Below are 57,671 nucleotides of genomic sequence, written 5' to 3' on the forward strand. Positions count from 1 at the left end.
TAATCAAAAACTATCCTGATTACGGGAGCATTCTGGAAAAATTAGCCTACAAAAAAATTCCGGAGACTTCTTTCCGGAAAGATCATGTGTGATTTCTTCCGAAACTTAACTCGGTGAATAGCGCTGTTTTGCCAATCCGCAACAAAGAGCCGACCCTTGATGCGTTCAAGGAGCCAGCTCTTTTTTTCATAGTTATTTTCAATCGGTGCTTGAATCGAAATAATTGCCCAAGCCCACGCTGATGGAATGATCTTTCAAATCAATATTATTTACGCGGATAAGCGAAGTATAATCGAACACTTCACGCTTGGAATTGTAGCCAGCTTCTGCGAATACGGTTACGCCGACTGTTTCCGACTCAAATTCAGAAATCATGCTGCGCATACCATTGATGGTGCCTCCACCTTTGAGGAAATCATCGACGATCAGAACTTTGGAACCGCGGGGCAGACTGCGTTTCGACAGTTCCATTTTTTCTACTCGATCTGATGAACCTGAGACATAATTGATGCTCACAGTTGAACCTTCTGTAATTTTCGAATCACGACGAACAATGACGAACGGCACATTTAGATACGTAGCGACTGCTTGCGCAATCGGAACCCCTTTGGTGGCGACAGTCATGACAGCATCCACTTTTTTGTCAACATATTGAGCCGCGATGACACGTCCGATTTTCTGGAGAATTTCCGGATTGCCCAACATATCAGAAAGATAAACGTATCCTCCCGGCAACAGACGATCTTTACTGTTCATGATTTCGCACATTTCTTCTATAATTTCGCGGGCATTTTCTTTGTTGATTGTCGGAATATACTTGACGCCTCCTGCTGCACCCGGCAGCGTTTCAACAATCCCCGTTCCACGGTCTTCAAATGTTTTTTTGATGATGGATAGATCTTCACTGATGGAAGATTTCGCTGATTCATATCGTTTAGCGAAATAGGTCAATGAAATCAACCGATGCGGTCTTTCTAGTAAGTAACGGGTCATATCAACTAACCGTTCACTGCGCTTTATTTTCACTCCAAATCTCTCCTCATATTGCGTTCTTTCCTCTATTATATAGTTAATTTCTGAAAAATAAAAGCTTTTAATTGTTTATCGTTCGTTTTTAATCGAATTTTAGCAAAAAAAACAAGAGCAATGTTCTGCTCTTGTCCATATATCTTATTGTTAAGATTCTACTTCTTTTCGATCAGGACCTTGTATATACTGGTCAAAATGAACATGGCCACGAAAACCAGGGTGATTGTGGCTCCCGGAGGCGTCCCGTACTGATAGGATGCGAACAATCCCCCGTACATTCCCGTCAAACCGATGCCTATCCCAAGCAGGATGACCCCGTTGAAGGTATGCACTAACCTCATCGAGATGGCTGCAGGCAGAATCATGATCGAAGAAACCAACAATGATCCGGTAATCGGCATCACCACGCTGATGGCAACCCCTGTTATTACAGACACCAACAGAGACATCATGCGGACCGGCAAGCCCGCTGTATGGGCCGTGTCTTCATCAAACGTCAATACGTACAATGGCTTGCGGAAAATCAGATACAATAAAACGACTATGATTGCCAAAGCCAACAAGATAAGAATCTGGTCATCATTTATCGTGATGATCGATCCGAACAGGAACTGTTCGACACTAGCGTTCTGTTTCCCTGACACGAAGCTCATCAACACCAAAGCGACTGCCATCCCCGTAGCCATCAGAATCGCAACCGATATTTCCGAATACCCTTTGAAGATGACGCGCAAATATTCGATTCCGATTGCCGCCAAAATAACGATGCCTAAAGTGGTGAGCGTCGGATTGATGTTCAGAAGCATTCCTAAAGCGACTCCCGCTAAGGATACATGGGATAATGTGTCCGCCATCAGGGACTGCCGTCGTAAAATCAGCAGCAAGCCCAAAACGGGCGCCATGATTGCGATTAATGTTGATGCTTGGAAGGCTCTTTGCATAAATCCATAGAGAAACATCTCCAAGGCGAATCCTCCTTTCTGACCAGTTGGATATGAGTATCCACAAATTCTTTGATATCTTCGTGCTCATGCGTAACCATGATGATCGCTTTGTTGTGTACCTGCGAATTGTGCTTCAGCAAACGGTAGAAACGCTCACGCGATTCTTTGTCCATTCCAGTTGTCGGCTCATCGAGCACAAACAAATCCGGCTCGGTTGCGAAAATACGTGCCAAGGCAATGCGTTGTTTTTGCCCACCGGAAAGCTCCCCGATTTTTTTGTTGCGCATCTCCCACATACCCACGGATTCCAAAGCTTTTTTTACATGGGTATGATCTTCTTCGTCCAATTTTTTGAACCATCTACCTTTTTGGTATCTGCCGGATTCCACAAACTCCAAGACTCTGCTTGGAAAGCCGATATTGAACGACGAAATTTGCTGCGGGGCATAACCAATCGTAAGCTTTTCTCCGCGATAGTTCACTTTAGAAATTGTCGCGCTGCCTTCCCGAGGGTTCAGCAGTCCCAGGATGCTCTTCAATAAAGTAGATTTCGCAGCACCGTTTTCGCCTGTAAGAATGACGAACTCCCCTTCGTGCACTTGGAAGGTTATATCCTGCAGGACAGGTTCATCATCGTAATAGAACGAAAGATGCTGTACATCGATGTAATCCATTCGAATTCCTCTCTTCTGTTACTGGATCACTTTTTTCAAAGCTTCCAAATTTTCCTCCATCACACTCAAGTAATCTTTACCCGCTTCTTGGTCTTCATCGGTTATCCCTTCAAGCGGACTCAACACTTCCAGAGCGGCACCTGTTGCTTCAGCCAAGGTTTGTGCTGTTTTTGAGGAGGCACTGTCCGAGTAATAAACGGTAGTGATCTGATTATCGATCATAAATTGCTGCAGTTCAGCCAGTTTGGCAGGATTCGGTTCCGCATCGGATGACACATCGGAGACAGCCACTTCAGTCAGATCGTAGCGACGGGCGATGTATCCAAAAGCTGCGTGCTGCACGACGAACGTGCGGTTTTCGGCAGTCTCAAAGGCAGTCTGATACGCTGCATCCAGTTCCGCCAATTTTTCGTTAAAAACAGCAGCATTTGCTTCGTAACTCTCTTTGTTGGCTTCATCAGCCTCAAGTACTCCGGATAAAATGGCATCGACTTCCTCTTGTGCGTACACCGGATCCAACCAGACATGCGGATCGACATTGTGTGCATCTTCGCCTTCTTCATGTCCCTCTTCTTCATCGTGTTCTTCTTCGGCAGCCGCATCCTCTACCATTTCAAATAACGCGATATTCTCTGCAGCTTCCACAACGATCACATCGCTCGATCCAATCGATTCCAAGACGCTAGGAACCCATGTTTCCATTTCATCACTGTTATAGATGAACACATCGGCCTCAGCAATAGCCGCGATATCCTGCGGTGTCGGCTCATAGCCATGCGATTCTTGTCCGGCATCCAACAAAACGGATACTTCGCCATTGTCACCTACTACATTTTTCGCAAAATCATACATCGGATAAAAGGTTGTGACTACCTTAATACCGTCCTCAGAAATGCCTGTTTCGCTGCTTTCATTTGCTCCGCATCCAACTAAAAAAAACGCTGCCGCAGATAAAATACCTGTCACTTTTAATCTATTAAGCATCATTTATTATTCCTCCAAAACGTAATGATTCCTGTTTAAGGTCCGATAGACACTTTATCACACCTGCACGCAACGCGTCAACCATTTCGCTTCCGTTTCACAAGCAAAAACCGCGAACATCCTAAGGAGTTCCGCGGTTGAGGCAGAGCGGTCTTACACTGCATTTCTGATTATTCTTCATTGAGCAGTCGGACCATGTATACTTCTTCGCAGAATCCGCGCAGACTGTTGTAGGCACGTTTGATGCGCGATGTATTCCTGCTGAAGCCGATGATGGTAGGGCCACTGCCGCTCATCGTCACACCGTCCAGGCCGTACTTTTCCATCCGGTCCTTCAATTTGCGCAGTTCCGGATGTTTATTGAAGGTCACTTGTTCCAAAGCATTTCCTACATTCTGGCACATCCGTTCATAATCGCCTTCTTCTATGGCTTGCGCTACGACTCTGGAAGTTGATTTGTGCTGCAATTCCTCGACAGTCAACAGACGGAAAATCGTCTTCGTCGAGACACTTAGGCGCGGCTTCGCCAAAATCACCCAACAGGATGGCATCGGCCGCAATTTCCGGACGATTTCACCCCGGCCGGATACAAAAGCGGTACCGCCCACGATGCTGTAGGGAACATCCGAGCCTACTTGATTGCCGATAGCAATGAGCTCTTCAACAGAAAGCTGCAGATCCCAGATTTTATTCAGCGCGCGCAGAGCCGCGGCAGCATCTGTGCTGCCACCGCCCAATCCGGCTGCAACAGGGATTTTTTTGTCGATTTCAATCTTGATTCCCTTCTTTATCCCGCAACGGTCTTTGAGCAGCTTTACCGCCTGATAGACATGATTACGCGTATCCACCGGCAGAAACACCTTATTTGTGTAGATCCTGATTTCATCTTCTTTGAGAGGAGTAAAAGTAAGATGGTCCGCAAGGTCGACTGAAGCCATCACCATTTCGAGTTCATGATAATAGTCATCCCGCTTATACAGTACATCTAACGCCAAATTTATTTTTGCCGGGGCACGTTCAATCCATTCCATCGCTCCACGCTCCTCTCCACTGTTCTTATAATACAATACTAGCTTAAGCGTGCTCTTTTTAAAAGAAATATATGCCAACAAACAAGAATTAGTTTCTGAATGCGCAATATCGCATGATTAATTGCCCGGAACCGTTTTTCCCGCACAATTCCGCCCATAGCTTGTGATTTTTAGATAAAAAAAAACAGACAATTCGATGTCTGTTTGATTTATTTGGAATAAGTTCTTAACTAATTTAAGCGTACTGGCATTTTTCTTCATCATAAAATAAAATCTCTACAGCTTCGGTTAAAACATCTGCATAACTGTATGATACACGTTCAAATGCATTTTCGTTTTGGTCTAGATCGACTACAAATACAGCATGATACGTTTCCCGTAAAATACCTTTTCGTTCCGTCTTGCGTTTGCGTCCTGCTTGCGCAGTCAGCATAACTTTTTGCCCTAAGTGACATTCCAGTTGTTCTTTAATCTGACTCAAATTATCCGGCATTCTGTTTCACCTCACTGATTTACAGTATAACACAGATAAATTAAAATAACAAGTATATCACAGAGGACGTATGCACGCAACTATGAAACGAATAAATTTTTAAAGAAATCTTATCAACTTTTTTCACAGTTTTTAGTAAACTTCCGACAGAAAATCAGCACAACCTCCCCTTCACCTTTAATTTGAAAGGGGGGCTGCGAGGTGGGGCTGTCTTCTCGACGGGGTCTCCGGAAACTCTAATATCAAGCAAGCACTTGGTCGCTTATTTAACATCCAAATACTTGACCAAGGCGTTGGCAAGATCCGCAAATTGTTCGATGCTCAGGGCTTCTGCCCGTTTTGAGGGTTCGATGCCCGCTTCTTCAAGTCCGGCTGTCAAAGCAGCCTTGACCTCTTCCGTTTTGCCGTAGCGCGACTGCAGATTGTTCCAGAGCGTTTTTCTGCGTTGGTTGAAACCGGCGCGGACCAAATCAAAGAAGAACTTCTCATCCGTAACCTTCACTTTGGGTTCCGCTCTGCGTTGCAGCTTCAGGATTGCCGAATCGACATTCGGTTGCGGCACAAAAACGGTTTTCGGAACGATGAAGGCAATCTCGGCTTCCGTATAGTAGTCGATCGCAATCGTCAATGAACCGAATGCTTTCGTTCCGGGCTTGGCGGTCATGCGTTGTGCGACTTCCTTTTGCATCATCATCACAAACGTATCGATCGGCAAATCCCTCTCGATGAAATTCATGATAATCGGCGTCGTGATGTAGTAAGGCAGATTCGCCGCTACCACCAATCGTTCAGCCGGTTCAAAATGCTCCTCGATGACCTGCGGAACATTCGCCTGCAGAATATCCTGAAAAATGATTTCGATATTATCGTATTCCGCAAGTTCTGTCTTCAAAATAGGCGCCAATCGTCTGTCCACTTCAAACGCCACTACTTTTTTGGCTTCTCTGGCAAGACGCTCCGTCAATGCTCCGATACCGGGCCCGATTTCGATCGCATTGGTGTTTTTGTCTATGCCGGCTGCAGCCACCATCTTCGTCAATATATTCGGTTCCACCAAAAAGTTTTGCCCCAGGCTCTTCTTCATGGTCAGATGGTATTTCTTTAAGATGGCGTTCGTTCTGCTTGGTGTCGCTATATCCTTCTGGTGTTCTAATGCACTCATCTGTTTTCCTCCTCCTACCGCTGAGCGGTCAGGCTATCCTTTTCATCCAGTTCTTTTAAAATGGCTGTCATCGCTGCATCAACATCTACTCTTTCCAGTTGAAACATGCGCAGGCGTTTCAATAACTGTTTTCCGTTTGTATGGCCGATTCCGAGCACATCCCCCAGCAATTCACGATAGCGCCCTGAATCGGCGTGTCCGATCAAGTGCCATTCATCCAGGAATTTCCTGTCGATATCGCTCGTTTCAACCTGTCTTTGCGTATAAACATTCTTCAGCGCTGCCCTTATGTTCTCCGGGGAGGCATGTTCGATTCCTAGACTTCCCCCTTTCGGAGATTGCGCATCATCCTTGCGCAGGAATGCATGCTTGACGCCGGGTATCCGTTCCACGATTGTTGCCCGGATTTTGCCGCCCGGATAATCCGGATCGGTGAAGACGATGACGCCACGTGTCGCTTGCGCATGGGCAATCAGCTGCAACGTTGCTTCATTGATTGCCGAACCGTTCGTTTCGATCGTATCAGCTTCAACCGCTTCCTTGATCCGTTTGGTGTCGTCTTTCCCCTCAACCACTATAATTTCTTCTATTTTCATTTGTCTTCCAACCCAAATAATTTATTCGCGTTTTTGGTTGTCTGCAGCGCAATCTGTTCGAAGGTCTGGCCGCGTAATTCAGCAATCTTTTCGGCTACATAGCGTACATAAGCCGGCTCGTTTCTCTTTCCACGGAAAGGGACGGGCGCCAGATACGGCGCATCGGTTTCGACCAGAAGCTTCTCGATCGGTGCAGCTTTGGCCACTTCATGCACTTCCGTCGCTTTTTTGAAAGTGACGACGCCGCTGATCGAAATGTGCATGCCCAAATCCAAAAACTTCTTCATGTAGTTCACATCACCGCTGAAGCTGTGCATGATGCCGCCTATATCGCGCACATCCTCTTCCTTCAGAATGCGGTACGTGTCTTCGATAGCGTCACGCATATGGATGCTGATCGGCAGTTCCAATTCTTTGGCGATCGCGATTTGCCTTCTGAATACTTTCGCCTGAACATCATGCGGCGCTGTGTCCCAGTGATAGTCCAGACCCATCTCGCCCATGGCAACAACCTTTTTTTCTTCGAGCAACGCCATCAGGCTGTCCTCCACTGCCGCAGTATAGGTCGCTGCTTCCGTAGGGTGCCAACCGATGATGCTGTAGATTTCAGGATATTTCGCGCTCAATTCAAGCGACCTTTTTATCGTGTCCGCATCGAAGCCCACTACCGCAAATCTTCCGACACCGGCTTCGTGAGCTCTTACGATGGCCGCGTCAGCATCATCCGCAAAAGCATCCACATTCAGATGCGTGTGTGTATCAAATAATAGTTTATCCATAGATTCCTTTCCGGTTCCTGTGGGGAGGCCTTTGCCCCACTGACTCTTCTGCATTTAAAATGGACAAAGGAGTCCGGGACAACTGTCCCAGGCTCCTTGAATCACAAAAACCCTTATGCCACTGTAGAACCATTTGCTGCCGATTCAGGTGCGAGTATCACTTGCAGTACGCCATCCTTCTCAGCAGAAAGGATCATCCCTTGGCTGATTTCGCCTTTCATTTTGCGCGCTTTCAGATTAGCGACAATGATGACTTTCTTGCCGATGAAATACGCAGGATCCGGATACCATTGCGCGATGCCCGACAGGATTTGGCGATGACCTTCATCACCCGCATCCAGACGGAATTTCAGCAATTTGTCCGCTCCCTCGACCTTTTGGCAGTCGATGACTTCAGCTACCTTCAGCTCGACTTTATCGAAATCTTCGTATTTGATCTGTTTTTCTTTTTCGGAAGTCAGTACGATAGTCGTTGGATCCCACTCGGCCGCGACCGTTTTCTCTTCCGCTGGGGCCGTTCCGCCCATTTGTTCCTTGATGTAGGCGACTTCCTCTTCTGTAACCAAACGGGGGAAGATCGGCGTGCCTTTTTCGACTACCTTCACGTCCGCCGGGAACGTTCCGAAGGCTACGTTTTCCCAAGCGCCTTGTTTTTCGAAATCCAATCCGAGTTGTTCATACATTCTGAACGGCGCTTGCGTCATGAACGGAGACAAGAGAATGCCGACAACGCGTAAGGTTTCAGCCAAATGGGCCATAACACTTCCCAACTCCGCTTGCTTGGATTCGTCCTTCGCCAAGACCCATGGAGCTGTCTCGTCGATGTATTTGTTCGCGCGTGAAATGAGGCGCCATGTTTCGGACAATGCTGAACTGAACTGCATGTTGTCCATTTCCTTCTGGTAATTCTCGGTCACTTCCGCTGCCATCGCCTTAAGTTCAGCATCGAAAGCCGTTACCGCTGCTAGTGCCGCAGGGATGTTACCCCCGAAATATTTGTTGATCATGGCGATCGTTCTGTTCAGCAAGTTGCCCAGATCATTGGCCAAATCATAATTGATGCGGTTCACGTAATCCTCAGGTGTGAAGATGCCGTCGCTGCCGAAGGTCACTTCGCGCATCAGATAGTAGCGCAAAGCATCCAAACCGAAACGTTCCACCAGCATATCCGGATACACAACGTTGCCTTTTGATTTGGACATTTTGCCTTCCTTCATCAATAACCAACCGTGTCCGAAGATTTTTTTCGGAAGCGGCAGATCCAAAGCCATCAGCATGATCGGCCAATAGATGGTGTGGAAGCGGACGATTTCTTTTCCGACCATATGCACATCAGCCGGCCAATATTTTTGGTAAAGGGAATCATCATCCGAACCGTATCCCAATGCAGTGATGTAGTTCGCCAATGCATCAATCCAGACATAGACCACGTGCTTCGGATTGCTCTTCACGGGAATCCCCCAGGTGAAGGTCGTCCGTGAAACAGCCAGGTCCTCAAGGCCCGGTTTGATGAAGTTGTTGACCATCTCGTTTTTGCGCGATTCCGGTTGGATAAAATCAGGGTGCGCATCGTAATAAGCCAACAGACGATCCGCGTATTTGCTCATACGGAAGAAGTAGGACTCCTCTTTCACCAATTCGACTTCATGGCCGCTTGGCGCAACCCCGCCGATGATTTTTCCGTCGGCATCGCGGTATACTTCAGCCAATTGTGTTTCCGTGAAGAACTCTTCGTCGGAAACGGAATACCAGCCTTCGTATTCGCCAAGATAGATGTCGCCTTGTGCCAATAGTTGTTCGAAGATCTGCTGAACGGCCTGCACATGATCATCATCAGTCGTGCGGATGAACTTGTTGTTGGAAATGTCCAGACGTTTCCATAGATCCTGCATATCCTGGGCCATACCGTCCACATATTCTTTCGGTGTGATGCCCAATTCTGCTGCTTTGTTCTCGATTTTTTGTCCATGCTCATCTGACCCGGTCAGGTAGAACACATCGAATCCCATCAGTTTTTTATAGCGCGCCATTACATCGCATGCGATAGTAGAATACGCATTTCCGATGTGGAGCTTTCCGCTCGGATAATAGATTGGAGTAGTGATATAAAATGTATTTTTGTCTTTAGCCACGAATGAGTGCGCCTCCCTGAATTCTAAGTTCTTTGCGAATGTACGCAACTTACCGTACCATTCTACCACAAAAGTCAAGGGTTTGGGGGCGAAATTCGAAACATGCGGCAACCTCTTGCCAACGCCTGCACCTCCGGATCCATGCACAAAAAATCCGAAAGCAAATTACAGCTCCCGGCCTCTACAGCATCATCCAGCATTTGTCACTTATCCGTATAGTTGTGGATCGCATCCCGCAAAAATGCAGCGGCCCCTTTGCCTGATGCTTTGTCGTAGTAAGCGGTGAACCTTTCGTCGTCGACATACATCTGGGCCAGTCCACGATGCGCTTCCGGAGAGTAGCTCGGCCAAGTATAGCTCAGCCATTGTTTATGCAGCGCAGCAACCGCCAAGGCAGCCTCTCCGCCGGCATCCCCCGTAGCCATCGCTTCCGTCAGCATCTCCTGCAGGCGTGCGGCCATCTCCTGCATTGCGTCAAAATCCGCTTCGCTCATTCCTGCGAACTTATTGTTCGAAGCCGCTACGGTCTTTTCTCCGTATTTTTCGCGGATTTCCTGCCCGTAGCGGATTTCGTTCTCGTCGAGCAGTTCCTTCTTCAAGCCTTCGAATTTTTCTTTGTCGCTCATCCTTCTGCCTCCTCTTTTTTCTTCAAGCGTAGCATCCACCGTTTTGATCAGCAATTCGATTTCCTTCTTTTTCTCCAACAGCGCCTGTTTATGTGCGACCAATGATTGTTCCGCATCATATGCCGGATCATCCATCGCGGCTTTGATCTTATCAAGCGAAAAAGACAACTGTTTGAAGAACAGGATCTGCTGCAGCCTGTCCACCTCTGTCTCACCATAGATGCGGTAGCCAGAGGAACTGGTGCGTTTGGGCTTCAGCAGGCCGATTTCGTCATAGAAGCGCAGCGTCCTCGTGCTGACGCCGGCCAATCGGCTCAATTTTTGGATTGTATATTCCATTCTATCCCCTCCGATGATCCTATCTTACACCTTCACGCTGCGTTAAGGTCAACAAATTCCTGTACAAAAAAAGACAGCCCCGGAGGACTGTCGTGAATTTTGGATTATCTTGCAACACGTACGGCAAATGATGCGCCGGAAAGGTTGTAAGAAGAATAAGTAACCGTTTGGCCTGGTGCCGGAGCGTGGATGTATTGTCCGCCGCCTACGTAGATCGCAACGTGATAAGTCGCGCCTCTTGAACCCCAGAAGATCAAATCTCCCGCTTGTGCGGATGATACAGCAATCTGTGTACCTGAGTTTTCTTGAGGAACTGTGTAGCCACCGATTTCGATGCCGTATGCTTCTCTGAAGACATAAGACGTGAAGCCAGAGCAGTCAAAGCCTGACGGTGTTTTTCCGCCCCATACATAAGGAACGCCGATGTATTTTGCGGCAATGGAAACAACATCGCCTGTTGGTGCCGATAATGTTGGTGCAGTCACGACTGGCGCAGACACAACTGGTGCGCTGACGACGGGTGCAGCTGCTGCAGGAGCAGACACAACTGGTGCACTTTCAACAACTGGTGCAGCGGCAACTGTTTGAGCAGGAGCAGCTGACTCGGAACTTGCAACTGTGCTTGATGCAATATCAACGGATGAAGCAGCGGTTGAAGATTCTTCTGAGCTTGCTTGTGCGACTGTTGCAGCTACAGTTGCTGCGGCAGCTTCAGCAGCGGCAATGGCAGCAGCTTCTGCGGCGGCTCTTTGGTCAGCTTCTTCTTTTTGCGCTAAGAACATTTGACGGTCGGATTCAGCCGTTGCTTTTTCAGCAGCCAAAGCGGCAATTGCGCTTTCCTGTTCGATTTTCTTCACTTGCAAATCGCCTTTAAGTTGTTCCAACTCCATAGCCATTGCATTAATTTTGCTTAAGTTTTCTTCAGTTTTACTTTTCTTATCTTCAACAGCTTTTTGATCCGCAATTTGCTGCTCAACCAATTCTTTATTGGCTGATACCATTTTTGAAACAACATCGATGCGGGATACTAAATCTGTGAAAGATTCGGATGCTACGATAAAATTCAAGTAGTTTTCGTTTGAACCGTTCACTTGAACAGATCTTGCTTGCTCATCCAGTTGTTCTTCGCGTTGTGCGATGACAACTTGCAATTCGGCAATATCTTCTTGTAAAGCAACAATCTCATCTTGTGTCTTTACGCGGTTTGCCAAAAGAGTCTCCGCTCTTTTTTCGGCTGCATCAACTTCTGCAGTGATTGCAGACAAGTTTTCTTCTGCCGTGCTTTGTTTGCTGTCCAATTCAGAAATTTTAGTTTCTTGCTGTTGGATTTTTGTTAAGATTTCATCTGCTTGAGCTGTAAAAGGCGTTACTATACTTGTTGCAAGGATCGTACCTGCTAATGCGATAGCCACTAATTTCTTCTTCAAGTCTAATTCCTCCACTTACATTCGATTGTCGTTAGTTATAATTCTTATATATCTTTTAACTTTTTATAGTTTTTCTTAAGATTCATCAACATAATGAATCATAACATAGTTTTTTTTCGTTTAACCCGGTTTCGACAAGTTGTATCCTAACTGTAATATTTCTGTAAAACGGCGGGCCTAATGTATCTGAATCCGCGTAATCAGTAATATTTCCTGCCTTTCCCCACTTTGTAACATTTATGTAACATTGCTTTTTTTATTGTCACGGTTGACATCTGAAGTTTTGCTGCGCTATACTTACGGCAATTAACCAATACAATAAAAAGCGATGAAAAAGACAGTAGAATCGGGATTTTGTCCTATAGAGAGTCAGCGGTTGGTGGAAGCTGATGCAAGCCTGGATTCGAATTACACTTTGGAGCTTTCTTATGCGCATAAGCGTCCGGCATACGATACATGTCAGAGTGGCAAAGTCTTTCCGATTCGGATGACTCTGCAAGCTGGGTGGTAACACGGTAACTATCGTCCCTGTTCAAACAAGAATTTTCTTGTCTGGACAGGGATTTTTTTGCATATAAATTTATGAGAAAAGGAATGAAGCACATGAATATCATCGACGAGTTAGAGTGGCGCGGTGCCATCAATCAACAAACAGACGCGGAAGGCTTACGCAAATTAACGGAGGATGAGCAGATCGGCCTTTACTGCGGCGTCGATCCGACCGGCGACAGCCTGCATATCGGACATCTGATCCCTTTCATCGTATTGAAGAGATTCCAATTGGCAGGACACAGACCCGTCATCCTGATCGGCGGCGCGACCGGATCGATCGGCGACCCAAGCGGAAAGAGCGAGGAACGGGTTCTGCAATCGATGGATCAAGTCGTTGAGAATGCAAATGCTTTGACCGCTCAAATGAAAAAACTGTTCCTTTCCGACAGTTCGGCTGACATCCGTCTCGTCAACAACTATGACTGGACCAAAGATTTGACACTACTGGATTTCCTGCGCGACTTCGGCAAGAACTTCAATATCAACACGATGTTGGCCAAAGATATCGTAGCGAGCCGTCTGGATACCGGTATTTCTTTCACGGAATTCACTTACCAGATTCTGCAGTCCATGGACTTCCTGCACCTTTTCCAGAATGAAGGCGTCAACCTTCAGATTGGCGGTCAGGATCAATGGGGCAACATCACTGCCGGTTTGGACCTGATCCGCAAAAAAGAAGGTACAGAAGCAAAAGCTTTCGGGTTAACGATTCCATTGATGCTGAAAGCGGACGGCACAAAATTCGGCAAGACTGCCGGCGGTGCGGTCTGGTTGGATCCGAAAAAAACAACTCCTTACGAGTTCTACCAATTCTGGGTGAACCAGGACGACCGCGATGTCATCAAATACTTGAAATACTTCACTTTCCTTTCAAAGGAAGAAATCGATGCTTTGGCCGAAAAAGTGGAAACAGAGCCGCATAAACGCGAAGCCCAAAAAGTTTTGGCATCCGAAATGACGCGCTTCGTCCACAGCGAACAAGCTTTGCAGGACGCTCTAAAGATCACCGAAGCCCTGTTTACCGGCGAAGTGAAGGAGTTGACTGCCGACGAAATCGCGGAAGGTTTCAAAAATATGCCGACTTTTGAGTCTGATCTGAAGGAACAAGAATTGGTCAGTTGGCTGGTCGACCTGGGCATCGAGCCATCACGCCGTCAATCACGCGAAGACATCCAAAATGGCGCCATCTCAATCAACGGCGAGAAAGTCACCGATCTGGCATTCGTCATCACTGCCGAAAATTCCTTTGAAGGCCGCTTTATCCTCGTACGCCGCGGCAAAAAGAAATATTTCTTGGTTAAGCTGGTGGCTTGACATGACGATCCAACAGCTTTTTCCACGCGAAACATCACTCGGCTTGGAACCTGTCGAAAGCTTGGACCAGATCAACGAGCTGTCCCGCTTGGCTGACACCATCTGGCAGGAGTATTATCTGCCGATTCTAGGTCCGGAACAAGTAACCTATATGTTGGAGAACATCCAGTCCAAAGCGAATATGGAAGCAGATATCGAAACAGGAAAATTGGATTATTTCCTCATCAAAAGCGAGGGGCAATCCGCCGGTTACCTGGCTATCCAATTGCAGGACGACAAGCTGTTCATCAGTAAACTTTATTTGCTGAAGGAAGCCCGTGGGCGAGGCTACGCCTATCAAATCATGCAAAAAATGGTCGATTTGGCTATCAAGGAACAGAAAAAAGTTCTGGAGCTCACCGTCAACAAATACAACGAAGGTTCGATCGCATTCTACGAAAAATACGGTTTTGTGCGAACGGAATCCATCGTCTCCCCCATCGGAGGCGGCTTCGTGATGGACGATTACGTCTATCAATTGCCAATAAAATAAAAACAAAAAAAAGATAGACACTACCAAAACGGGGAAGTGTCTATCTTTTTTTATCCTGAGGAGAGCAACCGGCTGCCGCTGACCGGATGAGCGAATAGGAATATGCGTATACAGCTCCGTCCAGACTTCTACTCGCCGGAGTACATCGATAACTTCCACCCCCAACTACGACGAAGCTACGCTTGCCGGAGAATAACTCAGAATATCGTCTGAACTCCGGTGAAGCCCCCGTTTCCCGGAGCTGACAGTCGAAGCAGGGTCAAGTCGATGCCGCAATCTAATCCGACCACTCTTTCGGGCTCCAGATCCGCCCGTCCAATTCGCCCTCCATTTGTTCGATCCGTTGATATTGCTCTTGGAAAAGCTTCTTCGTTTCCTGGAAGAGTGCTTTTTGCCGGTAATCTTTACTTGCTGCCACTAAGTGATCCAGTTGTTCCTGCACCCAATTTTCAGTCTCCATTTTCGTCCCTCGCTTTACCTTTATCCAAGCTGATTGTCTTCCATCTGTGCCAACGTCCACGCCAAGTCATCCAATTGCTCGCGATTTTCCTCCAAAACGGCGAGCAGATGCTCCACCAGTTGCTGATCGTCTTCGGAAAGTCCCGCTTGCCCAAGCGACTGCAGTTGGCGTTTGAACCAGTTTTCTGAAGCCTTGAGGCTGGCATCATTGTCTTTGGTAAGGTATTGCTGGTAAGCGATCAGCAACTCTTTCTTCTTGCTGTCGTTCAGGTAATCGAATTTAGAAACGGTGAGCGTCGGCAGGTACACCATGCCGCATTTTTTCGCCAACGCCTGGTAAGGACGGGTCAGTTCGGAAATCGTGAAGCCTTCCCTACCTCCGGCTTGGTATTCGCGTTCATTCACACCGAGTGCCAAAACGAGGCCGAATTCTTTTCCCGACAACCTGCCTCCGTCAGTTCCGTAGGCAAAGTCATCTGTCAAAACGACATCCTGCCATTGCTTCAATAGAGCTGGCGAGCTGTACCAATAGAACGGAAATTGGAAGATGATGCGGTCATACTGGAGCAATTGCTGTTGTTCGGCTTCCCGATCGACCTGTCCATCCGGATAAACCGACTCGAGATGATGCCACGTCACTCCTTCAGCCGGAAGACTTTCCCACAGAAACCTTTGCAGATTCGAATCAGCCAGCGTCGGATGGCTGACGATGATCAATGTTTGCATCCTTTCACCTCATTCTCAATAACTCTTCTTCCGCATCATAACAAGCTGTCGGCCATAGTTCAAGTTGCATGCTCATCCAACCCGAAACCAACAAAAACCCTTCCTTCGCCATCCGGATCACCCAGTAGCAAAGAAAGGGAAAACTTTTTTATAGACTAGCAGCAGTGATGTTCAGTGCCTGTTCCTGCGCCTTCAGGCATAATTCCTGCGCCTTGAAGATATGTTCCTGTGTCATCGCATTTTCGGTGCGGTTGATGCAGTCCAAAATCATTTCGCCGAAGAACGGGAACCCGACTTCGCCCGCCAACGAATAATGCTCCTCGCCATCCTTCGTCACCAGGAAGAGGTGATCGCCGGTCTGCTCCGTCGCTACATTGATGTATTTGCGGATTTCGATCGTTCCTTCCGTTCCGGTGATGAACGTGCGGCCATCGCCCCACGTCCCGAGTCCGTCCGGCGTGAACCAATCCACTTTGAAGATGAAGGTTGCGCCATTGTCCCCGATCAGCGTGGCATCACCGTAATCCTCCAATTCTGGTGTATCCGGATTGTTGTAGTTCCCGACTTTGCTGTGCAGCACTTTGGCATCGGTATTTCCCGTATAGTAAAGGAATTGCTCAATCTGATGGCTGCCGATGTCGGCCAAAATGCCGCCGTACTGTTCTTTCTTGAAGAACCAATCCGGACGTTTCTCTTTATCCAATCGATGCGGTCCGAAACCGGTCACTTGGATGACACGGCCGATCCTGCCGTTTTCGATCAACTGTCCGGCAAATACAGCACCTTCCACATGCAGCCTTTCGCTGAAATAGACCCAATATTTTTTACCGGTCTCTGCAACTACTTTTTTGGTCTCTTCGAGTTGTTCCAGTGTCGTGAAACCGGTCTTGTCCGTGAAATAGTCTTTCCCTGCCCGCATGACTCGATTTCCCAACGCACTGCGCAAGTTAGGTACCGCAGCAGCGGCAACCAACTGGATTTCCGGATCTTCCAAAATTTGTTCCAAAGACTCCGCAACGGTAACATCCGGGAATGATTCCAGATAATTCGCTACCTTTTCCGCATCCGGATCGTAGACATATTTGATTGTAGCGCCGGCTTCAATCAACCCGTTCGTCATGCCGTTGATATGTCCGTGGTCCAGTGCCGTAACGCCCACGTTGAACGCTCCCGGTTCCACTACTCTGTTTATTTTCCCTTTCGGAGCATAATTCATTCCATCTTTATTTCCCAATCGTATGACCTCCTTCATTATTATAGGAAGAAGTCCGAAGAGAATCCTCTCCGAACTTCTTCATCGCTTTTATCAGAACAGGTTTCCGTAGCCCAATTCCAATAGGTGCTCACGGGATATTTTCAAGCTTTCGAACGGATCCACTCCATACGTGTCATCCTGCTCCACTAATAGGTAGCGAGCACCTGATGAGATGCTTTCCTCGATGATTTCTTTCAAAGGTAGGCTGCCTGTTCCCAATTCAGCGAATTGGATTGTATTTGTGAAGTAATCCATAAATTTGGCAAGATCCCCACTATATAAAGCATCGAAGCCATCTTGTGGGATTTCAGCAATACGGTAGTCCTTCAAATGGATCAATTCCACTTTGCCTTTGTAGTCTTTGATGACTTCCAGTGGGTTTGCACCACCACGTTGCACCCAGTGAACATCCAACTCAAAGCCCAACAATGGCGCTTTTTCGCGAATGATGTCCAGCAGGAATTTACCGTCATATTTGCGGAATTCGATGTGATGGTTATGATAATACAAGGTGATTCCGTCTTCTTTCAGCTTTTGCGTCACTTCATTGACGTCATGGCAGAATTCCAACACTTTATCCAGACTGGCCATCGCGTCGATCGGTAACATGCCGATACGTAACAGGTCCGTTCCCACGGCTTTGCAGTCCGCTACGATTTTATCATAGTGTGTCATCAAAGATTCGCCGTCTTTTACTTGCGGTTTCAAGGAGGCACTCATGGAAGCTACTTCCATGCCGAAATCAGCGGTCGCTTTTTGAATTTCAGCAATGTTCTCAGGCGTTGTCGCCACTTGCGAAATTTCAATCGAATTGTAGCCGATTTCGTGCAGTTTCTTCAGTGTTTCATAAGGTCCTACTTCTTCAAAACTCTTTTTGACCGTTGACGCTTGTACACCTATCTTAACTTTAGCCATTTATGATTTCCTCCATTTCGATTGTACGTTTTTCTTTTGATGACAATTTCATTGCATCGATCATCAGCATCGCCGGTAAAGCATCACGGACCGTCACATAGTCATCCGAGTCTGCTTCGATTGCATTGTAGAAACGCTGGATCAGTGCAGAATGACTTGGTCCGTAATAAAATTTTGTTCCTTCAATCGGTGTGTCCTGCAGATGCAGTTCTTTTTCACCCGAACTATTCGTGCGGTAAAGACAGTTATCCTTGATCGTGAATTTTGCCTTTTCGGTAATGACCTGCAATTCTACGCTGGAATTCTCGACATAGGCATTGGTCGACATGTAAAATCCGCGCGCGCCGTTCTTGAAGGTGAAATTCGCGACGGCAGTATCCTCGACCTCGATGTCATAGTCCGTGATGTTGGACAGACTGGCTTTGCAACGGTCGATTTCCCCGCCCAAAACCTGCATCAGATCAAGCGTATGGATGGCTTGGTTGATGATGGATCCACCGCCGGCAAATTCCATCTGACCGCGCCATGGTTTGATGGTGTAGTAGGTTTCAGGCCGATGCCATGCCACCAAGCCTTTTACCCCCGTCACAGCTCCGACGTTTTCGTCCGCGAGTAATCTTTTGAGTTCCAAAATCGTTTCGTTGTAACGATTTTGGAAACACACGCCGATTTTCTTGCTGCTTTCCTCTGCCAAAGCGAGCGTCTTCAAGCCTTCCTCATAATCCAAAGCCAAAGGTTTTTCCTGGAAAACGTGCACGCCTTTTTCAACACAGAGTTTCGTGACCGGATAATGCAGATAGTGCGGCAAGCAGATATGTACAACATCCAAATCCTCTTTTTCCAATATCGTTTCTACGTCTGTATAAAAAGGCATATCAGGATATTTGGTCTTCAAGGCTTCATTTACGTCGCAAACCGCAACCAATTCACCGTTGTCACTGGCGTCGATAGCATATTTGTGGACAGGCGATACATCTCCTAATCCGATTATTGCCGCTCTTAACATCCCTGATCACGTCACTTTCTTATTTTTTTTGTTCGAATTTTCCTTCTTCAGCGATGCGTTTGTTCAATTCAGCCAAATACAGGTCGCCATCCACATTGTAATCCACTTCTTTATCCAACCAAGAGGACAAGTGCATCGCATTCGCCAAGGTCACCCCGTTGATGCCTTCTTCGCCATTGGCCAACAAAGGCTCCCCGTTTACGATATGATCTGCAAAATTATTCAACACAGAAATGTGTTGCAGTCCTTGAGGCGTCACAAATTCTTCTTCAGTGACCTTTACGTAGTCCTCCATGTTGACCTGTCCCATGAAGAGTCTCATGACATCCTGCATATCCATATTTTCGGACAGTTCAGCTTCCGGAGCAGTCAATTGTTTCACAATCAGTTTTTTCGAATCTTCAACGATGATTTTCCCTTTCGTCCCAAAGATTTCGAAGCGGTCCGTGCCGACGATATCGTTTGTGCAAGTGATGAATGAACCGGTAGCGCCGTTGCCGAAGTCCAAGAGTGCATTCACTTCATTTTCAACAACGATGTTACGGCCTGCGCCATATTGCAGTTTCGCGTAGACTTTTTCAGGCTTTCCGCAGATCCATTGCAGCAGGTCCAATTGGTGAGGAGCTTGGTTCACAAGAACGCCGCCGCCTTCTCCGCCCCAGGTTGCACGCCATGCGCTTTGATTGTAGTAGCCTTGCGGTCTCCACCAAGTTGTGATGATCCAAGTAGCACGCTGCAAGTCGCCGATCGCTTTTTCATCCATCAATTGTTTTACTCTGCGGTAAAGTGGGTTTGTACGTTGATTGAAGAAAATCGCAAAAGTAGTTTCTGGGTGTTTTTTCGATGTTTCGATCAAACGCTCCACATCTTTCGTATAAACACCCGCCGGCTTCTCTCCCAATAAGTGGATGCCGCGTTCAAGTGCAGCGATCCCCATCACGCAGTGGTCATAGTGCGGAACAGTCGTTACGATTGCGTTTACAATACCGGATTCCAAAAGATCCAGGTAATTGTCGAAGAAAGGCAGTCCAGGGAAGTCTTCAGCGACTTTCGCTTTTTTAGCAGGATCGTTGTCGCAGATCGCCGCCAACTCGATATTATCGTTCAGGCGCTCATCGTTGTTCTTGAAGAACCCTGCGTACATACCGCCTTCTGCACCATAACCAATAATTCCTAATTTCACTTTTTCTGTCATTTTCATCATTCTCCTTTTTGTATGCTGATTCTATTATTTTTCCTGTAATTACTGGGTGTAGTGCCGATGTTCTGTTTAAAATATCTGCTGAAATGGGCATCGCTTTCAAAACCGCATTCGCCGGAAATCATTTTGATCGATTTGGTTGGTTCCATCAATAGTGCCGTGCACGCTTGGGATAACCGGTATCCCATCGCATAAGCCATGATCGTATTTCCTGTGATTTCTTTGAAAGCATGCGACAAATAGGATTTGCTCAAATTAAGGGCAGAGGCGATATCATCGATGTTGAACGAGTCCCGGTAATGCTTAAAAATATATTCCGAAACCTTTTCGGCTATCTGTGTCTTTTCATCGACATAAGCCTGTCCTTTTTCTACGATCTTATCCGTTGAAGAATCTATCATCAGAAGCAACTGGACTAAAGCCAGTTTGCGTTTCGCTTCATTTGCATAGGATTGATCCAACTGCTGCAAATGATTCATTTCCCGGATAGCATTTTCTAAAAGGAGTTCATTCTTCTTTCGGAAAGTCCGAATGAGGCCGTTACGATTTTCAGTAAAGAAACGCAACAAATAGTCAATGTTCAGATCATTCAGTAAAGGGGTGATCCAGTCGGCATCGAAATGGACGATACTGCGTTCATAGGCATCCTTGTCTCCAATTACGTAGGCACGGTGAACCGTCATCCCATCCATCATCAGCAAGTCGCCAGGCTGAAGATAATAGATTTTATTACCGACCAGGAACCGACAATTTCCGCCATGGAACAAGAATATTTCATATTGCGGATGTGTATGGAAGTCAAGGGCATATGCTTGTCCTTTGACGTGGTATCCGATCAACAATTTTTCAACGATACGTGTCACCTCCCTCTCTTTGACACTTCAAAGTATAAAATAACAGCGTTTACAATTCAATGTCCTGGAATGCTTAGATTATTTAAATCATTGACCAAGAGTGCTTTTTGTTATTCAAAAAAACAAAGTCGAGAAAAATTTTCTCGAATTTACTTGGTACAACAGTGTTTTGGGTGATTTGTGAACAAAATGGTACATTGCTTCAATGGTCACGATTCAGATGCTTAAACTCTGAGCTCAGGATTCATCACACACTTTTTAGTTGAACTCTGAATTGCAGAGGGTTCCGCCTAAGTTGACATTACGTCACGGCCAAAAAGCGGCCGTTCTCGTAATGTCCCCTTAATGCTCACCCTCTAAACGCAATTCATCGTATCCTAGTAGTTGAGTTCTGATTCGTAGATACCGCTCCCGTTTCACACCCAGCGTAGTGAACAAAAGAGGTTCACTACGCTGGGTGCTCCAACGTCCGGGTATCTAAACGCGAATCATCACACTCTGTTTTAGAACGGTTCTGAATCCTAGAGTTCTCCGCCTAACGCTGTTCAGGCCCACTCAGCCAAGACCAGGCTGTTTGGTCCTGAACCTCGTTAGTACTCAAACTCTGAGCTCAGGATTCATCACACACTGATTATAGTTGAACTCTGAATCCCAGAAACCTGTGCCTAAGCTGACAACCACACACGGACAAAAAGCGTCCGCTTTGTGTTTGTCCTCTTAGTGCTCGGTTTCTACCCGGGATTCATCGTATCCTTTTATAATTTGGCTTGCCATTTGTCGGTCCAAACGAGGTCGTTGTGGCCGCCTTTGAATTCGGATTTGCCTTCCAGTTTATCAATGACTTGTTTGATGGTTTCTTCATTGTTGTGGTAAGCATTGACGAATGTCTTCACCATAGTCGCATCATGCAGGTGTGTCGTGAAGTTCAATGATACGAAGGCATGCGGAACTTCCCAAACAAACCAAGGAACTTCATTTGCCATGGCAGTGCTCCATTGGATACGGTAGTTATTTTGTGCTCCGTAGCCAGCGATGTCAGCAACTTCCAAAGCGAAGTCAACTTCGTCACGGTATTTCAAAGTTGCGCCTTTAACACGAGAGCCGCGTTCATTTACAGTCACTTCATAGCCACGTTTCGTCAGTTCATCCACGAACAGTTGTTGCGCTTTCGAACCGTTATCCGTGATGCCGCCTTTTTCGCCTTCCAGCATGTAAAGACGGATGCGTTTGTGGTCGACTGGATTGATCGGCAAGTTGTTTTGGGTATCTTTGATTAAAGAGATCCCTTTATCAGCAGCTTCCGCTCTCCATTGCAGATGTTCTTCACAGCCGATGACGTTCAAATCTTCACGCGTGCGCAACAGAGTACCGTTTGCTTGTTTTTCAGGCAAGTGCAATTTAGCTTTCAAGCCCAAGATACGACGCAAAGCATCAGTCAAACGTTCTTCCATGATGACGCCGTTTTGGTAACCTTTCAGCATGAAGCCGAAGTCCTCTTCGATGTTGTTGAAGAACAGGAACATATCGCAGCCGGCAGCGATCGATTTCGGAACGTAATCTTCACGGCGCATAGCGGACGTCATACCCAACATGTGCGTTGCATCCGTGATGACCAAGCCGTTGAAGCCTAGTTCAGTCTTCAATGCATCTTGGATCAATTCTTCAGCCAATGTTGCAGGCATGATATCTTTGTCTTCCAAAGCAGAGTTCAATTCTTTTTGCAAAGCAGGGACAGCAATGTGTCCTGCCATGATCATTTCAACGCCGCGATCGATATGATTTTGGTACACTTTACCGAATGAAGCGCGCCATTCTTCAGGACTTAATTCATTCACTCCCAAAACCAAATGTTGGTCGCGTTCTTCGGTTCCATCGCCAGGGAAGTGTTTGATGCACTGGATCACGCCATCTTCCATGTTTTCGCCGTTCTCCGCAGTCAATCCGTCCAAATAAGCATTTGTGTACTTGATGACAGTTTCAGCATCCGTGCCGTAAGCACGCGTATTGACGATTGTGTTTCTCCAATTGTAAAGGATGTCCACACATGGGTCAAAGTTGACGTTGACGCCTAAAGCTTTTTCTTCACGCGCGGAAACCAATCCGGCATGGTAAGAAACCTGAAGGTCGCCTGCAGCTTCAGCCTGGGCACCGGAAGCGATGTATGTGCCTTCACTGCAAGCGCCGTTTCCGCCTGAATCGCAGTTCGCAGCCACCAACAGAGGAATCTTGGACATGGATTGCAGGTCGTTCAATAGATCTTGGATATCTTCTTTCGAATTGCCGTGATAGCGTGCGCCACCGATGTGGAATTTTTCAACGATTTCCTGGTTGGTGAAGTCATTTCCTGAGAAGGCATCATTTCCGAAGAAGAAAAGGTTCGTGAACAATTGCCCTACTTTTTCCTCATCGGTCATGCCGGCGATCGTTTCGTTTACCCAAGCGACCTGTTTGTCGCTCAGATTATATGGTTTTGCTTTTAAATCAACTAATTTTGGCACTGTTTTTCCTCCTGCTAACGTAATTTTTGGAATATAGATTAATCGAATTGAGCCAATAAAGCATGGAATTCTCCAAGAACTTTTGCTTGGTATTCTCCCGCATATTCTTTGTTCAGGAATTTTCCGATCGCTTCATTGCTCAGACGTTCCCAAGAGAACTCTTCTTTGCCGAAGAGGATCGGATAATAGAATACGCCATTTACCGCTGCCGCTTGTTCATCGCCAGGTGCGTCGCCGACCATCAAAATTTCGTCCGCTGCATAACCTTTCGTCAACAAATCAGCGATTGCATCCGCTTTGCTGCCGACTTCTTGTCCGTAAACTACGTCAACTTGCGGCATCAGATTGTGTCTGTTCCATTCGCTGTTCAAAGCTTCGCTGTTGGCAGAACTTACGATTGCGACATCCGTCAAGCCATGGATTTTTGTCAGTCCTTCGAGAACGCCAGGGAACGGCTTGTCTTCTCCAGCCAATTCGGTTTCGATGCCTTCATTGACTTTCTTGCTCCATACCAAAGCTTTTTCCAGATCGGCAGAAGACGCTTTTGCGATTTCCGCTTCAAGGGATGCATTCGATAACGATGGCGCATTGTTTGCCCAATCGGTCAGTGCCGAAATATCACCGATATCTTCGCCTTTTTCCTGTGCTTCTATCAACGTCAAAACCAATGCTTTGAAGCGATTGATGCCGCGTGTGCTTGAAAACAGGTTGATGCGGTTCCAGTCAGCCAAGAAAGTTTCGCGATCTTTGATGCCATACTCATCCGCTGCCAAAGGACCGAAGAAACGTTCATGCTTCACGTTCATCGTATCCATAGCGCAACCGTCGGAATCGACGCAGACTAAGAATTGTTTTTGTTTCGTAAATTGTGTTGGGTGTGTAGACATATTTTTTCTCTCCTAACTTGATATCAAAAAAAGGACAGATAGAGAAGAACTGTGCAACACATTTCGTTCTATCTGCCCTATTCAATTGCCTAAACTTATACGCCTGAATATGCGTTGAAGCCGCCATCGATCGGCAATACTACGCCGTTCACAAAGCTTGCAGCTTTATCGTCAGCCAAGAACAGCAAGCCGCCGATCAATTCATTCGGTTCGCCGAAACGGCCCATTGGTGTGCCGTTCAGGATTTTACCTGTACGAGGAGTTGGTGTGCCATCTTCATTGAACAATAGCGCTTGATTCTGTTTTGAAACCAAGAAACCAGGAGCGATCGCATTGACACGGATACCTACGTGAGCAAAGTGAACAGCCAACCATTCAGTCAAGTTGGAGATAGCAGCTTTTGCGCCTGAGTAAGCAACGATTTTTGTCAATGGTGTGAAACCGTTCATGCTTGAGATGTTGATGATGTTAGCGCCTGGACGGCCAACCATGTCTTTAGCAAAAACTTGTGTAGGCAATACTGTACCCAAGAAGTTCAAGTTGAAGACGAACTCGATACCGCTTTGTTCCAAGTCGAAGAATGTTTTTGTTCCTTCAGGCAAATCAGTTTCATGGTACTCGTTGTCGGTTGTTGCGCGCGGATTGTTGCCGCCTGCTCCGTTGACCAAGATATCCACTTCACCTAATTCGGCTACGACAGCTTCTTTAGCTGCTTGCAGACTTGGCAATTCCAATACGTTGGCTTTGAACGCTTTAGCGATGCCACCTTCAGCAACAATTTCATCAGCATAGCCTTGTGCGTTATCCAAGTTTAAGTCCAAAAGAGCTACTTTAGCGCCTGCTCTAGCGAACTCTTTCGCGAAATAAGAGCATAAAACGCCGCCAGCACCTGTTACTACTACTACTTTATCGGTAAAATCATGAACGAATGGACTTGTCATGGTGATTTTCCTTCTTTCTTATTGTTATTGTTATTGTTATTGTTGAGCTTTCAAGTTTTTCTTAACTGCTTCTTCCAAACCATTCAGGTAAGTTGCGCCTAACGCACGGTCATACAAACCATAACCTGGTTTACCGGTTTCGCCCCAGATCATACGGCCATGGTCCGGACGGATTGCGCCTTCAAAGCCGCCTTCAACACACGCTTTTACTACTTCATACATATCGATGGATCCCATTTCCGACAAGTGAGCAGATTCTTCGAATGAACGTCCGCCGACTAATTTCACGTTACGTGCATGCACGAAGTTCACACGTTTTTTAGCCAACATATCTTTCAAGATTGCTACCGCATCGTTCTTTGGATCTGAAGCGAATGAACCTACGCATAATGTAACGCCGTTGTATTCGCTGTCGTACAATTTGATGAAACGGTTCAAGGCTTCTCCGCCTGTGATGATGCGCGGCAATCCGAAGATGCTGTATGGAGGATCATCAGGGTGAATCGCCATCTTCACGCCGGCTGCCTCAGCTGTAGGCATGATCGCTTTGATGAAGTACTCCAGGTTTTCCCATAGTTTTTCTTCGTCGACTTCTTTGTATTCATCCATTAAAGCGTTCATTTCTTCGGAATTGTAACTTTCGTCCCAACCTGGAAGAGAAAGCGTACGTGGGTCCATTTTGTTTACTTCTTCTTCATCGAAGATCAACGCATTTGAACCATCCGGTAACTCGTATGCCAAGTTGGAACGAGTCCAGTCAAAGATCGGCATGAAATTGTAACATACAACCGGAATTCCTGCTTTACCCAAGTTAGTTAAGGTTTCTTTGTAGGCACTGATGTATTGATCACGATCTGGACGACCCAATTTGATGGATTCGTGAACCGGAACAGATTCAATGACAGAAATGTATAGACCTTCTGCTTCTACGTCTGCTTTCAATTTTTCGATTCTTTCCAATGGCCACGGTTGACCAACCGGGATATCGTAGACTGCAGTCACGATTCCTTTCATGCCTGGAATTTGACGGATATTTTTCAAAGTAACAGGGTCCTCGTGACCGTACCATCTGAATGACATTTCCATTTCAAAAACACTTCCTCTTCTTTTTTTGTTTATTATTTTTTAAAATCAAAGTATTCTACAGCATTGTTGTAGCTGATGTTCGTGATCAGTTTTTCCAATAGCTTGACATCATTCGGGATTTCTCCACGTTCCACGAGATCACCGATGAAATCACAAAGGATGCGGCGGAAATACTCATGACGCGTATAGGAGATGAAACTTCTTGAATCTGTCAGCATGCCGACAAAATTCATCAACAGACCTGCTTCAGATAAGGATTTCAATTGTTTCAGCATGCCGTACTTGGTGTCGTTGAACCACCAACCGGAACCCATCTGAACTTTGCTCTTGATGCCTTTATCATTCGCTTGGAAGTTCGTGATTGCCGTTCCCACCAAGTCGAAATAAGTAGGATCAAGGTTATAAGCGATGAATTTAGGCAATTCATTCGTCAAGTCCATTGCACCAAGCAGATTGTTCAAAGCATAGGATACGTTCGGTTGATCCTGGATGGAATCGAAGCCGGCATCCGCGCCTAATTTAGCAAACATGCGTTTGTTGTTGTTGCGGATAGCGCCGAAGTGCAATTGCATCACGAAGTCTTTGGCCGCATAGATTTTGCCCAGTTCCACCAACAAGCGTGTTTGGTATTTTGCGTATTCCGCTTCAGAAATGCTGTCACCAGCGATCGCTTTGGCGTAGATGGCTTCAATTTCTTCATCCGTGGCTTCAGCATAGTAGATTTGGGACAGGCCGTGGTCGGAAACGTTCGAACCATGATCCGCAAAATATTGGATCCGCTCTTCCATTCCTTCCAGCAACTCAGCGAATGTCGTCATTTCCTTGCCGGTCGCCTCTTGCATTTTTCCGATGAACCCAGCAAACTTGGCTGCGTCTTGGATAGCGAAAGCTTCATCCGGACGGAAACCAGGAACGACTGCTACATCAAATGTCTCGTCTTCAGCGATTGCCTTGTGCCACTCCAACGTATCCGTAGGGTTGTCTGTCGTACAAATGAAGGTGACGTTGGAATTTTTGATCAATTGACGCGCTGTAAGTTTTTCTGCCTTCAACACGCGGTTGCATTCCGCATAAATTTCCTTCCAGTTTGCGCTGGTAAGTGTTTCTTCTATATGGAAATACTTTTTCAATTCCAAGGCTGTCCAGTGGAACAACGGGTTCCCTACCGCATTTTCAGCAGTGTAGGCCCAAGCTTCAAATTTTTCTTCAGGGGAAGCACTACCGGTGATCTTTTCTTCCGGAATTCCCATTGCACGCATCGCGCGCCATTTATAATGATCTCCGCCCAACCATAGTTCGGTAATGTTTTCGAATTCATAATCTTCAGCGATCTGCTGTGGGACCAAATGGCAGTGGTAATCGAAGATGGGCATGTTTTCCGCATACTCGTGATAAAGTTTTTTGGCTGTTTCGGACTGTAACATAAAGTCGTCATGAATAAATGACATGTGAAGAAATCCCCTTCCGAGCTTTATTTTGAATATTATTGATTATTGCGCTTTGATTTCTGCCAAACGATCAGCAAATTCTTTAGCTGCAGCTGTTACACTGGCATAGCCGCCTTCTTTTAGGTTTCGTGTCAAGGCACTGCCGACACCGACTGACCAAGCTCCGTTTGCAATCCATTTGTCCATGTTTTCAATGCTTACGCCACCTGAAGGCATCACGTCAACCCAAGGAATAGGACCATGAACGTCTTTGATGAATCCAGGACCCAACAAACCACCCGGGAACAGCTTCACTACTTCGCAGCCAGTTTCCAAAGCCATCTGAATTTCTGTTACAGAACCGCATCCAGGCAAGTATGGAACAGTGTATAGGTTGCACATTCTTGAAATCTTTTCATTGAAGGAAGGGCTTACGATAAATTTTGCTCCGTTCATGATCGAAATTCTTGCAGCGACTTCATCCAAAACTGTACCTGCACCTACAACCATATCTGTACCTGCGAATTCATCGGACAGTTTACGCATAACGTTCTCAGCACCAGGTGTCGAAAAAGTCACCTCGATGTTCTTGATGCCTCCTTGATAAGCTGCTTTTGAAATCTCATAACCTGCTTCCTCGGAAGCTCCGCGCACTACTGCAAACAGGTAATTTTCTTGTAATTGAGCCAGGGTATCTCTCTTGACGCTCATTTGTCATCCTCCATTCATGGTTTCGCATTGTGGAACTCAGTATCATAACTCGAGTTCATTATAGAATTTACCATCTTTTATGTCAACGAAATTCCATCAGAAATATAAAAATGAATGATAAATTGTGAAAAATTTGTGGCATACTGTTGAATACCTCCAAAAGAAAGAGAGTCTGACAAAAAAAACTCCCCATAAACCGCATTTATCATGCGTTTCGTGGGGAGTTCCGCTATATCGGCTTGAGATCGGAAAAGATCAAAAGTGACCGAGCAACTGTGAAATTTTTGTGGAATATTCCAAAATTTTTCCTGTATAGAATTCTTTATCAACCATGTCAGACAAGGGCAAGGATATGCTGATTGCACCTGCAGCAACTTCCCTAGCGCTCGAAAAGGCTGCAGCGATACAGACGATTCCCTCTTCAAACTCCTCATCATCGAGGGCATAACCATTCCTTCTGATTTCATCCAGTTCACTGATGAGATCTTCGTAAGTGGTAATCGTACGCCCGGTTTTTTGTTCCGGAACGATACTGTCCCAATATTCTCGGACGGCAGCGTTTTGACGGGTGCTCAAGAGCGCTTTCCCGACAGCGGTGCAATAAAGCGGCGCTTTTGTACCGATCTTTGATTGCATCCGTACACCGCGGGATTCACCATATTTATCGATATACAGCACTTCATCATTGTCCTCCACAACTAGATGCACAGTCTGCCTCGTATCATCCGACAATTGGCGGATCATGCTTTTAGCGACATTCAAGAAGTCGATGTTGTGGACACGCTTGTTTCCGAGATGGAACATCTTCAAGGAAATGCGATACTGTTTCGTATCAGGGTTGCGATCGATATAGCCGTTTTCCATTAAGGAATTCACCAAGCGATGCGTCGTTGCCTTGTGCAGATGGACTTTTTCGCTCAATTCCATCAGACTTAGACTAGGATAGTCTGCCAACGTTTCCAAAATAGCCAAAGCGCGGTCAATTGATTGTACTTTTGGACTTGTGTTTACTGCTTCTTTTTGTACCATTATTTTGCTCATCCTTTTCCGTTTTTAGTCTTACATTTCTTGAATTATTTGGATAATCATTCATTTTTATACGCTTTAGATCAAAAAAATACATTTTCATTCACCAAACGGGTAAACGTTTCACATTGTGATATTATAGCAAAAAAAATATAGCCTGATAACCCCCTTGAGCGGAATTATTTGTAAAATGTTTCCGTTTCCACACTGAATCGAAACAATCCCCTGAATAAATCTCAAAAAAATAAAAATTCGTTTCATATTTGTTTACATTTCACTAAATCAAACATTTTTTTTATTTTTACTCCACTCCTTTGACTTGTATACGTTTTCTGAATATACTAATATCAGATTACGAAAAGCAGTCTTACATCCTGATACATCACTCGCGCTATTATTTTCGTCCTTATGTTCAAAATATTAATTTTTTTATGGGAGGTATCTTCTAAAAATGGCTAAGAATCATATAATCCACACAGCCAAACGTCCATTCGGATTCCGTGATATACTCGGATATTTTATGGGCGACTTCGGTTGCAACATGAGTTTCACGTTAATTTCCAGCTATATGTTCATTTTCTACACACAGTATATCGGGATTTCATTGGCTCACTACTCCATCATCATTCTGATTACGAAGATTTTTGATGGCATCAACGATCCGATTATCGGCGCTATCGTTGATCGGATGGGCGCAGATAAAAAGGGTGAAAAATTCAAACAATGGATTCTGCGAGGCTCTCCATTCCTTGCACTGGCAGCAACGGTCATCTTCATAGATGCGGCTGATTGGTCTTATGCCGCAAAACTCGGCTTGTGTATCGGTGGGTATATCTTATGGGATTTGACCTATACAGTCGTTAACGTACCTTACGGCGCTTTGAGTTCCGTCATGACTTCCAAGCCTTCCCAACGGGCTGCTTTATCCAACGCGCGTTCGTGGGGATACATCATCGCCGGCGTTCCACTAGGAATCCTGATTCCTTTGTTCACCTATGAACAAGTCACGAAAAATGGTCAGACAGCCAGTATCTTTCGAGGCGAAAGAATGTTTCCGATCGCTATCATCCTGAGCATCATTTCGATTGTTGCCTTTGCGTTACTTTATCTGAATACGGAGGAACGTATCCAGCACACAGAAAGTGAAGGCGAAAAGGTTAAATTCAATTATTTCATAACATTAAAAGACTTTTTCCGCAATCGTGCGATTTTGGGTATTTCTCTTGCCTCCATCGCTCAGATCCTGTTCATAATGGGCGGTAACCAATTGCAACAATTGACTTATCAGATGTACTTCCGAGACGGAACCTTGAGTTCTTACGCCATCCTGACTCAAATTATTCCACTATTCGTTGGTACAGCTCTCGGTGGATCTTTGGTAGGCAAACTGGGGAAAAAAGAATTGTCGACTTGGCCATTACTGGGAGCCATCGCTGTTTATGCTTTTCTTTATCTGGTCGAAATCAAAAATCCGATTCTTTGGATCACGATGCAGATCATCGCAAACAGCTTCGCCTTCGGTTTGGCGATCTACACTTGGGGGATGGTTGCGGATGCAATCGACTACCAAGAATGGAAGACCGGCATCCGAAATGAAGGTTCTGTGTACGCAACTTACTCTATGCTGCGTAAGATCGCACAGGGCTTCGGCCAGTCGTTCATTCCTGCAGCCATTGCTATCTTGATTCCGACACTGGATGTGAAAGATGCCTTCACCTGGACCTCAGAAAACGCGTTGGCCATACGCGATATGGCTGTTCTATTCCCGTTGATCGGTTACATTATCATCTTCATCTGCTTCAAGTTCATCTTCAACTTGGACAGAAAAACAGTTGCAGAGATGCAAGTCGCTTTAGGCCGTGACGAAGAGTAATCACTCAGCAGCATTGCGTACGCAAAAAGAAGGTGAGCTATCTCCAATTTTGAGACAGCTCACCTTCTTTTTATTCGTATTCTGCAAAGATCTCTTCCGGTGTCTTCAGAACGCCACCGGTATTGGCTGATGTAACCAAAGCGGCGTAACGTGCCAACCAACCTGTCTTCACTTTCGATACAAAGCGTGTTTGCTTTTTCTTTCTTTCTTCAAGTACTTCGTCAGCAACGCTTACGTTGATCGTACGGTGCTCAAGATCAATGACGATTTCATCCCCGTCTTCAATCAAGCCGATCGGGCCGCCTGAAGCTGCTTCCGGAGAGATGTGTCCGATTGCGATACCGCGAGTGGCACCTGAGAAACGGCCATCCGTGATCAGTGCAACATCACGGCCTAAGCCGCGTCCTACGATGGAAGATGTCGGTGCCAGCATTTCCGGCATTCCGGGTCCACCTTTAGGTCCTTCATAGCGGATGACGACAACATGGCCTTTTTTAACGGTGCGGTTGTCGATTGCTTCCACCGCTTCATCATGGCTACTGAAGCAGATCGCTTTTCCGACGAATTTTTTGATGTCTGCATCCACGCCGCCGACTTTGATGACGCCGCCGAAAGGAGCGATATTACCGTTCAGGATGGACAACCCACCGACCGGAGAATAGGCATTTTCGTATTTATGGATGACTTCTTCGTTCTTGATTTCGTGTCCTGCGACATTTTCGCGGATCGTCTTGCTGGTGACAGTGATACGATCCGGATGCAAGTTGCCGTGTTTGATCAATTCATTCATGATTGCAGGGACACCGCCTGCTTCATGCACATCATGCATGGAGAAAGCAGATGATGGTGCGATTTTTGACAGGTACGGAGTTGTTTCCGCAATTTCGTTGATGCGGTTCATGTCATAGTCGATTCCGGCTTCTTTCGCCAAAGCCAATGTATGCAGCACTGTATTCGTCGAACCACCCATCGCCATATCCAAGGCGAAGGCATCATCGATTGCTTCAGCAGTGATGATGTCACGCGGTTTGATGTCTTTTTTGACTAAGTCCATCAATTTGAAAGCCGCTTCGCGGATCAGTTCTCTTCTCTCGTCACTGACTGCCAAAGCAGTACCGTTGTATGGCAATGCCAATCCCAATACTTCCATCAAACAGTTCATCGAGTTGGCGGTGAACATACCCGCACAAGAACCGCATGTTGGACAAGCATTGGCTTCCATATCGAAAAACTCTTCTTCTGTCATTTTGCCTTCTTTAAAAGTTCCGACCGCTTCAAACATGGATGACAATGTCAGAGCCTGTCCGGTAGCGGAAAGACCTGCCTTCATCGGGCCGCCTGAGCAGAAAATTGCTGGAACATTGGTACGGACAGCAGCCAACAGCATACCCGGTGTAATTTTATCGCAGTTTGGGATGTAGAAGACACCGTCGAACCAGTGTGCGTTGATGACCGTTTCAGCGGCATCAGCAATGATTTCGCGTGACGGCAATGAATAACGCATCCCGATGTGTCCCATCGCGATTCCGTCATCAACACCAATCGTGTTGAACTCAAAAGGAATCCCGCCGGCTTCACGGATCGCTTCTTTGGCGATATCGCCTAATTCTCTTAAATGCACGTGACCAGGCACGATATCTGTATAGGAATTGCAGACAGCTATGAACGGTTTGTCCATGTCTCCTTCTTCCCTGATTTGTCCGGTCGCTCGCAACAAGGAACGATGTGGCGCCTTATCTATTCCCTTTTTGATTTTATCACTACGCATTGCTGTCTCCCCTTTTTTCCGTATATTTATAAAAAAGAAGCCCTCATGTGATGTAGGGCTCCAGCTTACGTCGAGCCCTGATTCACTAAGAATAGGACTCAACTAATTGAATAGTTTGAATCCTAGGGCATAATAATGACTAATAAAGTGTTTACAGCATGGCAATCTGTTGTACGGTGCACGTTCATTCTTCTCATCATACTGCAACTCCTTCCATTATCTTTCTCTAAATATTAAATCCAAATTAGAAATAAGTCAATGATTTTATTTTCCTTTCATATTCCTGCCACTTTTCTCCCTGCATCGTGTTACCGAAAGAGAGGAACCGGAGAGAAGTTTTCCGGAAAGTAAAGTTCCGCAGTGTCCGGATCGAGGGTCATTTTCATTTCAGATACCAACTCTTGCTGGTCCGCAGCCATGGATAGCTCATTGAATTGACTAAGAACCCCTTCATAAATGGGTATGCAGGGCAAAGCTTCCAAAACGTCCATCGGCCTCATCAGTGTCATGGGCTTATTGGACTGCATCACGCCTCCTTTAACTAATACAGATGACACAAAATGAGAACAGAAATAATAATTTTTCCTTTCCCACTCTTTATTGAACAGAGCAGGCACTAGGCCTAAAAGGTTATAACGATACTTTTCTTTGTCCTTTTCGAATGAAGAAACATACGCCCTCATTACCTTCGCCTGTTCCTCTGAAACCGTCAACGCATACACCGCACATTTTGCACGGCTGTAGAAATCGGATGTCACATCTTCGTGTATGAAGCCTCCTATAAAAGGATTGTTGGCTTTTTTCCTGCCGAAACTGAAGGTATCCTCCAACACTGCATCAAACGCCAAGGATATGTGATTGTATTTTTTCCTCGTAAACAGTTTGATGGTCCGCGTCAAAATAGACCCTGTATCCGTCAACAATAAATAAATCTCCTGTTCTGACATCTTTGTACTCCTAAATTATTATTACAAAATCTGACTTTTACCCCTATCAGTACATTGAACGATAAGGCGGATCATACCGTTATGGAAAATGTAAAGTCGTTCTGCTTTCTATAGCTATCACTTGATTATACCAAAACAATCAGACTGCAAGTATTTTTTCAAAAAATTATCTTTTGCTTCTTTCAGCACTCTCATGTGCACGCCCTCCCCTACCGACACTAGGATAGTCAGAGTATATCTGATAAAATAGAAGAAAAATCGAATAAAGGGAGCAAACCTATATGTACCATTGGTCTGAACTATCCAAAAACTATCCTGCATCCAGCATCCGAAAAATGGCAAAATTAGCCGCCCAATTCGATGACACGCTGATGCTGACGATGGGGGAACCGAATTTCGAAACACCGGAAGCCATCAAAAAAGCCGCACAGGATGCGATTGCCGCAAATCACACCCACTACGGACCGAATGTCGGCGAGCTTTCCTTCCAGCAAGCCGTAGCAAAAAAATATACGGATCAGACCGGTGTCCCCTTCAAACCGAATGAAGTCATGGCAACTTTCGGCGGAACGGAAGGTATCCTGCATGTGATGATGTCAATCCTGAATCCAGGCGATGAGGTGATCATCGCCGATCCGAGCTATCCGAATTATCTCGGCCAGATCATGCTGTTGGGTGCTAAAGTGGTCCCGGTACCCGTATACGAAGAAAATTCATTCAAGATGCAGGCTACAGACATCGAACACGTCCTCACCAACAAAACGCGTTTGATCATTTTGAATACCCCGAACAATCCGATGGGTTCTATTCTCGATCAGAGCGATATGGAGGCTATCGTGGCCTTGGCCGATCGCCATCAGGTTGCGATTCTGTCGGATGAAGTCTATGAAAGTCTTATTTATGACGAAAAAAAACATTTCAGCCTGTTCCAGATACCCGGCGCAAAAGAAAATCATTTCGTGGTGAACAGCTTATCCAAAACCTATGCGATGACGGGTTGGCGGATCGGCTACGTCGTAGGCAATCATGAAGCCATCGATCGCATGGCCGAGTTCAGAGAAGGTGTCGGATTCTGCGTACCTCCATTCATCCAAGAAGCCGCAATCGCTGCAATCACCGGACCGCAGGATGATGTTCAGTATTTTCTGGAAGAATATGACCGTCGCCGCCATATCATCGTCGACGGATTGAACCAGATCCCCGGCTTCAAATGCCTGAGCACGGAAGGCGCCTTTTATGCCTTCCCGAACATCAAAGCATTCGGCAAATCTTCCTATGATTTTGCGATGGAAATCTTGACTGAAACCCACGTAGCACTTACGCCAGGCTCCGCTTTCGGGAAAATGGGTGAAGGCTACTTGAGGATTCCGTTTGCCGAATCCGAAGAAGTCCTTCAGGAAGCCGTAGATCGCATCAAAGCCTATGTCATAAAAGCTTATCCGCATTTATAGGAAAAGCTGAACGGGTTCGTTCAGCCCTGATTAAGAAAACACTGTGACCTAATCGGTCAAGTACTCTGATGTCACAGTGCGACATCAGATGGCCTCACTGCGAGACCAGTTGGATGGCCTGATGACAGGAATAAGCGATTGAAATCGCAAGAGTCATGACAATTTAGGAAATCTGGCCTCGCAACGTTCCCTTCGGTCACCTTATACTGGGAGTCTAAGGGATGAATCCCTAAGTCTCCCATGCAAATGAGCATCGAAGAGCGCAATTGCTGAGAGACTTTCGAAACAAAGGAATCAACGTGACCGTACCGGTCAGTTGTATCATGTTTCTAAGCCATCAAAGATGGCAAGAACCATGACAAGTCGAACAGTATGTCTTGGCTCGCAGAGACAAGAGGTTCCTTATTCTTTTTTCCGAAGGGCTTACCCGTGAAGCTAGCCAACGCTATGGGATACATGGAACATTTTGAAACTCTGTAAAACACCTACGGTGATGCACTTTTGAATACAATAAATTTATCCTACACTACAAAAAAAACGACGAGTTTCCTCGTCGTTTTTTTGTTCATTGGTTATCGGTTTTAGCTGACTTATTTTTTTCCCATGCTTGCCAAACATGATAGGCATACTGGGAGAAAGTGAAAACAGCTAATCCCCCGACGAACAACTGCAGGTAGATCAATCCCGGCAGGCGGAACAAAGAAAGCAAGATCGTTGCAAAAATCAGAACGGTAGTGGCTTTTCCGAACACATTCGCCGGCACGATGATCTTCGGCTCGACATTCAGCAAAGCCACGCCCAGGAATATTTGCAGGCCATCTTTTATCAATACGATCAGGAAAAACCAGTTTTCGATATACCCGATGTCCATCAAAGTGTACAGAACCGAAACCTGCATCACTTTATCCGCAAACGGGTCAGCCACCTGTCCGAATTTCGTGATGGCATCATATTTCCTGGCGATATAGCCATCGATGATGTCGGTAAGGCTGGCGACCAGAAAAATAATCATCGCCCACCGGACCGGATGCGCCGTATCGGAATAGAAGACCGTCAAATAAAATGGAATCAAAAATAGGCGAATCAGCGTCAAGATGTTCGGTACACGTTTCATATCATTTGCCTCCCAGCTACCATTGGCATTCTTCTTACCTATATTCTAATCTATAGCGGGTGCTTTAGCTATTTTTTAGCAGATTCGAACCCACACAAAAGTTCAAAAACCCAGCAACCGGATAGCTGCAGGGTTTTGAACAATACTTAATAATGCATCACGTTGTCTTGATAATGGATGCCTGTTCCCGCCAGGAAGACGATCTCATCAAAGAAATATTGCATTTTCTGGGAAGAGGCCAGCATAAACTCCGGATGCCACTGCACCGCGAAGATATTCTGGCTTCTTTCTTTTGCCTGGAAAGCCTCAATCAACCCGTCGGAGCTCCAAGCGATGGCCTCAAAAGGCTCCGCCAATTCTTTGACGCCTTGATGATGGAAAGAGTTGACGAGGTGTTTCTCCCCTAAAAAGGAACGCAAGAAATTATTCGGGGCAATCGAAATCGAATGGGAAGCATACTGGATGTTCGTTTTTTGGTCATGTTGGACATCATACTTTTCAAGCTGGCTGATATCCTGATGCAGGCTGCCACCAAAAGCAACATTGATCAACTGCATGCCGCGGCATACCGCAAAAATCGGTTTGCATTGATTGTATGCCTCTCTGGCCAATGCAATCTCAAAAGCATCCCTTGCCGGATGCGTGACACCCAAGCGATGTGTCGGTTCCTCATCATAAAGAATAGGAGATACGTCCTGACCGCCCGCCAAAATCAATCCATCCACGGCGTTTATATAGTGCTCTGCATCCATTGGATCGCTGATCGGAATCACAAGCGGAATTCCTCCTGCTACTTGTACACCATCAATAAATCCTTGCGGTGTATATGTTTTTTCCATCTGATTTCCGAGTTCAGTAGTCAGATGGTTGCCTCCAATTCCTATAATCGGTTTCACCCATTATTCCTCCCGTCACATTTTTTCTAATGAAGTGTGGCCATGCTTCACGGACACTTTCCAGGTACAAGCTTTCCTTTCCCGCAACATATATCTATATGATCATACAGCTGTAGATTCTTCTCATCCCACTGCTTATTTCATTACTTCCCAATACTTTTTTCATCAAATTCACATTTAAAAATAAATTAATGATATTGTAACGTGCTGTTGTCTCTCTGTCAATCGCGATTTGCGGCAGTTTTCAGTAGCCCTGTTCATTTTTATGCTCCGTTTATTATGATAAACCTTGATTTATCTTGCTTTTTGGTTATTTTTGCTCTAGGATTCAATATAGAAAATGAAATTAAAAAAAAATGAGAATGTCCGCATTTGCATATAGCCTTGTAAATAGGCAGCATTAAGAAGGGAGACCTACAAATAATTATGTTTAAGGCAAATAAACACCGCATCGATAACCACATCGAGTCACTTGCACGTTTTACCTCAACTCCTGGGCACGGAACGACCAGACTTTCCTATAGTAAGGAAGATGCAGCAGCCCGCCATTACATCAAACAAGAAATGAATAACCTCGGCCTGGTTGTACGGGAAGATGCCGTCGGAAACATTTATGGAAGAATGGAAGGTGCCTTGAAAAATGCGCCTGCGGTCATCATCGGTTCACATTTTGACAGTGTCCCGAATGGAGGCTCTTTCGATGGCCCTGCTGGCATCGTCACCGGACTCGAAGTAGCCGCTATGTTCAGGGATTATGGCTTCGAACCTCAATACCCGCTCGAAGTCATTGCCATGATCGAAGAAGAAGGTTCCCGATTCGGAGGCGGCGTGCTGGGTTCCCGCATGATAGCCGGCCAAATCACTCTTGCAGATTTGAACGAAATGAAGGACAATACCGGTCTTTCCGCAGCTGAAGCAATGGAAAAAATGGGTTTCAACGCTGCTGAAATCGGCTCGGCTCAGCGCACCGGAAAGGATGTAAAAGCCTTTCTGGAATTGCATATCGAACAGGGTCCTTTATTGGAAGCAGCAGCTCAGGATGTGGGTATCGTCGAGATGATTGTCGGTATGACCGAAATTCGCATCACAGTGAAAGGGAAATCCGGCCATGCGGGAACGACTCCTATGGAAGGTCGTGCTGATGCCCTCGCGGGGGCGGTATCGATATTGAAGGAACTGCCGGGAATGGTATTGGATGAACCTGATAGGCCGGTTTTGACTGTCGGAAAACTGAACGTCCTCCCAAACGGAGCCAATGTCATCCCGAATCAGGTTACTTTTACGGTGGATATCCGTTCCGCCCATAGCGATACTATCCAGCGCATCCTGCAGAAAATCGAGCAGCTTGTGGCTGATGTGAAAATACCCGGCATCTCTTTCAGTACCGAGGAGTTACTCTATGCGGAGCCGGTCGAGATGTCAGCGGATATCCAAACCTTGCTGATCGAAAATTGCGAAAAACTGGGTCTGCGTTACCGGAAAATGGTCAGCGGTGCCGGTCATGACGCTATGATATTCGCGGATTTCACTGAAACAGGCTTGATTTTCGTTCCCAGCAAAGATGGCATCAGCCATACACCGGAAGAATGGACGGATTATGCGCAATTGCAAAAAGGGATTGAAGTTGCGTTCGAAACAATTGTACAATTGACGGAAGCAAAAGAAAAAAGCAGCAACACAGAAACGTACTAAAACACTATTAAAACAGCCAGGGATTGCAGTGTATTGATCCACCTAAAGTTAAGCACCCTGCCGAGGAGGAAATTATGGCAATTTGGTCAAATAATTATCACGGTTCCATGAATGAAAAGGCATTTGAATTCAATTCATCCATCGATGCGGATGCCCGTCTGGTCTATGCCGATATCGCCGGAAGTATCGCTCACGCAAAAATGTTGGGCAAAACCGAAATCATTCCCCGCGAAGAAGCGGATGCCCTCGTCAATGAACTGGGCAAAATGAATGATGAACTGCAGGATGGCGATCTGACCATCGATTTCTCGGAAGAAGATATCCACAGCTTCCTGGAAGCAGAACTGACGCGTCGCCTTGGCGCTATCGGCAAAAAGGTCCACACAGGAAGAAGCCGTAACGATCAAGTAGCGACTGCTTTGAAATTGTATTCTGTATCTGCGTTGGAGCACCTGTCAAGCCTCACTGCCAACGTTGCCCTCGCATTGAGCGAAAAAGCTGAAGAGCATCTGGAAACGATCATGCCAGGTTACACCCATCTGCAACGTGCACAACCGATCACTTTTGCCCATCACCTGATGGCATACACGGAGATGTTCCTGAGGGACAAGTCCCGTTTGGATGATGCCAAAGAACGGGTTCTGCATTATATGCCGCTGGGCAGTGCCGCGCTTGCGACTACAACTCTTCCGTTGGACCGCGCCTTCACTGCTGAAGCACTCGGATTCAAGGATTTTTCCCGGAATAGTTTGGATGGCGTATCCGATCGCGACCATTCCTTAGAAATGTTGGCGGATCTGTCGATCATCATGGTCCACATTTCCCGTCTGGCTGAAGAAGTCATCATCTGGTCATCACAGGAATTCGGCTTTGTGAAAATCCGGGATACGTTCTCTTCCGGCTCCAGCATCATGCCGCAGAAGAAAAATCCGGACATCGCGGAATTACTGCGCGGAAAATCCGGTCGTGTCTTCGGCGATTTGATGGGCGTATTGACTTTGATGAAAGGTTTGCCGCTCGCATACAACAAAGACATGCAGGAAGAAAAAGAATTGCTGTTCGAAGCGATCGACACAGTGACCTTCTGTTTGGAAATCCTGCCTGCAATGTTGAACGATATGGACGTGATGGAAGCAGCCATGCTGACGGCTTCACAAAAAGGCTATCTGAATGCCACCGACTGCGCCGATTACCTTGTCGAAAAAGGTATCCCTTTCCGTGACGCTTACCAGATCACCGGAAACATCCTGAAAGAGTGCGAAGAACAGAACCTTACGCTGGAAAACTTCCCGTTGGAGATGTACAAAAAACACTCGAATGCTTTTGACGAAACCATCTATAAGAAGGTCGACCTGAAGGAATGCGTCATCCGCAGAAATGTAGCCGGCGGACCAGCACCGGAACGCGTGAAAGAGCATATCGAAGCAGTCAAAACAAAATTAGAAGACTACCAGATCATCTCCTAATCAATCCTTAATAGAAAGAGGCAGCCTCATTTCGAGGCTGCCTCTTTCTGTGGTTTGGCGGGGAATCTCTTAGTATAAATCCAATCCCAATACAAAAAACCGATCTACTCAGTGTTTTGCATTCAATCAGGTATGCGTTCGATTTTCATCAAATTGGTCGTGCCGCTTTCTCTTATCGGCGTCCCGGCAGTGATGACGATGGCGTCTCCAGGTTGCGCGAAGCCCTTTTCTTTCGCCAATGCGGTTACATTATTTAGCATATCGTCAACATTTTCAGGCTCTGCAATGACGAAAGCTTGCACACCCCAGACAAGCGTCAGCCCTCTCTGCACCCTTTCGTTGTAGGTTGCAGCCAAAATATTCGCTTTCGGGCGGTATTTTGAGATCATCCGGGCCGTATGCCCGGAGCTGGTTGCCGCTACGATGGTCTTGATGCCCAAATTCATGACCGTGCGGGCTGCAGCTTGGCTGATCGCTTCGGTAACGGAGGCCTTGTCGAACATGGACAATGCGGAAAGGTTGCCGCCATTTGCCTCAAGAGCTTCTTCCGTCCGTTCCGCGATACGCGCCATCATCGCGACAGTTTCGACTGGGTACTGGCCGACAGCAGATTCGCCGGAAAGCATGACTGCGTCTGTTCCGTCAAATATGGCGTTCGCGACGTCGCTCGCTTCTGCCCTTGTCGGACGCGGATTCCATTGCATGGAGTCCAACATCTGCGTGGCGGTGATGACCTGTTTTCCTGCCAGATTGCATTTCCGGATCAGGTCTTTCTGTACGATTGGAACGTCGCCTCCGTTGATTTCCACACCCAAATCGCCGCGCGCCACCATCAGGCCGCTGCACACCTTGAGTATCTCTTCGGCATTCTGGACGCCTTCCTGGTTTTCGATTTTGGCGATGATCTGCGTGTCCGTCGCATCCATTTCTTCAAGGATTTCGATAATTTCCAGGATATCATCAGGTCTTCGGACAAAGCTTGCAGCGATGAAGTCCACTCCTTGCTGAACACCGAAGCGGATATCCGCAGCATCTTTTTCCGTCAGCCCCGGCATACTGAACTTGGCTTCCGGCACATTGATACCTTTTGAATTCTTCAGGGTACCGCCCACTTGGATAATCGCTATGATCTCTTTAGCTTCATAATCGATGTCCGTAACCTCCAGAACCAACAGGCCATCATCGATCAAAATATGCATGCCGATCGTCACATCATTGATCAGCTCAGGATAGGTGACAGAAAATTTTTCTTTTGTTCCCAGCACAGGTTTCATGCTGATGGTTACCGACTCCCCGGAAACCAAGGTAACGGCGTCATCGGTCATCTTATTTGTGCGGATTTTCTGGCCTTGGATATCCAGCATGATACCTATATTTTTGTTCGCCAATCGTGCAGCTTCCCTGACATTATTCAGGCTGATCATATGCGTATCGTGTGCACCGTGCGAAAAATTCAAACGTGCTACATTCATGCCGCTGTACATCATCCTTACCAGCACATCGACGGAATCGCTGGCTGGTCCGATTGTGCAGACTATCTTCGTTTTTTTCAATATGATCCCCTCATTTCTGATTTGACCCTCTTCATAACCTGACATTTACCTATCTTCATTATAGAACAAATGCCTGTATTTAGAAATTATGACGCTATGGAATGCAAAAAACGTGATGCCAAAAAGCCTCACGTTTTCCTTGATATTCAGATATTCGGCTCGGTTTGGATAATCTCGCTTGCTTTTATCGGTTTTGTTTTCAACGTCAACAGGAATACGGTTGAAAGAATCAACACGATACCGACCAGATCCGTCCAGTGCAGACTGGTCCCTAACCAAAAAACGGAAAGGAACGTTGCAGAAAGCGGTTCGGCCGATGAAAGTAGGCTTCCGATTGTTGCGCCGATACGATGTACTCCCTCCAGATAGAGGCTGAAAGAAATCACCGTCCCAAAGATGATGATGACCAGCAATGCTGCAAATGCTGCAAGGTCCCAAGTACCGATGATCCGCCAAGGTTGATACACTAACGAAAGCAGAATGCCACCTATCAGCATCCCCCACCCCAACGACAGCAGCGTTCCATAAGTTTTGATGAGCCGGGCAGGCTGCAGATTGTAGATGACGACAGAAACAGCCGACAAGAGGCCGTAAATCAATGCCTCCTGTGATATGGCCAGACTATCAAATCGGCCATGTGTGGCCAACAGGAAAATGCCGGCGACCGCAAAGGTGATGGCTGTTAATTCAGCTGGCCGCGGTAATTTTCTGTTCTTGACGGAAAGGTAAATCATGATCAGAACCGGAGCCAAAAATTGCAGGACTGTAGCTGTTCCTGCGTTTGAATGACTGATTGTAGCAAAATACGTGTATTGGCAAAAGGACAGACCCAAAGCCGCGAACAGGAACAAATCCCTGCGGTCCCGCTTATCTTTCCAGACCCGAAAGATAGCCTCTTTTTCTTTTTTGTAGCACAACATCAACAAAATCAAACCGGCCATCAGCATTCTGACAGCGACCAACCAGCCGGATGTCAACCCGCGCTGCTGCAGCAGAAACTGCCCACTGGTGCCCGAAATCCCCCACAACAAAGCACCCACAACGGTGAATAGCACCCCGGATTTATAGTGAGACATTCCATCCCTCCTTTCCTTTACTTTTTTTCAAATAACATCATTATATGCGATGGCCGGACAAATAGAAAGCTGATATTTTTACTTTGTCCGAAGAACGATTTTGTGGGATACTGATAAGCGTGAACGAAAACGGAGGTTGACAAAATTGATACGCATTAAAGAAGCCATTTTACACATTTTGGACATCAACACGAATGAACCGATTTTTTCCTATGCCGGCCTGGATACATCCGAACGCATGATGATCGAATATATCGAAGCCATGGTCGCAAAGGTCGAAGATTCAGACAGCATGAAGGACGGGATTTTGGAAGAGGACAATCAGATGACTGCCCTGTTCAAGAATTGTCAAAGCGATTTCGTCGAAGGCACGAAAGCCTTGTCGGAAAAATTCTTCAATGTGACCAAATTGAATCCCGAAATCCCGCCCGCGGATCTGCTGATCGCGCATTTTGAATTGGATGAAGTGCCATGCCTTGGGGTATTCAAGCTGAATTACTCAGACAGCTATACGCACTTTGTTTCGTATGAAGGGGATATTCTAACCAACCAGATCATCCTGAACCGTGCCATCCTGCCTTCGCAAAGACAAGCTATCCAGGAAGGCCTTGTCGTGAATTTGGAGCAGATGGTATACCATGTCATCGAGAAAAAACACATGATCGCAGAACTCGGTGAAAAGGTGAACTACTTCACGGAAATGTTCCTGGAGGATACACCGAAACCGAGCCTGAAGGAGAACATCTCGATCATCAAAAAGGCTGTCCAAAAGACCAGCAAAGCCTTCAACGACGAAGAATTCCAAGTATTGGCCGAAACGAAGGAAGCCATCGTCACGAGCATGCAGGAAGATAATCTCATCGATAACGAAAAAATCGCTGAAGCCTTGTTCGGCGATAACTTCGCCAAGAAGCAGAAATATTTCGAGCAGGTCGAAGAATTGGGTTATGTCGATCGGGCCCCAGCGGAAGCTGCCGTCGCCGGCCCAAAATATTCCAAACAAAAATTCCGGCTCAATAACGGCATCGAGATCAGCATTCCACTGGAGCTTTACAAAGACCCGGATGTCGTGGAATTCATCAATAATCCTGATGGCACCACATCCGTCATCATCAAAAATATCGAGAAAATCAAAAATCTGTTTTAACTACAAAAGAACCGACAGCGCTCATTGAGATGCCGTCGGTTCTTTGCTTATTTCGCTTTTCTGGATATGTTCAGGATGGACAGGCCGTAAAGCAACAATGCGGTGGCGATCAGAATCAGCATACTGGTGAAGGGAGTCACTGCGGATTCCCCGAAGCGGATGGTATGGCCCATCATCAGTTTGAAGGCATCCAACGCTTCAACCGGAGCGCCTTCGAACGAGATTTTCAAAGGTTCCTCCATCATCACTTGCCTCATCAAAGAAGCCGAATAGGTCATCGGAAACAGTTTGATGATCGTCTGCACATTATCCGAGAACTGCCCAATCGGCACGTACACCCCGGCAAGGAAGCCGATGATGGTGCCAAGAATCGTGCTGGCAGTCGCGAAAGCGTTCTGGCTATTGAAGAAAGAGGTCAGAAAATAGACCATTGCACTACTCGTCAACACGGTGAGCAGGATCAGGCCGAGCATCTTCAGTATGGCGAGCGGAGCCAACAATTCCCCACCATTCAGGAAGATATAAGCTTCGGCCAACACGAACGTGACGAGACTCATGATGAAGCCAACAACCACCGAACTCAGGATATAGGCTGCCGCCAATTTGCTCGAACGGATCGGTGATACCGTAAAATCCTTCAAAATTTTATTGGCCCGGTCATCGATCATGACGGCGAATGCCCCCATCGTCGTCGTCACACCGGAAACCGAGATGACACCGGACATGATCCAGCTATCCATGACGTACTGAGCACCTGGCGAATCCCCTAAACCACTAGTCAAATTCTTGCCCAGGAAAAAAACGTAGAGTCCGATGATGATCAGCACTGCCAACAAGGAAAAGAAGACATTCGCCTTGTCCCTGAAAAATATTTTGATGTTGCGTCCGACAATAGGTATCATTCCTGCACCTGCTTTCCTGTGATCGCAATGAAGGCATCATCCATCGAACCCGCCACCACTTCAAAATAAGTCAGATAAGTTTTGCATTGCTCCAGAATGGGTAACGCATCCAATGTTTTAGCTAATTTCACACGGAAAAGATCTTTTTGCAACTCATACTGCATCTGATGCGCATCCAAAATACGGCTCACTTCGGAAACTGTTCCGGTCCGCATCTTCAATACATCAGAGCTGTATCTTTCCCGCAACGCATCCGGAGTCCCTTCCGCGATGATTTCGCCTTCATCGATGATGACGACATAATCTGCGCTGGCCGCTTCCTCCATATAATGCGTCGTCAGAAAAATCGTCATCCCGTGTTCTGCCTGGAGTTTCCGGATCGTATCCCAAACATTCTTACGGGTTTGGGGATCCAAGCCCGTCGTCGGTTCGTCCAAAAAGAGAATCTTTGGCGTGTTGATCAAAGCCCGCCCGATATCCGCTCGCCGCTTCTGCCCACCGGACAACTTTCCGTACGGCCTGTCCAAAAACTCCGTTACTCCAGCAGCCTGAGTCGCTCGAAGAAAAGCCGGTTCCCATTCCGATTTGGACAGTCCGTAAAAGCTCCCCCTCACCTCAAGGTTTTCCTTTACGGTCAACAGTTTATCCAATAAATTTGTTTGGAAAACGACGCCTATATCGGAGCGGATCGCAAAGTCATCCTTTCCCAAAGTATACCCGTTGATCCTGACTTCCCCACTGTCGGCCTGCAGCAGTGTACAAATGATATCGATCGTCGTTGACTTGCCTGCTCCGTTCGGTCCCAAAAATGCAAAAAGCTGACCGGCATTCACATGGAAATCGATGTTCTTGACCGCCTGCACATCTCCGAAACGCTTTGATAAGCCTCTGACTTCTATGATTTTGTCCAACTGAAAACACCCTCTCTGATAGTGCAGCTATGTCCATCCAGAATATAAAAAAACTTCTTCATGTTCAGTGTATCAGAATGGGGAATGGAGACAAAATAATTGTGCGCAGGCATACGGAGTTTAGTGTTTTGCATGTGTACTCCGGTGAACGGAGGCTTCGCCGGAGTTCGGAAAACATTCTGTTTTTTTCCTCCGATGGGAGAAGTTTGGCAGGAGGTGGGGCTGAAAGTTACCGGTATCCTCCGGCGGGTGGATCCTCGCCGGAGCTGAGGGTGCTTACCCAGAGGTTGTCCGATAATCCGACTGAATCGGACAACCAGAGCTCGCTATCATCGCTCTCCTCGCAAAAAGAGGGCTGGTCTCAAATGAGACCAGCCCTCTCTTCTATTATTTTCGTCACGCGCTCTCGCAAATGCGTCCTGATTCCCAGAAATCTCCACCTAAGCTAATATTACGTCACGGCCAAAAAACGACCGTTCTCGTAATATCCTCTTAGTGCTCGATTTCTACCCGGGATTTGTCATGGCTCTCGCGATTTTTAATCGCTTAGAGACATGATACACTTGGTCGCTCGCGACCACAGTGCATCCAAAGCTCTATCTGCTCTTCACAAGCAGATTGATTGCTTGTTGGACGCTTTCTTCTTTTGAGATGCCGTCCTTTTCCTGATCATTCACACAAGCGACGAGATTTTCCGCAACGATGATACCCATTGCGCGATCGATACTGGATCGGACTGCGGATAATTGGGTCACGACATCAGAACAGTCTTTGCCGTCCTCCATCATGGCGAGTATACCGCGCATTTGCCCTTCCGCACGCTTCATGCGATTGATTATATTTTTGTTGTATTGGTTCACACAACTTCACCCCTCCAGGCCGAAATGCCTCCCATTACGTTCGTTACTTTGTAGCCCTTTGAAGCAAGATATTGGCAAGCTGCAGTTGAGCGAGCACCGCTCAGGCACATAACATAGTAATTTTCGTCCTTATCCAGTTGGTCCGCAGTGTCTTCTAAACCGCTCAAAGGCATAGAGATGGCGCCATCAACGTGTGCATGTGCAAATTCGTCATCTTCACGTACGTCCACTAGTTTGACAGGAGTTTTTTTCCATAATTGTTCGAATTCCGGCATTGTAATTGATTGATACATTTTATTTTACCACCTTTTCTGGTCTGACGGTTGCATATAAGCTGAATGCACCATCTAAATTTTTGACTGTAAATCCATTTTGCTTCAAGATTCGTTCAGCGATATAGCTGCGCAGACCGCTGAGGCAGCTGACGATGATCGGTGTTTTTTTCGATAATTCCCCGATACGGGCACGCAAATCGTCGACAGGGATATTGATGGCCCCTTCCAAGGCACCGAGTCTGGCAATTTCGTTCTCGCCGCGGACGTCCAACAGTTGATAGCCTGCTTCCTGCAACTTTTCCAATTCATACCACTGGATGGATTCAGAAACGCCTTCGATGATGTTCATGGCTGCGTAGCCGGCCATATTGACTGGATCTTTGGCTGAACCGAACGGAGGTGCGTATGTGAATTCCAATTCTGGCAGATCGTGGACCGTTAAATTGCCTTTGATTGCTGTAGCGATGATGTCGATGCGTTTGTCTACGCCATCCGCACCGATAGCTTGCGCTCCGTAAATTTCACCGGTTGTCGGATGGAAAAGCAATTTCAGGACGATTGCTGATGCATTCGGATAGTAGCCGGCATGACTCTTTCCTTGGATGTGCACGACTGCATATTCTTTTCCTGACAGCTGCAATTGGCGTTCGTTCAGACCTGTGGAACCCCCGGCTAAGCCGAATACACGGACGATTGCAGTTCCGATGCTGCCTTTATTTTTTCTGTTCAAGCCGCTGATGACATCGGCTACTTGGCGTCCTTGGCGGTTCGCAGGTGAAGCCAAAGCGATCATGGTGTCTTCACCGGTGATCTGTTGCTTCACGATGATTGCATCCCCGACTGCATAGATGTCTTTTTTGCTTGTTTCATAGTTCTCATCGACCAGGATACCGCCGCGCATGCCCGTTTCGATACCCGCAGCGATTGCCAGGCTGTTCTCAGGTTGGACGCCGACTGACATGATCGTCAAATCGCTTTCCAGTGTCACGCCATTTTCAAGAACAATCGTTTTACCTTCATTTTGGAAAGCCGTAGCCGCAACGCCTGTATACAGCGTAACACCATTTGCTCTCAACTCATCCGCCAGGTAGGCAGCCATTTCTTCATCGAAAGGAGGAAGGACATGCGGTGCTTTTTCGACGATTGTAACAGTCAAACCACGGTGGGCTAAGCTCTCAGCCATTTCAAGGCCTATAAATCCTGCTCCGATCACAACCGCTTTTTTCGGGTTATTTTCAAGGATGAATCCTGTGACAGCATCCACATCCGGTACATTGCGCATTGTAAAGACGTTTTTGGCCTCGGATAGGCCTTCTGCCGGCGGAACGAATGGTTTCGCACCTGGAGACAAAATGACTTTATCGTAAGCCAATTGATAATCGCCCTCTTTTGAACGCACTGTCACTTCTTTTTTATCCGCATCAATTCCGATTGCTTCGCTGAAAGGACGGACATCCAAGTCAAAACGTGCGCGCAGTTGTTCAGGAGTTTGAACCAAAAGATCGCTGCGTTCTTGGATATCACCCGAAATATAGTATGGTAAGCCGCAATTGGCAAAGGAAACGAAAGGTCCTTTTTCCAATACGATAATTTCTGCATCTTCATTCAATCTTCTCAACCGTGTTGCAGCGGACATCCCGCCCGCCACTCCACCGATAATAACAATTTTCATCATAGTTTTCCTCCTCTTGTAGGGCCTGACCATGCGGACATGCCGCCTTTGACATTGACTACATCGTAGCCTTTGGATTTTAAGATAGTCGCTGCACGTTTGCTGCGTGCACCTGATTGGCAGATTACGTACACCTTACCCTTGGGGGTATATGCCTCCATTTTTCTCAACGGAACATTTTTTGCTCCGGGAATATGTCCTCCGATGAATTCGTTCGGTTCACGGACATCGATTATTTGTGGTTTCTCGGTTAATTTAGCTTCCAATTCCTTAGTGGATATTGAAGGCAGACTGTTGAATAAATTAAATAGCATACTTGGCTCCTTTTTCGTAAGTAGTATCAATCGCTTATGGACCTATAATACCCCATAGGGTATATTTTGTAAACAGTTATTATTCAAAAATTTTGAAAATGTAAAAAAAGCCTGATACATGGCCATTCTTTCGATACTCAACAAAATAAACGCCTAAACCGCTCTCCCGCATAGTATAGAGAAAAAAGACCGCAAAAGTTGCGTACGAACGCAATTATGCAGTCTTTCTTCTTATTGGTTGCTTTTTTTCTCTGCACGTAGGCGTTCGATAAAGCTTTTTATATGTTCGAAAGCTTCTTTCAGCTCTTCGATTGAATAAGCGTAGGAAATACGGATGAAGCCCTCTCCGCTCTCTCCGAAGGCCGAGCCGGGCACAACAGCCACTTTCTCCTCAAGAACCAAACGGGTAGCGAATTCTTCCGAGCTCAAGCCGAACTCGGTTATGTTCGGGAAGATATAAAAGGCACCATAAGGCACAAAACATGGCAATTCCAAATCTTTTAGGATTTTCATTAAGTAGCGGCGACGTTGATTGTAGCTTTCACGCATCTCCGCTACATTATCATCACAATTCCGCAACGCAACGATACCCGCGTATTGGCTTGTCGTCGGTGCAGCCATAATGGCAAATTGATGGATTTTGATCATCTGTTCCATGATGATCGGTGGAGCAGTTGCGTAGCCCAAACGCCAACCGGTCATCGCGTACCCTTTTGAGAAGCCGTTGATGTACACAGTCCGTTCCTTCATTCCCGGTAAGGATGCAATGCTGACGTGATGTCCATTGTAGGATAGTTCACTGTAGATTTCATCGGTGATGACGAAAAGATCGTGAGCGATGATGACTTCAGCGATTGCCTCCAAGTCCTCTTTGGACATAACCGCCCCGGTAGGATTGTTGGGATAAGAGAGAATCAGTACTTTCGTTTTCGGAGTGATCGCTGCTTCCAGTTCTTCTTTCGTCAAACGGAATTGGTTCTTCTCCTGCAACGGGATGGCAACGGGAACTCCGTCAGCCAATACGATGCAGGGGAGATAGGAAACGTAGCACGGCTCCGCGTAGACGACCTCGTCGCCCGGGTCCAACATGGCACGCAAAGCCAAGTCGATGGCTTCGCTTCCGCCCACCGTAACGACAGTTTCATCTTCCGGGGAATAGTGCAGATCATAGCGGCGTTCCAGATAGCGGCAGATTTCCTGGCGCAGTTCGGCCAACCCGGCATTTGCCGTGTAGAAGGTGCGTCCTTTTTGGAGGGTGTACATGCCTTCGTCACGCACGATCCAAGGGGTATCAAAGTCAGGCTCGCCTACTCCTAAAGAGATCACTCCAGGTATCTCATTCGCAATATCAAAAAATCTCCGGATGCCGGAAGGTTTGATTTCGCGCACCTTAGCATTTATCGGATTTCTCATGGAGTCAGCACCATCCGTTTGTCGTCACCCTCATCCACGAACAACGTGCCATGATCTTTATAACGTTTCAATACGAAATGAGTAGTGGTTGATTGTACTTCGTCGATGACGGAAAGACGTTTCGCAACAAATAGTGCGATCTCTTTCATCGGAGCTTTCTTCAATTGCACCATAAAATCGAAGCCACCGGACATCAGGAAAACGGTCTCCACTTCTGGAAATTGGTAAACTTTTTCAGCGATACGGTCGAAGCCGGATCCTCTTTGTGGGTTTACGCGCAACTCGATGATAGCAGAAACTTCGTCATCGCCCGTTTTGTCCCAATTGATCAAAGTATGGTAGCCGCAGATGATTTTGTCCGCTTCCAGTTCTTTCACAGCAATCGCCACTTCTTCTGTTTCAACACCTAGCATGACCGCCACTTCTTCATCAGTCAATTTGTTGTTCTTTTCGATAATCTTCAGAATCTTTTCCTTCAATTCGTTATTCATCGTGTTGCCTCCTCTGGCTTTACGCATTCGGGCCATTTTCAGGCTCTAGTATTCATTTTTGATAAATGAAATTTCTTTCATTTTATCACCCCTGACAAGCACTTGCAAATAAGTTTTCGGGAATGGTGATTGGCGGGATGGTGCATCAATACTGGAAAAAACGCAAAAAACTCCACAAGATCGCGTAGCGCGGACTTGTGAAGTTTTTTCTTAACATATAGGGATTTATAAAATTTTTTCAACTCAAAAGTGCATCACCATAAGTGTTTCACAAGTTTGCAACATGTTTCATGCATCTAAAATGATGTCCAGCTTCACGGGTTAGCCCTTCGGAAATTAGATAAATCTGTCCTATTGCGCTCTTCGATGCTCAGTCGGACAGATTTCCTAAATTTCTTTCAGGGCTGAACGAACCCGTTCAGCTTTTCTTATCGGTTAATAGCGCGTATCCAAGAATCCGCAGAATGCATCCACTGGAGACACACCGGTGAATTCAGAACGGCCGACCATTTTGTTGACAAGAGCTTGCAGTGTGAAGTCTTTTGAATCGTATGTATTGATGTATGTTTGTACTTGCGGCACGTCAGCCAAGTGGTTCGGTGCTTGCACAGATACAAAGATTGTCGGGATCTCATGGACATAGAACGGAATGTCCGGTGTTCCTTTTGAAGCTGGCCATTGGATGCGTTGATCCGTATTCGGTTGTACCGAAGCTACGTTGATGACCAAATCGTAGGCCGCAATCAAATCTTTGATCGGACGTTTTTGAGCGTACACGTTCGCAACGGCAGCAGCTCTTTCTTCTTCCGGCAATTTGTTGATCCGCTCTTCCGTGGATTCCCAGATGGAAACTTCAAAGCCTTCAGCTTCCAGGATGCCTTTCAATGTATCGACAGGGCGAACCGCTTCGCCGCCGATCATTGCGCCGAAACCGCCTTTGTGGCCCTCAACGTTGACCAACAGGACTCGTTTCGTTTTATCCGGTGAAATCGGGAAAATATTTTGGTTGTTTTTGACCAAAGTGATCGCTTTATCGGCAACTTCAACTGCGATTGCTTTATTTTCAGGCAAACCGATTTTAGCCATTGCTTCTTCTTTGGACGGCAATATTTCTGTTTTCGCTTTTTTGTGCAGACCTAAAGCAGCTTTTGTACCCAAGATACGTGTCAAAGCTTCTTCCAAACGATCGTCCGTGATGACGCCGTTGTTGTAGCCATCCAACATCCATTGGAAATCTTCGTCCGGATCGTTGAAGAACAAGAACAAGTCAGAACCTGCTGCGATAGCTGTCGGCAGCATATCTTGGCGTTTCATGGCAGAAGTCATCGCAACCATGTGGCTGGCATCGGTAACAACCAGTCCGTTGAAGCCCATTTTGTCGCGCAATAAGTCAGTCAGGATGTATTTGTTCAAAGTAGCCGGCAAGATTTGTTCTTGAACAGTTGCTTCAGGGTTGAAGTGTTTCACGTATTCAGGCAAGGAGATGTGACCAGCCATGATGGAAGGCAAACCAGCATCGAACAAAGTGCCGTACACTTTACCGAAAGTAGCATCCCATTCTTCAGTGGAATATGGGTTTACGCTGAATGACAAATGTTGGTCGCGTTCGTCGATTCCGTCCCCAGGGAAGTGTTTTGCAGCTGGTGCAATGCCGCTTTCCTGGATACCCTTCATGTATGCCAACGACATTGCGATGGTTTTGTCGACATCGCCGCTCCATGTACGGGTTGCGATGATCGGGTTGCGCCAGTTGCGGTTGATGTCCACGATCGGAGCGAAACTCCAGTTGCAGCCGATAGCAGCAGCTTCGACACCGGAAACGCGGCCCATTTCATAGGCGTACTTCGTGTCGTTCGTGGCAGCGATTTTCACTTCAACGCCGATATAGGTGCCGTCTTTACAAGCTCCGTTACCGCCTGCTTCGGTGTTGGCAGCGATCAATAACGGGATTTTGCTGTTTTCCTGCAGAATTTTGTTTTGTTCGTAAACTTCTTCCGCCATACCAGGATTGTAGCGGACTCCGCCGATGTGATAGTTGTTCAATACGCCAGTCAAATATTCCTCCGTGCGTTCTGAACCCATATTAATGAACAGTTGCCCGATTTTTTCTTCGACAGACATGCCTGCAATCGTATCTTTGACCCACTTGATTCCCTCGGTATCCAAGTTATAAGGTTTAGTAGTTAAATCGACTCTCATGATTTGTCCCCTCTCAAAATAGTTCTGGAACAGATCGATACTGCAGCGCGTTGGCGCCAGCATCGTCTTTCCTACAAGAACAAGTATAGGCATTTTATCCAAAAAAATGAAGGCACTTACACCCCGTTTTCAAAAAGTTCGGATTCTGTTCAAAATTGAACCATTGGACAAAAACAGTTAATGGCAAGCCCTACTAGGCCTCAGAAACCGCTATATGAAGACATTTCTTTAAATCAGAAAAGGCTCCGAAAAATCCTGATGGCCGGAAAATAAACCTGATGCGATTGTCATTTTTTTGTCACAGCATCCACTCAATCGAAAAATGGAGCTCTCCCGAGGAAGGCCCCATTTTATCTTCATTATCGGAAAGTCATTCGACAAGCTCGCCGACTATCGGCAGACCTTCCAGGACCTTTATGCCATGAGGCGACTGGTTCGTGATTTCTTCCGTCAGTTCATTGCCGGCCGTCAATCCATTTTTGTGTTCTCCGTCTTTCCAAGCTTCCACATTAGTGACGTCATAGACGACTCCATCGACGGCTACATAAGCCGGCTGGCCTTCTTTACCGTTGTATGAAGATGGCTGTCGGGCCATCAGCAGCACCGATGATACCGATTGAAGCAGCTTCTCTGATATCGAATCCGAAGAAGATAGCGACTACGATCGTAAAGAAGATACCGAATTGAGCGGCTGCACCGAATAATAACATGAATGGATTTTGCAACAGCGGCCCGAAATCGATCATGGCTCCGATACCGATGAAAATCAGCAATGGGAACAGTTCCGTGCTGATACCTGCTTTGAAGAGAACGTCCAAAACACCCTCTGATTCAGATCCGTTGACCATTTGGGTCAGAACACCTGTTCCAGGGAAGTTGACCAAGATGGTACCCAGTCCCATAGGCACAAGTAATGTAGGTTCATACTCTTTTTTGATTCCTAAATATATCAGGACAGCCCCGATAAGCATCATCGCGATTTGGCCAATCGTAATGGATGTAATTCCTGCTAATAGTGTTTCCATTTATTCACTTCCTCCTAATCCCCCAGAAACATCCAATCACTCATTTGCTCGGCCTGTAGTCTACGCAAATCGGTATCTACGCCTGAAATCCTATACCTTTATTATCGCATCTGGGACAACAAAAGTGCTGTTCTTCCGGTGTGCTTCTGCAAGTATTCCCGCCGCGGAACACTGCCCCATCCAAAAAAACAGCAACGCAGAGGACCGAAAAAGGACCCTCGCGTTGCTGTTTTATTTATAGTTTATCTTGTCTGAATCGTTGCGGCTCACATAATGGAAAGACGATCTGTGCTTTCGCAGAACATTTTCCGCCGGCTCATTTCTGCTATGACTGCCGTCAAAAGATCCAAGCGTTGCACAATGGAATCCAGCTCCACATATTCGTGATCGGTATGGAAAGCGCCGCCGATCAGACCGATGCTGCAGACCGTCGGAACACCGACACTGGTTGTGAAGTTGGCGTCGGATACGCCTCCCGATTTCTTGAACGAAACGAACGTGTCAATTTGCTTGCCGACATCCTCGAAGACGCTCCGCAACGCTTTCGCTCCCGGCACATCGACCATAGGCGGACGCTTGCCGATGACTTCGATGTTGATGCCGATCTCCATTTCGGTTGCATGACTCTGCAATTCCTCCAACATATCAAAGAAGGCCGTGACGTCCGCGGGATTTGAGTAACGGTAGTCCAATTCCATCTGGGCGTGCTCGGGGACGACATTCGGTACGCTGCCGCCTTGGATTGTGCCCGCATTGACAGACACACCGGCATCGTAATCAATCAAAGTATTCATGCGAACGATCCAATGAGCCAGTTCGTTGATGGCGCTGCGCCCTTCCTGGGGAGCGTCGCCGGCGTGGGAGGGCCGGCCCTTGAAATGGATCTTCAGTTTTTCGATGCCTTTCCTTTCCTTGATCATCGAACCGTCCGCTGAACTCGGCTCCATGACGAAGGCGAACTTGGACATTTTGGCTTTCTCGATGATCACTTCCCGGGAATAAAAGGAACTGATTTCCTCATCCGGATTGTGGATCACACAGATGTTGAGGCTTTGCTTCAGTTTTCCAGGCAAGTTTTCAAGCAGATAGGCCGTCAACAGGCTGCAGCCTTTCATGTCATAGACGCCAGGCCCATAAAGCCGCTCTCCTTCTATCTTGAAAGGCCGTCTGCTCGCTTCGCCATCCAGGAACACAGTATCAGTGTGGCCGATGAAGAGCAGATCGATGGGTTCGTCTTGAGCATTCGTCGCCACCAATACCGGCCCCACCTCCGGACCGACCGAAACCAGCTCGGTCAGAAAACCTTGCTGTCTATATTTCTCTTCCAAAAACGCCGCCACTTCCCGTGTACCCGCAGGATTTCTGCTGCCACTGTCGATATTGACGATCGTCTCCAATTCACGTAAATACTGATTCCTATCAAAGCTCATGGCCATTCCCCCTTGGCGAAATTATAACATTCACTCCTGTCTAAAATATACCGTTTTTTAAAAGCGTTCTCAAATTAACCCTGACATCGATTGTCGCCATACATGACGAAACCAGATCCAATCGCATATTTGCAGACAAATTCCGGAATAATTCTTCCGTATCCCCTATCCATTTCTAAGCTATTTTGAATTTTCGAGCTATATCCTTTTACATCTGCCGCTGACTGCTCTAAACTGAATAATAGTAAACGTTATCATAACAGGAGGTTATTGAATGGCAAACAAAGATGTATTCACTTTTTATAATGGTGTGACGATTCCCTCCATCGGTTTCGGGACATGGCAAATCCCTAACGAAGAAGCCTACGCAGCGGTGACGATGGCTTTGAAGAATGGCTATACGCACATCGATACGGCGCATGCTTATCACAATGAGGAAAATGTCGGAAAAGCGATCCGCGACTTCGGCATTGCCCGCGAAGAAGTGTTCGTGACCAGCAAGCTGCCTGCGCAAGTAAAAGATTTCGACGGCGCCTTGCAGCACTTTGAAGAAACCATGAATAATCTTGGCTTGGATTACCTAGATCTTTACTTAATCCATGCGCCATGGCCATGGGATGAGATCGGCAAGGATTGCACCGAAGGCAACATCCAAGTTTGGAAAGCCATGGAACAGCTCTATGACGAAGGCCGGATCCGCGCAATCGGGGTTTCGAACTTCTCCATCAAAGACTTGCAAGCGATCCTGGACAATTGCGACATCGTCCCGATGGCGAATCAGATTCCTTTCTACATCGGCCGCGACCAAAAAGGACTGTTCGCTTTCTGTCAAACACACAAAATCGTTGTCGAAGCCTATTCACCTTTAGCTACAGGTGCGATTCTGGATAGCCCGGAAATCAAGCAGATGGCTGAAAAATACGGCGTGACGTCGGCGCAATTATCCATCCGTTACTGCTTGGAGAAGGATACCTTGCCTTTACCGAAGTCCACGCACGAAGCGCGCATCATCGAGAATGCGCAGCTTGACTTCACCATTTCGCCGGAAGATGTGGCCGTTCTGGATGCCATGAAAGATGTACGCGCAAAATAAATCATCAAAAAATCCTTGCAATGGACACATTCCATTGCAAGGATTTTTTTATTTTTACAGATGATAATTTTTACGAAAAATAGCAATCCATGCGAGTGCGCTGCTCCGGTGAGGCGCACACTCACCGAAGTTCTTCGGTAACTTCCAGCCGAAACTTCGGCGAGGCTGCGTTCATCGGATGATCCCAGCGGAATGTTGACCGATTTCCTGCGAAGGCACCGTTCACCGGAGTTAGAGTCGATGTATTCGATCATCAGCATACTTCTTCCCCCTAAATGATATTATCCTCTTTCTAAATCGTAGCGGTAAATATCCGAAAGTATACTAATCCGGACTGAAGCGGTTCAAAAGTACGCCTCTTTTGAACAGGTATCTCCTTTTGTACCAAAAATTCAGCACAAATTGTTCCAATTGTGTATTTACTATTGGAATATTAGTGGATTTTAGTAAAATTGAAAATAAATATTGTGAGAGTCGGTTTGGCCCTGTATAATTAA

Annotated in this window: 51 protein-coding genes, 2 pseudogenes and 1 other annotated feature (1 of these 54 running past the window's edge); of the genes and pseudogenes, 9 read left to right on the forward strand and 44 right to left on the reverse strand. The window is 46.5% G+C overall.

Translation table 11 applies throughout. The features are described 5' to 3' along the window. Positions 1-92, forward strand: partial view of a cupin domain-containing protein gene (locus tag TES5_RS01580; RefSeq protein WP_068559355.1) — the 3' portion only. 442 nt of this gene lie to the left of the window's left edge; 92 of the gene's 534 nt are visible here — the last part of the coding sequence; its start codon lies off the left edge, out of view; its stop codon occupies positions 90-92. Between the two features lie 106 nt (positions 93-198). Here TES5_RS01580 and purR read toward each other — a convergent pair whose 3' ends face one another. The 12 genes from purR to TES5_RS01640 form a co-directional block, all read right to left on the reverse strand. Further along, on the reverse strand, positions 199-1,026 hold the full coding sequence (gene purR, locus TES5_RS01585; RefSeq protein WP_068559034.1) for a pur operon repressor: 828 nt from the start codon (positions 1,024-1,026) through the stop codon (positions 199-201). A gap of 158 nt (positions 1,027-1,184) precedes the next feature. Further along, positions 1,185-1,994: a metal ABC transporter permease gene (locus TES5_RS01590; RefSeq protein ID WP_068559036.1), complete on the reverse strand. Its 810-nt coding sequence runs from the start codon at positions 1,992-1,994 to the stop codon at positions 1,185-1,187. After that, on the reverse strand, positions 1,940-2,647 hold the full coding sequence (locus TES5_RS01595) for a metal ABC transporter ATP-binding protein (RefSeq protein ID WP_068559038.1): 708 nt from the start codon (positions 2,645-2,647) through the stop codon (positions 1,940-1,942). The genes TES5_RS01590 and TES5_RS01595 overlap by 55 nt, the downstream gene beginning before the upstream one ends. 18 nt (positions 2,648-2,665) lie before the next feature. Then, positions 2,666-3,634: a metal ABC transporter solute-binding protein, Zn/Mn family gene (locus TES5_RS01600; protein WP_198143277.1), complete on the reverse strand. Its 969-nt coding sequence runs from the start codon at positions 3,632-3,634 to the stop codon at positions 2,666-2,668. Positions 3,635-3,801: 167 nt separating this feature from the next. Further along, positions 3,802-4,662: a 4-(cytidine 5'-diphospho)-2-C-methyl-D-erythritol kinase gene (gene ispE, locus TES5_RS01605; RefSeq protein ID WP_068559040.1), complete on the reverse strand. Its 861-nt coding sequence runs from the start codon at positions 4,660-4,662 to the stop codon at positions 3,802-3,804. Positions 4,663-4,897: 235 nt separating this feature from the next. Next, a complete protein-coding gene (locus TES5_RS01610; protein ID WP_068559042.1) occupies positions 4,898-5,155 on the reverse strand; it encodes a Veg family protein in 258 nt (85 codons plus the stop codon). Between the two features lie 262 nt (positions 5,156-5,417). Further along, positions 5,418-6,317, reverse strand: coding sequence for a 16S rRNA (adenine(1518)-N(6)/adenine(1519)-N(6))-dimethyltransferase RsmA (gene rsmA, locus TES5_RS01615; RefSeq protein ID WP_068559044.1), 900 nt, complete (start codon positions 6,315-6,317; stop codon positions 5,418-5,420). 14 nt (positions 6,318-6,331) lie between these two features. Then, entirely contained in the window at positions 6,332-6,913 is a 582-nt protein-coding gene (gene rnmV, locus TES5_RS01620; protein WP_068559045.1) for a ribonuclease M5, read from the reverse strand. Continuing rightward, positions 6,910-7,692, reverse strand: coding sequence for a TatD family hydrolase (locus TES5_RS01625; RefSeq protein WP_068559047.1), 783 nt, complete (start codon positions 7,690-7,692; stop codon positions 6,910-6,912). Before TES5_RS01625 ends, rnmV begins: the two co-directional genes overlap by 4 nt. Before the next feature lie 113 nt (positions 7,693-7,805). Then, a complete protein-coding gene (metG, locus tag TES5_RS01630) occupies positions 7,806-9,824 on the reverse strand; it encodes a methionine--tRNA ligase (protein WP_068559049.1) in 2,019 nt (672 codons plus the stop codon). A gap of 203 nt (positions 9,825-10,027) precedes the next feature. Next, the gene (locus tag TES5_RS01635; protein ID WP_068559051.1) at positions 10,028-10,789 is read right to left on the reverse strand and encodes a MerR family transcriptional regulator; all 762 of its coding nucleotides are present in this window, start codon (positions 10,787-10,789) and stop codon (positions 10,028-10,030) included. A 104-nt stretch (positions 10,790-10,893) separates the two neighbouring features. Further along, the gene (locus tag TES5_RS01640) at positions 10,894-12,216 is read right to left on the reverse strand and encodes a C40 family peptidase (RefSeq protein ID WP_068559053.1); all 1,323 of its coding nucleotides are present in this window, start codon (positions 12,214-12,216) and stop codon (positions 10,894-10,896) included. Positions 12,217-12,535: 319 nt separating this feature from the next. Then, positions 12,536-12,749, forward strand: a binding site (T-box leader). A 70-nt stretch (positions 12,750-12,819) separates the two neighbouring features. Between TES5_RS01640 and tyrS the strand changes: the two genes are divergently transcribed. Together tyrS and TES5_RS01650 are read left to right on the forward strand one after the other, a co-directional pair. After that, entirely contained in the window at positions 12,820-14,082 is a 1,263-nt protein-coding gene (tyrS, locus tag TES5_RS01645) for a tyrosine--tRNA ligase (protein ID WP_068559056.1), read from the forward strand. A 1-nt stretch (position 14,083) separates the two neighbouring features. Beyond that, positions 14,084-14,614, forward strand: a complete 531-nt coding sequence (locus TES5_RS01650; RefSeq protein WP_068559058.1) for a GNAT family N-acetyltransferase — start codon at positions 14,084-14,086, stop codon at positions 14,612-14,614. A gap of 277 nt (positions 14,615-14,891) precedes the next feature. Here TES5_RS01650 and TES5_RS01655 read toward each other — a convergent pair whose 3' ends face one another. The 14 genes from TES5_RS01655 to TES5_RS01720 all read right to left on the reverse strand — a co-directional run bounded on the left by TES5_RS01655 (position 14,892) and on the right by TES5_RS01720 (position 29,609). Next, positions 14,892-15,074 (reverse strand): hypothetical protein, encoded by a 183-nt coding sequence (locus tag TES5_RS01655; RefSeq protein WP_068559059.1) that lies wholly within the window; start codon positions 15,072-15,074, stop codon positions 14,892-14,894. A 20-nt stretch (positions 15,075-15,094) separates the two neighbouring features. Continuing rightward, positions 15,095-15,799 carry an NAD(P)H-dependent oxidoreductase gene (locus tag TES5_RS01660; RefSeq protein ID WP_068559062.1) on the reverse strand — a complete coding sequence of 235 codons (705 nt, stop codon included), beginning with the start codon at positions 15,797-15,799 and terminating at the stop codon, positions 15,095-15,097. Between the two features lie 148 nt (positions 15,800-15,947). Further along, the gene (locus TES5_RS01665) at positions 15,948-17,033 is read right to left on the reverse strand and encodes a Gfo/Idh/MocA family protein (protein WP_143148171.1); all 1,086 of its coding nucleotides are present in this window, start codon (positions 17,031-17,033) and stop codon (positions 15,948-15,950) included. 72 nt (positions 17,034-17,105) lie between these two features. After that, on the reverse strand, positions 17,106-17,969 hold the full coding sequence (locus TES5_RS01670) for a sugar phosphate isomerase/epimerase family protein (RefSeq protein WP_068559065.1): 864 nt from the start codon (positions 17,967-17,969) through the stop codon (positions 17,106-17,108). Continuing rightward, positions 17,962-18,975 (reverse strand): Gfo/Idh/MocA family protein, encoded by a 1,014-nt coding sequence (locus TES5_RS01675; RefSeq protein ID WP_068559067.1) that lies wholly within the window; start codon positions 18,973-18,975, stop codon positions 17,962-17,964. The genes TES5_RS01670 and TES5_RS01675 overlap by 8 nt, the downstream gene beginning before the upstream one ends. A gap of 19 nt (positions 18,976-18,994) precedes the next feature. Then, entirely contained in the window at positions 18,995-20,170 is a 1,176-nt protein-coding gene (locus tag TES5_RS01680) for a Gfo/Idh/MocA family protein (RefSeq protein WP_068559359.1), read from the reverse strand. Positions 20,171-20,175: 5 nt separating this feature from the next. Next, positions 20,176-21,039 carry an AraC family transcriptional regulator gene (locus tag TES5_RS01685; protein ID WP_068559069.1) on the reverse strand — a complete coding sequence of 288 codons (864 nt, stop codon included), beginning with the start codon at positions 21,037-21,039 and terminating at the stop codon, positions 20,176-20,178. Between the two features lie 746 nt (positions 21,040-21,785). Beyond that, complete coding sequence (locus TES5_RS01690; protein WP_068559071.1) at positions 21,786-23,528, reverse strand: glycoside hydrolase family 3 protein; 1,743 nt, start codon at positions 23,526-23,528, stop codon at positions 21,786-21,788. A 38-nt stretch (positions 23,529-23,566) separates the two neighbouring features. Beyond that, positions 23,567-24,415: an HAD family hydrolase gene (locus TES5_RS01695; RefSeq protein WP_068559073.1), complete on the reverse strand. Its 849-nt coding sequence runs from the start codon at positions 24,413-24,415 to the stop codon at positions 23,567-23,569. Positions 24,416-24,510: 95 nt separating this feature from the next. Then, positions 24,511-25,356, reverse strand: coding sequence for an SDR family oxidoreductase (locus TES5_RS01700; protein ID WP_068559075.1), 846 nt, complete (start codon positions 25,354-25,356; stop codon positions 24,511-24,513). A 36-nt stretch (positions 25,357-25,392) separates the two neighbouring features. Next, positions 25,393-26,442, reverse strand: a complete 1,050-nt coding sequence (uxuA, locus tag TES5_RS01705; RefSeq protein ID WP_068559077.1) for a mannonate dehydratase — start codon at positions 26,440-26,442, stop codon at positions 25,393-25,395. Positions 26,443-26,474: 32 nt separating this feature from the next. Beyond that, entirely contained in the window at positions 26,475-27,890 is a 1,416-nt protein-coding gene (gene uxaC, locus TES5_RS01710; protein ID WP_068559079.1) for a glucuronate isomerase, read from the reverse strand. A gap of 42 nt (positions 27,891-27,932) precedes the next feature. Then, positions 27,933-28,580 carry a bifunctional 2-keto-4-hydroxyglutarate aldolase/2-keto-3-deoxy-6-phosphogluconate aldolase gene (locus TES5_RS01715; RefSeq protein ID WP_068559081.1) on the reverse strand — a complete coding sequence of 216 codons (648 nt, stop codon included), beginning with the start codon at positions 28,578-28,580 and terminating at the stop codon, positions 27,933-27,935. 255 nt (positions 28,581-28,835) lie between these two features. Further along, positions 28,836-29,609, reverse strand: coding sequence for an IclR family transcriptional regulator (locus TES5_RS01720; protein WP_068559083.1), 774 nt, complete (start codon positions 29,607-29,609; stop codon positions 28,836-28,838). Between the two features lie 448 nt (positions 29,610-30,057). Between TES5_RS01720 and TES5_RS01725 the strand changes: the two genes are divergently transcribed. Then, positions 30,058-31,479: an MFS transporter gene (locus tag TES5_RS01725; RefSeq protein WP_068559084.1), complete on the forward strand. Its 1,422-nt coding sequence runs from the start codon at positions 30,058-30,060 to the stop codon at positions 31,477-31,479. A gap of 70 nt (positions 31,480-31,549) precedes the next feature. Here TES5_RS01725 and ilvD read toward each other — a convergent pair whose 3' ends face one another. Both ilvD and TES5_RS01735 read right to left on the reverse strand, forming a co-directional pair. Continuing rightward, entirely contained in the window at positions 31,550-33,247 is a 1,698-nt protein-coding gene (gene ilvD / locus TES5_RS01730) for a dihydroxy-acid dehydratase (RefSeq protein ID WP_068559086.1), read from the reverse strand. A 308-nt stretch (positions 33,248-33,555) separates the two neighbouring features. Further along, the gene (locus TES5_RS01735) at positions 33,556-34,194 is read right to left on the reverse strand and encodes a hypothetical protein (protein ID WP_068559088.1); all 639 of its coding nucleotides are present in this window, start codon (positions 34,192-34,194) and stop codon (positions 33,556-33,558) included. Between the two features lie 281 nt (positions 34,195-34,475). Here TES5_RS01735 and TES5_RS01740 point away from each other — a divergent pair, with 281 nt between their 5' ends. Beyond that, entirely contained in the window at positions 34,476-35,645 is a 1,170-nt protein-coding gene (locus TES5_RS01740; protein ID WP_068559090.1) for a pyridoxal phosphate-dependent aminotransferase, read from the forward strand. 565 nt (positions 35,646-36,210) lie between these two features. Here TES5_RS01740 and TES5_RS01745 read toward each other — a convergent pair. Together TES5_RS01745 and TES5_RS01750 are read right to left on the reverse strand one after the other, a co-directional pair. Further along, complete coding sequence (locus TES5_RS01745; RefSeq protein WP_068559092.1) at positions 36,211-36,759, reverse strand: CDP-alcohol phosphatidyltransferase family protein; 549 nt, start codon at positions 36,757-36,759, stop codon at positions 36,211-36,213. Between the two features lie 146 nt (positions 36,760-36,905). Next, positions 36,906-37,655 carry a gamma-glutamyl-gamma-aminobutyrate hydrolase family protein gene (locus tag TES5_RS01750; RefSeq protein WP_068559095.1) on the reverse strand — a complete coding sequence of 250 codons (750 nt, stop codon included), beginning with the start codon at positions 37,653-37,655 and terminating at the stop codon, positions 36,906-36,908. A gap of 426 nt (positions 37,656-38,081) precedes the next feature. Here TES5_RS01750 and TES5_RS01755 point away from each other — a divergent pair, with 426 nt between their 5' ends. Continuing rightward, positions 38,082-39,347, forward strand: a complete 1,266-nt coding sequence (locus TES5_RS01755; RefSeq protein ID WP_068559097.1) for a Zn-dependent hydrolase — start codon at positions 38,082-38,084, stop codon at positions 39,345-39,347. 74 nt (positions 39,348-39,421) lie between these two features. Further along, the gene (gene argH, locus TES5_RS01760; RefSeq protein ID WP_068559099.1) at positions 39,422-40,813 is read left to right on the forward strand and encodes an argininosuccinate lyase; all 1,392 of its coding nucleotides are present in this window, start codon (positions 39,422-39,424) and stop codon (positions 40,811-40,813) included. A gap of 131 nt (positions 40,814-40,944) precedes the next feature. Here the strand turns inward: argH and pyk are convergent. Both pyk and TES5_RS01770 read right to left on the reverse strand, forming a co-directional pair. Continuing rightward, positions 40,945-42,366, reverse strand: a pseudogene (gene pyk, locus TES5_RS01765) (pyruvate kinase); the annotation flags it as partial. Between the two features lie 146 nt (positions 42,367-42,512). Then, positions 42,513-43,442, reverse strand: coding sequence for an EamA family transporter (locus TES5_RS01770; protein ID WP_068559101.1), 930 nt, complete (start codon positions 43,440-43,442; stop codon positions 42,513-42,515). 145 nt (positions 43,443-43,587) lie between these two features. Here TES5_RS01770 and TES5_RS01775 point away from each other — a divergent pair, with 145 nt between their 5' ends. After that, entirely contained in the window at positions 43,588-44,589 is a 1,002-nt protein-coding gene (locus TES5_RS01775; RefSeq protein ID WP_068559103.1) for a nucleoid-associated protein, read from the forward strand. Between the two features lie 47 nt (positions 44,590-44,636). Here TES5_RS01775 and TES5_RS01780 read toward each other — a convergent pair whose 3' ends face one another. The 12 genes and pseudogenes from TES5_RS01780 to TES5_RS01835 form a co-directional block, all read right to left on the reverse strand. Beyond that, positions 44,637-45,491 (reverse strand): ABC transporter permease, encoded by an 855-nt coding sequence (locus tag TES5_RS01780; protein WP_068559105.1) that lies wholly within the window; start codon positions 45,489-45,491, stop codon positions 44,637-44,639. After that, positions 45,488-46,402: an ABC transporter ATP-binding protein gene (locus TES5_RS01785; RefSeq protein WP_068559107.1), complete on the reverse strand. Its 915-nt coding sequence runs from the start codon at positions 46,400-46,402 to the stop codon at positions 45,488-45,490. The genes TES5_RS01780 and TES5_RS01785 overlap by 4 nt, the downstream gene beginning before the upstream one ends. Positions 46,403-46,998: 596 nt before the next feature. Further along, on the reverse strand, positions 46,999-47,262 hold the full coding sequence (locus TES5_RS01790) for a metal-sensitive transcriptional regulator (protein ID WP_072763656.1): 264 nt from the start codon (positions 47,260-47,262) through the stop codon (positions 46,999-47,001). After that, the gene (locus TES5_RS01795; RefSeq protein WP_068559109.1) at positions 47,259-47,555 is read right to left on the reverse strand and encodes a rhodanese-like domain-containing protein; all 297 of its coding nucleotides are present in this window, start codon (positions 47,553-47,555) and stop codon (positions 47,259-47,261) included. The genes TES5_RS01790 and TES5_RS01795 overlap by 4 nt, the downstream gene beginning before the upstream one ends. 1 nt (position 47,556) lies before the next feature. Next, complete coding sequence (locus tag TES5_RS01800; protein ID WP_068559365.1) at positions 47,557-49,209, reverse strand: FAD-dependent oxidoreductase; 1,653 nt, start codon at positions 49,207-49,209, stop codon at positions 47,557-47,559. Next, positions 49,209-49,523, reverse strand: coding sequence for a rhodanese-like domain-containing protein (locus TES5_RS01805; RefSeq protein ID WP_068559112.1), 315 nt, complete (start codon positions 49,521-49,523; stop codon positions 49,209-49,211). Before TES5_RS01805 ends, TES5_RS01800 begins: the two co-directional genes overlap by 1 nt. Before the next feature lie 231 nt (positions 49,524-49,754). Then, positions 49,755-50,936: an aminotransferase class I/II-fold pyridoxal phosphate-dependent enzyme gene (locus TES5_RS01810; protein WP_068559114.1), complete on the reverse strand. Its 1,182-nt coding sequence runs from the start codon at positions 50,934-50,936 to the stop codon at positions 49,755-49,757. Next, positions 50,933-51,427 carry an Lrp/AsnC family transcriptional regulator gene (locus tag TES5_RS01815; protein ID WP_068559116.1) on the reverse strand — a complete coding sequence of 165 codons (495 nt, stop codon included), beginning with the start codon at positions 51,425-51,427 and terminating at the stop codon, positions 50,933-50,935. The genes TES5_RS01810 and TES5_RS01815 overlap by 4 nt, the downstream gene beginning before the upstream one ends. Before the next feature lie 435 nt (positions 51,428-51,862). Further along, positions 51,863-53,626 (reverse strand): glycoside hydrolase family 3 protein, encoded by a 1,764-nt coding sequence (locus TES5_RS01820; RefSeq protein ID WP_068559118.1) that lies wholly within the window; start codon positions 53,624-53,626, stop codon positions 51,863-51,865. Positions 53,627-53,996: 370 nt separating this feature from the next. Beyond that, positions 53,997-54,221, reverse strand: a complete 225-nt coding sequence (locus tag TES5_RS01825) for a cytochrome b5 domain-containing protein (protein ID WP_068559119.1) — start codon at positions 54,219-54,221, stop codon at positions 53,997-53,999. Then, positions 54,199-54,651: pseudogene (locus TES5_RS01830) on the reverse strand (sodium ion-translocating decarboxylase subunit beta); the annotation flags it as partial. The gene TES5_RS01825 and the pseudogene TES5_RS01830, both read right to left, overlap by 23 nt. A 266-nt stretch (positions 54,652-54,917) precedes the next feature. Further along, the gene (locus TES5_RS01835; RefSeq protein WP_068559121.1) at positions 54,918-56,081 is read right to left on the reverse strand and encodes a M20 family metallopeptidase; all 1,164 of its coding nucleotides are present in this window, start codon (positions 56,079-56,081) and stop codon (positions 54,918-54,920) included. 274 nt (positions 56,082-56,355) lie between these two features. Between TES5_RS01835 and TES5_RS01840 the strand changes: the two genes are divergently transcribed. Continuing rightward, the gene (locus TES5_RS01840; protein WP_068559123.1) at positions 56,356-57,174 is read left to right on the forward strand and encodes an aldo/keto reductase; all 819 of its coding nucleotides are present in this window, start codon (positions 56,356-56,358) and stop codon (positions 57,172-57,174) included. The last annotated feature ends 497 nt before the right edge of the window (positions 57,175-57,671 follow it).

The organism is Trichococcus sp. ES5 (assembly GCF_900067165.1).
GTDB lineage: Bacteria > Bacillota > Bacilli > Lactobacillales > Aerococcaceae > Trichococcus > Trichococcus flocculiformis.

Bases quoted from the DNA above. Each gene is read 5' to 3' on its own strand.
- TES5_RS01700 (WP_068559075.1), bottom strand. From the start codon at position 25,356: ATGACAAGTCCATTCGTTCATGATTTTACCGATAAAGTAGTAGTAGTA.
- TES5_RS01755 (WP_068559097.1), top strand. From the start codon at position 38,082: ATGTTTAAGGCAAATAAACACCGCATCGATAACCACATCGAGTCACTT.
- uxaC (WP_068559079.1), bottom strand. From the start codon at position 27,890: ATGTCATTTATTCATGACGACTTTATGTTACAGTCCGAAACAGCCAAA.
- TES5_RS01800 (WP_068559365.1), bottom strand. From the start codon at position 49,209: ATGAAAATTGTTATTATCGGTGGAGTGGCGGGCGGGATGTCCGCTGCA.
- TES5_RS01805 (WP_068559112.1), bottom strand. From the start codon at position 49,523: ATGCTATTTAATTTATTCAACAGTCTGCCTTCAATATCCACTAAGGAA.
- TES5_RS01655 (WP_068559059.1), bottom strand. From the start codon at position 15,074: ATGGAGACTGAAAATTGGGTGCAGGAACAACTGGATCACTTAGTGGCA.
- TES5_RS01670 (WP_068559065.1), bottom strand. From the start codon at position 17,969: ATGGCTAAAGTTAAGATAGGTGTACAAGCGTCAACGGTCAAAAAGAGT.
- TES5_RS01595 (WP_068559038.1), bottom strand. From the start codon at position 2,647: ATGGATTACATCGATGTACAGCATCTTTCGTTCTATTACGATGATGAA.
- TES5_RS01600 (WP_198143277.1), bottom strand. From the start codon at position 3,634: ATGATGCTTAATAGATTAAAAGTGACAGGTATTTTATCTGCGGCAGCG.
- rnmV (WP_068559045.1), bottom strand. From the start codon at position 6,913: ATGAAAATAGAAGAAATTATAGTGGTTGAGGGGAAAGACGACACCAAA.
- TES5_RS01720 (WP_068559083.1), bottom strand. From the start codon at position 29,609: ATGGTACAAAAAGAAGCAGTAAACACAAGTCCAAAAGTACAATCAATT.
- TES5_RS01840 (WP_068559123.1), top strand. From the start codon at position 56,356: ATGGCAAACAAAGATGTATTCACTTTTTATAATGGTGTGACGATTCCC.
- rsmA (WP_068559044.1), bottom strand. From the start codon at position 6,317: ATGAGTGCATTAGAACACCAGAAGGATATAGCGACACCAAGCAGAACG.
- TES5_RS01625 (WP_068559047.1), bottom strand. From the start codon at position 7,692: ATGGATAAACTATTATTTGATACACACACGCATCTGAATGTGGATGCT.
- ispE (WP_068559040.1), bottom strand. From the start codon at position 4,662: ATGGAATGGATTGAACGTGCCCCGGCAAAAATAAATTTGGCGTTAGAT.
- TES5_RS01780 (WP_068559105.1), bottom strand. From the start codon at position 45,491: ATGATACCTATTGTCGGACGCAACATCAAAATATTTTTCAGGGACAAG.
- TES5_RS01815 (WP_068559116.1), bottom strand. From the start codon at position 51,427: ATGAATAACGAATTGAAGGAAAAGATTCTGAAGATTATCGAAAAGAAC.
- TES5_RS01635 (WP_068559051.1), bottom strand. From the start codon at position 10,789: ATGGAATATACAATCCAAAAATTGAGCCGATTGGCCGGCGTCAGCACG.
- TES5_RS01715 (WP_068559081.1), bottom strand. From the start codon at position 28,580: ATGAGCGTCAAGAGAGATACCCTGGCTCAATTACAAGAAAATTACCTG.
- TES5_RS01725 (WP_068559084.1), top strand. From the start codon at position 30,058: ATGGCTAAGAATCATATAATCCACACAGCCAAACGTCCATTCGGATTC.
- TES5_RS01695 (WP_068559073.1), bottom strand. From the start codon at position 24,415: ATGTCTACACACCCAACACAATTTACGAAACAAAAACAATTCTTAGTC.
- TES5_RS01770 (WP_068559101.1), bottom strand. From the start codon at position 43,442: ATGTCTCACTATAAATCCGGGGTGCTATTCACCGTTGTGGGTGCTTTG.
- tyrS (WP_068559056.1), top strand. From the start codon at position 12,820: ATGAATATCATCGACGAGTTAGAGTGGCGCGGTGCCATCAATCAACAA.
- TES5_RS01810 (WP_068559114.1), bottom strand. From the start codon at position 50,936: ATGAGAAATCCGATAAATGCTAAGGTGCGCGAAATCAAACCTTCCGGC.
- uxuA (WP_068559077.1), bottom strand. From the start codon at position 26,442: ATGGAAATGTCATTCAGATGGTACGGTCACGAGGACCCTGTTACTTTG.
- TES5_RS01795 (WP_068559109.1), bottom strand. From the start codon at position 47,555: ATGTATCAATCAATTACAATGCCGGAATTCGAACAATTATGGAAAAAA.
- TES5_RS01675 (WP_068559067.1), bottom strand. From the start codon at position 18,975: ATGTTAAGAGCGGCAATAATCGGATTAGGAGATGTATCGCCTGTCCAC.
- argH (WP_068559099.1), top strand. From the start codon at position 39,422: ATGGCAATTTGGTCAAATAATTATCACGGTTCCATGAATGAAAAGGCA.
- TES5_RS01650 (WP_068559058.1), top strand. From the start codon at position 14,084: ATGACGATCCAACAGCTTTTTCCACGCGAAACATCACTCGGCTTGGAA.
- TES5_RS01740 (WP_068559090.1), top strand. From the start codon at position 34,476: ATGTACCATTGGTCTGAACTATCCAAAAACTATCCTGCATCCAGCATC.
- TES5_RS01660 (WP_068559062.1), bottom strand. From the start codon at position 15,799: ATGCAAACATTGATCATCGTCAGCCATCCGACGCTGGCTGATTCGAAT.
- TES5_RS01735 (WP_068559088.1), bottom strand. From the start codon at position 34,194: ATGTCAGAACAGGAGATTTATTTATTGTTGACGGATACAGGGTCTATT.
- TES5_RS01745 (WP_068559092.1), bottom strand. From the start codon at position 36,759: ATGAAACGTGTACCGAACATCTTGACGCTGATTCGCCTATTTTTGATT.
- TES5_RS01825 (WP_068559119.1), bottom strand. From the start codon at position 54,221: ATGGCCCGACAGCCATCTTCATACAACGGTAAAGAAGGCCAGCCGGCT.
- TES5_RS01680 (WP_068559359.1), bottom strand. From the start codon at position 20,170: ATGACAGAAAAAGTGAAATTAGGAATTATTGGTTATGGTGCAGAAGGC.
- ilvD (WP_068559086.1), bottom strand. From the start codon at position 33,247: ATGCGTAGTGATAAAATCAAAAAGGGAATAGATAAGGCGCCACATCGT.
- TES5_RS01820 (WP_068559118.1), bottom strand. From the start codon at position 53,626: ATGAGAGTCGATTTAACTACTAAACCTTATAACTTGGATACCGAGGGA.
- TES5_RS01610 (WP_068559042.1), bottom strand. From the start codon at position 5,155: ATGCCGGATAATTTGAGTCAGATTAAAGAACAACTGGAATGTCACTTA.
- TES5_RS01835 (WP_068559121.1), bottom strand. From the start codon at position 56,081: ATGAGCTTTGATAGGAATCAGTATTTACGTGAATTGGAGACGATCGTC.